This window comes from Clostridioides sp. ZZV15-6388, from assembly GCF_020657755.1.
GTDB lineage: Bacteria > Bacillota > Clostridia > Peptostreptococcales > Peptostreptococcaceae > Clostridioides.
In genome coordinates this window covers 1-48,972 of record NZ_JAGWCU010000028.1, presented here as the reverse complement: position 1 = coordinate 48,972, position 48,972 = coordinate 1, and the positions used below count along the sequence as shown (strand labels likewise).

64 protein-coding genes, 1 pseudogene and 1 other annotated feature are annotated in these 48,972 nt (G+C 31.9%); all 65 genes and pseudogenes read right to left on the bottom strand.

Features of this window, described 5'->3' with window-relative positions; genetic code table 11:
• Positions 1-305: 305 nt before the first annotated feature.
• Entirely contained in the window at positions 306-698 is a 393-nt protein-coding gene (gene rpsI / locus KGF48_RS15300; protein ID WP_003421105.1) for a 30S ribosomal protein S9, read from the bottom strand.
• Between the two features lie 28 nt (positions 699-726).
• Positions 727-1,158 (bottom strand): 50S ribosomal protein L13, encoded by a 432-nt coding sequence (gene rplM, locus KGF48_RS15295; protein ID WP_227436993.1) that lies wholly within the window; start codon positions 1,156-1,158, stop codon positions 727-729.
• 119 nt (positions 1,159-1,277) lie between these two features.
• Positions 1,278-2,009: a tRNA pseudouridine(38-40) synthase TruA gene (truA, locus tag KGF48_RS15290; protein WP_227868217.1), complete on the bottom strand. Its 732-nt coding sequence runs from the start codon at positions 2,007-2,009 to the stop codon at positions 1,278-1,280.
• A gap of 27 nt (positions 2,010-2,036) precedes the next feature.
• Entirely contained in the window at positions 2,037-2,840 is an 804-nt protein-coding gene (locus tag KGF48_RS15285) for an energy-coupling factor transporter transmembrane component T family protein (RefSeq protein WP_227436997.1), read from the bottom strand.
• The gene (locus KGF48_RS15280; RefSeq protein WP_227834972.1) at positions 2,834-3,700 is read right to left on the bottom strand and encodes an energy-coupling factor transporter ATPase; all 867 of its coding nucleotides are present in this window, start codon (positions 3,698-3,700) and stop codon (positions 2,834-2,836) included. The genes KGF48_RS15285 and KGF48_RS15280 overlap by 7 nt, the downstream gene beginning before the upstream one ends.
• The gene (locus KGF48_RS15275; RefSeq protein ID WP_227830327.1) at positions 3,688-4,521 is read right to left on the bottom strand and encodes an energy-coupling factor transporter ATPase; all 834 of its coding nucleotides are present in this window, start codon (positions 4,519-4,521) and stop codon (positions 3,688-3,690) included. Before KGF48_RS15275 ends, KGF48_RS15280 begins: the two co-directional genes overlap by 13 nt.
• A 119-nt stretch (positions 4,522-4,640) precedes the next feature.
• Complete coding sequence (rplQ, locus tag KGF48_RS15270) at positions 4,641-4,982, bottom strand: 50S ribosomal protein L17 (protein WP_003421117.1); 342 nt, start codon at positions 4,980-4,982, stop codon at positions 4,641-4,643.
• A gap of 20 nt (positions 4,983-5,002) precedes the next feature.
• Complete coding sequence (locus KGF48_RS15265) at positions 5,003-5,950, bottom strand: DNA-directed RNA polymerase subunit alpha (protein WP_227437003.1); 948 nt, start codon at positions 5,948-5,950, stop codon at positions 5,003-5,005.
• 77 nt (positions 5,951-6,027) lie between these two features.
• Positions 6,028-6,651 (bottom strand): 30S ribosomal protein S4, encoded by a 624-nt coding sequence (gene rpsD, locus KGF48_RS15260; RefSeq protein ID WP_227437005.1) that lies wholly within the window; start codon positions 6,649-6,651, stop codon positions 6,028-6,030.
• A gap of 32 nt (positions 6,652-6,683) precedes the next feature.
• Positions 6,684-7,082: a 30S ribosomal protein S11 gene (gene rpsK / locus KGF48_RS15255; protein WP_227437007.1), complete on the bottom strand. Its 399-nt coding sequence runs from the start codon at positions 7,080-7,082 to the stop codon at positions 6,684-6,686.
• Positions 7,083-7,117: 35 nt separating this feature from the next.
• Positions 7,118-7,489 carry a 30S ribosomal protein S13 gene (gene rpsM, locus KGF48_RS15250; RefSeq protein ID WP_227437009.1) on the bottom strand — a complete coding sequence of 124 codons (372 nt, stop codon included), beginning with the start codon at positions 7,487-7,489 and terminating at the stop codon, positions 7,118-7,120.
• A 152-nt stretch (positions 7,490-7,641) separates the two neighbouring features.
• A complete protein-coding gene (rpmJ, locus tag KGF48_RS15245) occupies positions 7,642-7,755 on the bottom strand; it encodes a 50S ribosomal protein L36 (protein WP_002509257.1) in 114 nt (37 codons plus the stop codon).
• Between the two features lie 35 nt (positions 7,756-7,790).
• Positions 7,791-8,009, bottom strand: coding sequence for a translation initiation factor IF-1 (gene infA / locus KGF48_RS15240; protein ID WP_003421127.1), 219 nt, complete (start codon positions 8,007-8,009; stop codon positions 7,791-7,793).
• A gap of 37 nt (positions 8,010-8,046) precedes the next feature.
• Positions 8,047-8,316, bottom strand: coding sequence for a KOW domain-containing protein (locus KGF48_RS15235; protein ID WP_227437012.1), 270 nt, complete (start codon positions 8,314-8,316; stop codon positions 8,047-8,049).
• 21 nt (positions 8,317-8,337) lie between these two features.
• Positions 8,338-9,084: a type I methionyl aminopeptidase gene (map, locus tag KGF48_RS15230; RefSeq protein ID WP_227830331.1), complete on the bottom strand. Its 747-nt coding sequence runs from the start codon at positions 9,082-9,084 to the stop codon at positions 8,338-8,340.
• Positions 9,085-9,735, bottom strand: a complete 651-nt coding sequence (locus tag KGF48_RS15225) for an adenylate kinase (RefSeq protein ID WP_227840675.1) — start codon at positions 9,733-9,735, stop codon at positions 9,085-9,087.
• 16 nt (positions 9,736-9,751) lie between these two features.
• Complete coding sequence (gene secY / locus KGF48_RS15220) at positions 9,752-11,020, bottom strand: preprotein translocase subunit SecY (protein WP_227437017.1); 1,269 nt, start codon at positions 11,018-11,020, stop codon at positions 9,752-9,754.
• Positions 11,021-11,063: 43 nt separating this feature from the next.
• Positions 11,064-11,507 (bottom strand): 50S ribosomal protein L15, encoded by a 444-nt coding sequence (gene rplO / locus KGF48_RS15215; protein ID WP_003421135.1) that lies wholly within the window; start codon positions 11,505-11,507, stop codon positions 11,064-11,066.
• Positions 11,508-11,539: 32 nt separating this feature from the next.
• On the bottom strand, positions 11,540-11,725 hold the full coding sequence (gene rpmD / locus KGF48_RS15210) for a 50S ribosomal protein L30 (RefSeq protein WP_227830332.1): 186 nt from the start codon (positions 11,723-11,725) through the stop codon (positions 11,540-11,542).
• Positions 11,726-11,739: 14 nt separating this feature from the next.
• Positions 11,740-12,249, bottom strand: a complete 510-nt coding sequence (rpsE, locus tag KGF48_RS15205; protein WP_227437021.1) for a 30S ribosomal protein S5 — start codon at positions 12,247-12,249, stop codon at positions 11,740-11,742.
• A gap of 20 nt (positions 12,250-12,269) precedes the next feature.
• Positions 12,270-12,638 (bottom strand): 50S ribosomal protein L18, encoded by a 369-nt coding sequence (gene rplR / locus KGF48_RS15200; protein ID WP_227437023.1) that lies wholly within the window; start codon positions 12,636-12,638, stop codon positions 12,270-12,272.
• Positions 12,639-12,673: 35 nt separating this feature from the next.
• Positions 12,674-13,216: a 50S ribosomal protein L6 gene (gene rplF / locus KGF48_RS15195; protein WP_003435668.1), complete on the bottom strand. Its 543-nt coding sequence runs from the start codon at positions 13,214-13,216 to the stop codon at positions 12,674-12,676.
• 30 nt (positions 13,217-13,246) lie between these two features.
• Positions 13,247-13,645, bottom strand: coding sequence for a 30S ribosomal protein S8 (gene rpsH, locus KGF48_RS15190; RefSeq protein ID WP_003421148.1), 399 nt, complete (start codon positions 13,643-13,645; stop codon positions 13,247-13,249).
• A gap of 32 nt (positions 13,646-13,677) precedes the next feature.
• Complete coding sequence (locus KGF48_RS15185) at positions 13,678-13,863, bottom strand: type Z 30S ribosomal protein S14 (RefSeq protein WP_003421149.1); 186 nt, start codon at positions 13,861-13,863, stop codon at positions 13,678-13,680.
• Between the two features lie 17 nt (positions 13,864-13,880).
• Positions 13,881-14,423 (bottom strand): 50S ribosomal protein L5, encoded by a 543-nt coding sequence (rplE, locus tag KGF48_RS15180; protein ID WP_003421151.1) that lies wholly within the window; start codon positions 14,421-14,423, stop codon positions 13,881-13,883.
• A 29-nt stretch (positions 14,424-14,452) separates the two neighbouring features.
• Positions 14,453-14,758, bottom strand: a complete 306-nt coding sequence (gene rplX / locus KGF48_RS15175) for a 50S ribosomal protein L24 (protein ID WP_227437031.1) — start codon at positions 14,756-14,758, stop codon at positions 14,453-14,455.
• Between the two features lie 23 nt (positions 14,759-14,781).
• Positions 14,782-15,150 (bottom strand): 50S ribosomal protein L14, encoded by a 369-nt coding sequence (gene rplN, locus KGF48_RS15170; protein ID WP_003421155.1) that lies wholly within the window; start codon positions 15,148-15,150, stop codon positions 14,782-14,784.
• Positions 15,151-15,175: 25 nt separating this feature from the next.
• Complete coding sequence (gene rpsQ, locus KGF48_RS15165; protein ID WP_003421156.1) at positions 15,176-15,430, bottom strand: 30S ribosomal protein S17; 255 nt, start codon at positions 15,428-15,430, stop codon at positions 15,176-15,178.
• A gap of 23 nt (positions 15,431-15,453) precedes the next feature.
• Positions 15,454-15,657, bottom strand: a complete 204-nt coding sequence (rpmC, locus tag KGF48_RS15160) for a 50S ribosomal protein L29 (RefSeq protein WP_003421158.1) — start codon at positions 15,655-15,657, stop codon at positions 15,454-15,456.
• A 1-nt stretch (position 15,658) separates the two neighbouring features.
• Positions 15,659-16,090, bottom strand: a complete 432-nt coding sequence (gene rplP, locus KGF48_RS15155; protein ID WP_003421160.1) for a 50S ribosomal protein L16 — start codon at positions 16,088-16,090, stop codon at positions 15,659-15,661.
• A gap of 35 nt (positions 16,091-16,125) precedes the next feature.
• On the bottom strand, positions 16,126-16,959 hold the full coding sequence (gene rpsC, locus KGF48_RS15150; protein ID WP_227830333.1) for a 30S ribosomal protein S3: 834 nt from the start codon (positions 16,957-16,959) through the stop codon (positions 16,126-16,128).
• 22 nt (positions 16,960-16,981) lie between these two features.
• Positions 16,982-17,317 (bottom strand): 50S ribosomal protein L22, encoded by a 336-nt coding sequence (gene rplV / locus KGF48_RS15145; RefSeq protein ID WP_009887891.1) that lies wholly within the window; start codon positions 17,315-17,317, stop codon positions 16,982-16,984.
• A gap of 31 nt (positions 17,318-17,348) precedes the next feature.
• Complete coding sequence (gene rpsS, locus KGF48_RS15140; RefSeq protein ID WP_021386634.1) at positions 17,349-17,630, bottom strand: 30S ribosomal protein S19; 282 nt, start codon at positions 17,628-17,630, stop codon at positions 17,349-17,351.
• 34 nt (positions 17,631-17,664) lie between these two features.
• A complete protein-coding gene (gene rplB / locus KGF48_RS15135) occupies positions 17,665-18,495 on the bottom strand; it encodes a 50S ribosomal protein L2 (RefSeq protein WP_227437027.1) in 831 nt (276 codons plus the stop codon).
• 29 nt (positions 18,496-18,524) lie between these two features.
• A complete protein-coding gene (gene rplW / locus KGF48_RS15130; RefSeq protein ID WP_003421170.1) occupies positions 18,525-18,815 on the bottom strand; it encodes a 50S ribosomal protein L23 in 291 nt (96 codons plus the stop codon).
• Positions 18,815-19,438 (bottom strand): 50S ribosomal protein L4, encoded by a 624-nt coding sequence (rplD, locus tag KGF48_RS15125; protein WP_227840674.1) that lies wholly within the window; start codon positions 19,436-19,438, stop codon positions 18,815-18,817. Before rplD ends, rplW begins: the two co-directional genes overlap by 1 nt.
• 29 nt (positions 19,439-19,467) lie before the next feature.
• Positions 19,468-20,097, bottom strand: coding sequence for a 50S ribosomal protein L3 (rplC, locus tag KGF48_RS15120; RefSeq protein ID WP_227437029.1), 630 nt, complete (start codon positions 20,095-20,097; stop codon positions 19,468-19,470).
• 93 nt (positions 20,098-20,190) lie between these two features.
• Positions 20,191-20,502 carry a 30S ribosomal protein S10 gene (gene rpsJ / locus KGF48_RS15115; RefSeq protein ID WP_054268679.1) on the bottom strand — a complete coding sequence of 104 codons (312 nt, stop codon included), beginning with the start codon at positions 20,500-20,502 and terminating at the stop codon, positions 20,191-20,193.
• A 370-nt stretch (positions 20,503-20,872) separates the two neighbouring features.
• Entirely contained in the window at positions 20,873-22,066 is a 1,194-nt protein-coding gene (gene tuf / locus KGF48_RS15110; protein ID WP_227842893.1) for an elongation factor Tu, read from the bottom strand.
• 91 nt (positions 22,067-22,157) lie between these two features.
• On the bottom strand, positions 22,158-24,224 hold the full coding sequence (gene fusA / locus KGF48_RS15105) for an elongation factor G (RefSeq protein ID WP_227437035.1): 2,067 nt from the start codon (positions 24,222-24,224) through the stop codon (positions 22,158-22,160).
• 48 nt (positions 24,225-24,272) lie between these two features.
• Positions 24,273-24,743, bottom strand: a complete 471-nt coding sequence (gene rpsG, locus KGF48_RS15100; protein WP_227830409.1) for a 30S ribosomal protein S7 — start codon at positions 24,741-24,743, stop codon at positions 24,273-24,275.
• A 123-nt stretch (positions 24,744-24,866) separates the two neighbouring features.
• Positions 24,867-25,289 carry a 30S ribosomal protein S12 gene (gene rpsL, locus KGF48_RS15095; protein ID WP_227437039.1) on the bottom strand — a complete coding sequence of 141 codons (423 nt, stop codon included), beginning with the start codon at positions 25,287-25,289 and terminating at the stop codon, positions 24,867-24,869.
• A 287-nt stretch (positions 25,290-25,576) separates the two neighbouring features.
• Positions 25,577-29,062, bottom strand: coding sequence for a DNA-directed RNA polymerase subunit beta' (gene rpoC / locus KGF48_RS15090; protein ID WP_227841120.1), 3,486 nt, complete (start codon positions 29,060-29,062; stop codon positions 25,577-25,579).
• Positions 29,063-29,103: 41 nt separating this feature from the next.
• A complete protein-coding gene (locus tag KGF48_RS15085; protein WP_227830407.1) occupies positions 29,104-32,820 on the bottom strand; it encodes a DNA-directed RNA polymerase subunit beta in 3,717 nt (1,238 codons plus the stop codon).
• Between the two features lie 461 nt (positions 32,821-33,281).
• Positions 33,282-34,070: an SDR family NAD(P)-dependent oxidoreductase gene (locus KGF48_RS15080; RefSeq protein ID WP_227830406.1), complete on the bottom strand. Its 789-nt coding sequence runs from the start codon at positions 34,068-34,070 to the stop codon at positions 33,282-33,284.
• Between the two features lie 406 nt (positions 34,071-34,476).
• Entirely contained in the window at positions 34,477-34,842 is a 366-nt protein-coding gene (gene rplL / locus KGF48_RS15075) for a 50S ribosomal protein L7/L12 (RefSeq protein WP_021382505.1), read from the bottom strand.
• Positions 34,843-34,900: 58 nt separating this feature from the next.
• Positions 34,901-35,407 carry a 50S ribosomal protein L10 gene (gene rplJ, locus KGF48_RS15070; protein WP_227437047.1) on the bottom strand — a complete coding sequence of 169 codons (507 nt, stop codon included), beginning with the start codon at positions 35,405-35,407 and terminating at the stop codon, positions 34,901-34,903.
• 42 nt (positions 35,408-35,449) lie between these two features.
• Positions 35,450-35,578 (bottom strand) — a sequence feature (ribosomal protein L10 leader region).
• Between the two features lie 51 nt (positions 35,579-35,629).
• Positions 35,630-36,328 (bottom strand): 50S ribosomal protein L1, encoded by a 699-nt coding sequence (gene rplA, locus KGF48_RS15065; protein ID WP_227437049.1) that lies wholly within the window; start codon positions 36,326-36,328, stop codon positions 35,630-35,632.
• Positions 36,329-36,392: 64 nt separating this feature from the next.
• Positions 36,393-36,818, bottom strand: coding sequence for a 50S ribosomal protein L11 (rplK, locus tag KGF48_RS15060; RefSeq protein ID WP_054268674.1), 426 nt, complete (start codon positions 36,816-36,818; stop codon positions 36,393-36,395).
• Positions 36,819-36,857: 39 nt separating this feature from the next.
• Positions 36,858-37,400 (bottom strand): transcription termination/antitermination protein NusG, encoded by a 543-nt coding sequence (nusG, locus tag KGF48_RS15055; RefSeq protein ID WP_227830405.1) that lies wholly within the window; start codon positions 37,398-37,400, stop codon positions 36,858-36,860.
• A 19-nt stretch (positions 37,401-37,419) separates the two neighbouring features.
• Positions 37,420-37,641: a preprotein translocase subunit SecE gene (gene secE / locus KGF48_RS15050; RefSeq protein ID WP_227437053.1), complete on the bottom strand. Its 222-nt coding sequence runs from the start codon at positions 37,639-37,641 to the stop codon at positions 37,420-37,422.
• A gap of 23 nt (positions 37,642-37,664) precedes the next feature.
• Positions 37,665-37,814, bottom strand: coding sequence for a 50S ribosomal protein L33 (gene rpmG, locus KGF48_RS15045; protein WP_003421192.1), 150 nt, complete (start codon positions 37,812-37,814; stop codon positions 37,665-37,667).
• A 249-nt stretch (positions 37,815-38,063) separates the two neighbouring features.
• Positions 38,064-39,257 (bottom strand): elongation factor Tu, encoded by a 1,194-nt coding sequence (gene tuf / locus KGF48_RS15040; protein WP_227868216.1) that lies wholly within the window; start codon positions 39,255-39,257, stop codon positions 38,064-38,066.
• A 73-nt stretch (positions 39,258-39,330) separates the two neighbouring features.
• Positions 39,331-39,978 (bottom strand): RNA polymerase sporulation sigma factor SigH, encoded by a 648-nt coding sequence (gene sigH / locus KGF48_RS15035; RefSeq protein ID WP_227437057.1) that lies wholly within the window; start codon positions 39,976-39,978, stop codon positions 39,331-39,333.
• Positions 39,979-40,042: 64 nt separating this feature from the next.
• Positions 40,043-40,570, bottom strand: a complete 528-nt coding sequence (locus tag KGF48_RS15030; RefSeq protein ID WP_227437059.1) for an NYN domain-containing protein — start codon at positions 40,568-40,570, stop codon at positions 40,043-40,045.
• Between the two features lie 6 nt (positions 40,571-40,576).
• Positions 40,577-41,311 (bottom strand): 23S rRNA (guanosine(2251)-2'-O)-methyltransferase RlmB, encoded by a 735-nt coding sequence (rlmB, locus tag KGF48_RS15025; protein ID WP_227830460.1) that lies wholly within the window; start codon positions 41,309-41,311, stop codon positions 40,577-40,579.
• 12 nt (positions 41,312-41,323) lie between these two features.
• Positions 41,324-42,082 carry an FAD-dependent thymidylate synthase gene (gene thyX, locus KGF48_RS15020; protein WP_227841314.1) on the bottom strand — a complete coding sequence of 253 codons (759 nt, stop codon included), beginning with the start codon at positions 42,080-42,082 and terminating at the stop codon, positions 41,324-41,326.
• Between the two features lie 105 nt (positions 42,083-42,187).
• Positions 42,188-42,583, bottom strand: a complete 396-nt coding sequence (locus KGF48_RS15015; protein ID WP_227830458.1) for a ribonuclease III domain-containing protein — start codon at positions 42,581-42,583, stop codon at positions 42,188-42,190.
• Between the two features lie 2 nt (positions 42,584-42,585).
• Positions 42,586-43,983: a cysteine--tRNA ligase gene (gene cysS / locus KGF48_RS15010; RefSeq protein ID WP_227483629.1), complete on the bottom strand. Its 1,398-nt coding sequence runs from the start codon at positions 43,981-43,983 to the stop codon at positions 42,586-42,588.
• A 141-nt stretch (positions 43,984-44,124) separates the two neighbouring features.
• A complete protein-coding gene (locus tag KGF48_RS15005) occupies positions 44,125-44,280 on the bottom strand; it encodes a hypothetical protein (RefSeq protein ID WP_003421202.1) in 156 nt (51 codons plus the stop codon).
• A 210-nt stretch (positions 44,281-44,490) separates the two neighbouring features.
• Positions 44,491-45,972 (bottom strand): glutamate--tRNA ligase, encoded by a 1,482-nt coding sequence (gltX, locus tag KGF48_RS15000; protein ID WP_227841312.1) that lies wholly within the window; start codon positions 45,970-45,972, stop codon positions 44,491-44,493.
• A 348-nt stretch (positions 45,973-46,320) separates the two neighbouring features.
• Positions 46,321-46,914 (bottom strand): annotated as a pseudogene (locus KGF48_RS14995) (RNA-guided endonuclease TnpB family protein).
• 6 nt (positions 46,915-46,920) lie between these two features.
• On the bottom strand, positions 46,921-47,007 hold the full coding sequence (locus KGF48_RS20740; protein WP_227841315.1) for a transposase: 87 nt from the start codon (positions 47,005-47,007) through the stop codon (positions 46,921-46,923).
• A 606-nt stretch (positions 47,008-47,613) separates the two neighbouring features.
• On the bottom strand, positions 47,614-48,681 hold the full coding sequence (locus KGF48_RS14985) for a transposase (protein ID WP_227868218.1): 1,068 nt from the start codon (positions 48,679-48,681) through the stop codon (positions 47,614-47,616).
• Positions 48,682-48,773: 92 nt separating this feature from the next.
• Positions 48,774-48,972, bottom strand: a 199-nt coding sequence (gene tnpA, locus KGF48_RS14980) for an IS200/IS605 family transposase (RefSeq protein ID WP_227868215.1), incomplete at its 5' end; no start/stop codon positions are given.

Genomic DNA, 48,972 nt, shown 5'->3' with positions numbered 1-48,972 from the left:
GAATTATATTATTGAATAACCTAAATTCTATTGCTTATAAAATGTAAAATTTTTAATTATATTTACTGTAACTTTCTTTATTAATTTCTCAATAGAACTATTATTCCAATAACTTTAACATGTAATTTTTTATTAGACAATTAAAACAATAAAAAGGATGTTTTTCTATTGAAAAACATCCTAATAAGATATCTTATTATTTTATTGTATATCAATAATTAACTTAAACCCAACATTTTAACATGCTCCCATATTTTCCAAATGGCAGAAAATAAAGGATTTTGCTTTTCCAAAAAAATAAATAATTATCTTTTTGAGAATTGTGGAGCTCTTCTTGCTGCTTTTAATCCGTATTTCTTTCTTTCCTTCATTCTTGCATCTCTAGTTAAGAAACCTTCTTTCTTTAAAGCAGGTCTTAAATCTAAATCAGCTTTTAATAAAGCTCTAGATATACCATGTCTTATAGCTCCAGCTTGTCCAGTGAATCCTCCACCTTCAACTTTTACTATAACATCATATTTATTTTCATTACCAGTTAAAACTAATGGTTGTTTAACATCTCTTATTAATGTTTCATAGTTAAAATAATTTTCTAATGCTCTTCCATTTACTAATATATTTCCTTCACCTGCAACTAGTCTTACTCTAGCAACAGAACTTTTTCTTCTTCCAGTTCCATAATATTGAACGTTAGCCATTATAAACTCCTCCTTTCACCTATTAATCTTATTTAAAGTTTAAAACTTCTGGATTTTGAGCTGCATGAGTGTGTTCAGCACCTGCAAATACTCTTAATCTAGTCATCATTCTACTTCTTAATTTGTTTTTAGGTAACATACCATTTACAGCATGTGCTATAACTTCTTCTGGTTTTTTATCCATCATATCTCTATAAGATATTTCTTTTAATCCACCTACATAACCAGTGTGGTATCTGTAATATTTTTGATCTAATTTTTTTCCACTTAAAACTACTTTTTCTGCATTTACTACAACAACAAAATCTCCACCATCAACGTGAGGAGTAAATGTTGGTTTATGTTTACCTCTCAATACTGTCGCAATTTCTGTTGCTATACGACCTAATGTTTTTCCTTCAGCATCAACTAAGTACCATTTTCTTTGTACATCAGCTGGCTTAGCTATATAACTTTTCATAACTGTCCCTCCTTAACTACTTTTCATAAAAATTTTTTACCGTTTATGTCAAGTCCGGGGCAAGTGGACTTATTAACACATTCTCATATATTTTAATACATGTAGCCTGGTGTGTCAAGTTAATAATGAACTTTTTTAAGAAATAATCCTTGTGCTGGAGCTGTATGTCCACATCTTGATCTGTTTTTGGATTCTATTATATCTAAAAATGATTCATTAATTCTACCACGACCTACATCAACAAGTGTTCCAACAATAATTCTCACCATATTATATAAGAACCCATCTCCACTAATTTCTAAAGTAATTAAATCATCTGTTTTTTTTATATTTATATCATATATTGTTCGTATTGTATCTTTTACAGATGAACCAGAACTCATAAAACCTTTAAAATCATGTGTACCCAATAGGCTTTTTGATTCTATACACATTTTATCAAAATCAAGTTCGTACTTTACTTGATATGATATGTTGTTAAGTATTGGATGTCTAAACTTACTGTTATATATTAAATATTTATATGTTTTTCCTTTTGCACTGTATCTTGAATGAAAATCATCATTAACTTCACATGCTTCTATAACTGATATATCTTTTGGTAATTTAGCATTTAGTGCCATTGGTATACTTTCTATACTTATACTTGAACTAATTTTAAAATTTGCAGTTTGTGCAAGAGCATGAACTCCTGAATCAGTTCTACCTGACCCTATAAGTTTAACTTCTTCATTCGTTATCTCATATATAGCCTTTTCAATTGTACCTTGTATCCCTAGAGAATCTGGTTGCTTCTGCCATCCACAATAATTTCTACCATCATATTGGATTGTAATCTTTATATTTCTCATATTTTACCTCATCTATATATGCTTCTATTAAATCGCTATAAATCTAGTAGCTATGATTAATCCTAAATAAATAACTTGAAACACACATGCTATATAATCTGCTTTTACTATAACAGACTCCCTCATTTTTGTTCTATTGTGCCCACCTCTATAACATCTAGCTTCCATAGCCATAGCTAATTCATCTGCTCTTCTAAATGCACTAACAAATAGTGGAACTAAAAGAGGTACTAGATTTTTAGCTCTATTTATAAGATTTTTACTTTCAAAGTCTGCACCTCTAGACATCTGAGCTTTCATTATTTTATCTGTTTCGTCCAATAATGTCGGAATAAAGCGCAAAGCAATTGTCATCATCATTGCAAGCTCATGAACTGGTAAACCAATTTTCTTAAAGGGATTCAATAATCTCTCTATACCATCTGTCAATTCTATTGGTGAAGTTGTTAAAGTAAGTAATGATGTCCCAATTACTAAAAATATAAGTCTTATTGCCATAAAAATTGCTTGTCTCAAACCTTGACTTGTTATCGTTAAAAATCCAAATGACCATATCTCATCACCTGGTAAGAAAAAAATATTTATAATAAATGTAAATAAAATAATCCACTTAAGAGGCTTTACACCCTTAACAATATACTTAACTGGTATATTAGCTAACTTTATCATACCTAATAAACATAATAAAACTATCATATAAGGCCAAAATTTATTTACTACAAATATAGATACCATAAATACAATTGTTGCTACAAGTTTTATCCTTGGATCTAATTTATGAATAGCAGAACTTGTTGGGTAGTATTGCCCTATAGTTATATCTTTTAACATAATCCTCGCCCTCTCACAACTCTTAATATTTCCTGTTTTGCTTCTTCTAAAGTCAATATGTCTTCACTAATGTCAAAACCTTGTTCTCTTAATTTCAATGCAAGTTCTAAAACCTGTGGAATATCTAAACCAATTTCTTTTAATTTAATAGCATTTGATTTAAATACATCTCTAGGAGTACCCATAAATTCTATTTTTCCATGATTCATAACAATTAAAGTTTGTGCCAACTTTGCCATATCATCCATACTATGTGATGACAATATTATAGTCATATTGTTTTTTTCATGTAAGTTTTTTATTAAATTGAAAATTTCATCTCTTCCACCAGGGTCAAGACCCGCAGTTGGCTCATCTAATATAAGTACTTCTGGATTCATTGCTATAACTCCAGCTATTGCAACTCTACGTTTTTGTCCTCCTGATAATTCAAATGGAGATTTATCTTTAAATTCCTCATAGTCAAGTCCTACGGCTTCCATCGATGCTTTTACCCTATTATGTATTTCAGCCTCTTCTAGACCTAAATTAGCGGGTCCAAAAGCTATATCTTTATCAATTGTTTCTTCAAATAATTGATATTCTGGATATTGAAATACAACACCTACTCTTTTCCTTATCTCAGTTAGGTTTAAATTCTTATCTGTTATATTAAAATCATTTATAAAAATCTCTCCTGAGGAAGGCTTTAATAGTCCATTTAAATGTTGTATCAATGTAGACTTTCCTGAACCTGTATGACCTATAAGTCCAACAAAATCTCTATCTTTAATTTCAAAAGATACATCATCAAGTGCCTTACTTGCAAAAGGCATCCCTTCATTATATATATGTGTTAAGTTCTTTACTATAATTGACATAATTCCATCACCATCTCATCCACAGTTAATATATCACTACTAATATTTATACCTTCTTCTATTAATAAACTAGACAACTCTGTCATACAAGGCACATCTAAACCGATTTCCTTTAACATATCTATTTTACTAAATACTTCTTTAGGAGTCCCTTCTAAAAGTTTCTTACCTTTCTCCATAACGACAACTCTATCAGCTTCTACAGCTTCTTCCATAAAGTGCGTTATATGTAAAACAGTTATATTTTCTTCTTTATTAAGTCTTTTTATTGTTTTCATAACTTCTTTTCTTCCAGATGGGTCTAACATCGCTGTTGCTTCATCAAATATTATACACTTAGGCCTCATTGCAATTATACCTGCTATTGCAACCCTCTGTTTTTGACCACCTGATAACAAATGTGGTTGTCTACCTCTTAAATCATACATACCTACACTTTTTAAAGACTCTTCTACAATACGTCTTATCTCTTTTGGCTCTATGCCTAAGTTTTCAGGACCAAAAGCTACATCTTCCTCTACTATTGTGGCAACAATTTGATTATCTGGGTTTTGAAATACCATGCCTGCTGTTTGTCTTATATCCCATAATCTTTCTTCTTCTTTGGTATCCATTCCATCAATGAGAATATTTCCTTCTGTAGGCATAAGAATAGCATTTAAGTTTTTAGATAAAGTAGACTTACCAGAACCATTATGTCCTATTATCGCAACAAATTCTCCCTTTTTAACATCCAAGCTTAAATTATCTATTGCTTTAAGTTTTGCTTCATCTGTAATATACTCAAATGAAATATTGTTTACTTTTATTATATTATCCATTAATTCATACTCCTTTTAGTAAGCAATAACTTATAAAAATCATTTTACACATTATTATATCACACCTTAGTCAAAAAAATAAAAAAAAGATTAAGCCATCAAGCCTAATCCTTTCCTTACTATACTAATTCTATAAAAGCCATTTCAGCAGCATCGCCTTTTCTTGGCCCTATTTTTATTATTCTAGTGTATCCACCATTTCTCTCAGCATATTTTGGAGCTAAATCTGTGAATAAGTTATTAACTACTGTTTCATCCATAACATAAGCTAAAACTTGTCTTCTAGCATGAAGATCTCCTCTTTTAGCAAGAGTTATCATCTTTTCAGCCATTCTACGAGTTTCTTTAGCTCTAGTTACTGTAGTTTCTATTCTTCCACTTCTTAGTAAACAAGTTACTAAGTTTCTTAACATAAGGTTTCTGTGAGCTGTTTCACGTCCTAATTTACGGTACTTAGCCATTCTTATCCCTCCTTTGCTCGCTATTCTTCACTTGGTTTTAAACCTAGCCCAAGTTCCTCTAGTTTTTGTATTACCTCTTCTAATGACTTTTTACCTAGGTTTCTAACCTTCATCATATCGTCTTCAGACTTATTAGCTAATTCTTCAACTGTATTAATTCCCGCTCTCTTTAAACAGTTGTATGATCTAACTGATAAATCTAATTCTTCTATAGTCATTTCAAGAACTTTTTCTTTTTGATCTTCTTCTTTTTCTACCATGATTTCAACACTACTTACATGTTCAGTTAAGTCTATAAATAGATTTAAATGCTCAACTAATACTTTTGCAGCTAATGATATACCTTCTTGAGGGTTTATACTACCATTAGTCCAAACTTCTAGTACTAATTTATCATAATCTGTTTTTTGACCAACTCTTGTGTTTTCTACATGATAACTAACTTTCTCAACAGGAGTATATATTGAATCCACAGGTAAAACACCTATTGGAACATTCTCTGTTTTATTTTCTTCAGCAGAAACATAACCTCTACCTTTATCTACAAATATTTCCATATTAAACTTGGCATTATCATCTAATGTAGCTATTGCTAAGTCTTTGCTTAATATTTCAACATCTGGAGGACAGATTATATCTGAACCTGTGATAGAGCATGGTCCTTGAGCCTCTATTTTAAGTGTTCTACTTCCTTCACCATCTATAGTTGCTGAAAGCTCTTTTAAAGTTAATATTATCTCTGTAACATCTTCTTTAACACCAGGTATTGTAGAGAATTCATGAAGAACTCCATCTATTTTTATAGCATTTACAGCTACACCTGGTAAAGATGATAATAATATTCTTCTTAGTGCGTTACCTATAGTTATTCCATATCCTCTTTCTAGAGGTTCTATAACAAACTTACCATATCTATAGTCTTCGCTAAGCTCAACTATATCTACTTTTGGCTTTTCTATTTCTATCATGGACAAAACCCTCCTTAAAATTCAGTAATCCACTGAGGGTAAACAAAATTTTAAAATAATTTTTAAAAGTGTGCTTATTATTTAGAGTAAAGTTCTATGATTAAGTGCTCTGCTATTTCAAGATCTATATCTTCTCTTGTTGGAACACCAACTACTTTTGCTGTCATTCCTTCTACATTAGCTTCTAACCATTTAGGAGCTATTCTTGAGTTAACTTCTACTAAATTTTTGAATTTTGCAGAAGATCTTGATTTTTCTTTAACTTCTATCACATCTCCAACTTTAACTGTTAATGAAGCTATATCTACTTTATTTCCATTTAAAGTGAAATGACCATGAGTTACTAATTGTCTAGCTTCTTTTCTAGAAGATGCTAGTCCCATTCTGTAAACTACATTGTCTAATCTTCTCTCTAATAAACTTAATAAGTTCTCACCTGATTTTCCAGGCATGTTCTCAGCACGTTCGTATAAATTTCTAAATTGAGTTTCTAAAACTCCATATATTCTTTTAACTTTTTGTTTTTCTCTTAATTGTAATCCATAGTTAGAAACTTTCTTTCTCCCTTGGCCATGTTGACCTGGAGCATAGTTTCTTTTAACTATAGCACATTTATCTGTATAACATCTATCACCTTTAAGGAATAATTTCATTCCCTCTCTACGGCATTGTCTACATGATGCACCTGTATATCTTGCCATTTATCTACACCTCCTATTTGTACTCTTATTAATTACACTCTTCTTCTCTTTGGTGGTCTACATCCGTTATGTGGGATTGGAGTAACGTCTTTTATCATAGTTACTTCTAGTCCAGTTGCTTGTAAAGCTCTTATAGCAGCTTCTCTTCCTGAACCTGGCCCCTTTACGAATACCTCAACACTTTTTAATCCGTGTTCCATCGCAGCTTTTGCAGCTGTTTCAGCAGCCATTTGAGATGCAAATGGAGTTGATTTTCTTGATCCTTTGAATCCTAATTGTCCTGAACTTGCCCAAGATATAGCATTTCCATGAACGTCAGTTAAAGTTATTATTGTATTGTTGAAAGTTGACTGTATATGAGCATGACCACGTTCTATATTTTTACGTTCTCTTCTTCTAACACGTGTAACTTTCTTTTTTGGTTTAGCCATTTTCCTTTTCCCTCCTTCATCTAATTATTATTTAATTATTTTTTCTTTTTACGAGATACTGTTTTTCTAGGACCTTTTCTAGTTCTAGCATTAGTTTTAGTTCTTTGTCCTCTTAATGGAAGACCTTTACCATGTCTAATTCCTCTATAACATTTTATATCTCTTAATCTCTTTATGTTTAAAGCAATTTCTCTTCTTAAGTCACCTTCAACTAAGAAATCGTCATCTATAACTTTTCTTAACTCATTAACTTGATCTTCTGATAAATCTTTTATTCTTGTATCTGGATTTATCTCAGCTTTAGCTAATATTTCGTTAGCAGTTGCTTTACCTATACCATATATATAAGTTAAGCCTATCTCCGCTCTTTTTTCTCTAGGTAAATCTACCCCAGCTATTCTTGCCATGATCGCACCTCCTACACATAGTTTTTAGTGTTTAAAACTTCATATCATATATCAATCCTACGTCAGATTGTTCAACGATTTTAACGTTCTTTTGTTAACATCACAATATAGTATTATACTATAAAATTTAACAAAATACTAGTAATAATTTCTTATCCTTGTTTTTGCTTATGCTTTGGATTTTCACAGATAACCATTACTTTTCCTTTTCTTTTTATTACTTTGCATTTTTCACATATTGGTTTTACTGATGGTCTAACTTTCATTATTAATCCCTCCTTAGACTAAATATCAAGATAGTCTACTTCTTACGCCAAGTGATTCTTCCTCTTGTAAGGTCATATGGAGAAAGTTCAACATTCACCTTATCACCTTCAAGAATTCTTATGAAGTTCATTCTTAGCTTTCCAGAAATGTGGCATAATATCTCATGTCCATTTTCTAATTTAACTTTAAACATAGCATTAGGTAAAGCTTCTGAAACTGTACCTTCTAATTCTATAACATCTTTTTTGGCCATTAACTAACCAGCCCTCCATTTCAATAAGTTAAATTGTCTAATTTAACTTAGTAAGTTCAGCTCTTAAAAAAGAATCTGTAATCTCTTGTCCAGATACTACTCTTTTTCTAACTTCATCATTAATAAAATTATATTTTTTTAAGTGCTTAACTTTCTTTAACTTAGGTTTGTCAAGTTTTCTTTTCTTTCCATCAGCTATTAATACATATTCATTATTAATTATCTTGACTACGAAAAATAAATTTCCTTGATCTCGACCTAATGAAACCTTAACAACTTGACCTATACTTAAATTATCTGATAGCACTTTTTTCACCTACTTCTTAATTTACAACTTTGTCAATATCAAAGGTTCATGTTCAGTAATTGCTATCGTATGCTCATAATGAGCTGATTTTTTTCCATCTATTGTAACAGTCGTCCACCCATCTGATAGAGTCTTTACATGATAACGACCTGCATTAACCATTGGCTCTATAGCAATAACCATTCCTTCTCTAAGTCTTGGTCCTTTTCCTGGGAGTCCATAATTAGGTACCTGTGGATCTTCATGAAGATTTGCTCCAACTCCATGTCCTACCAAATCCCTAACTACTGAGAAACCATGTTTCTCAACGTGTGTTTGTACTGCGTGTGAGATATCTGAAAGTCTATATCCTAATTTAGCAAATTTTATTCCTTCATAGAAGCTTTCTCTAGTTACTTCTATTAATTTCCTATCTTCTTCAGATATCATGCCTACTCCATGAGTTTTCGCAGAATCACCATGATATCCTTTATAATAGGCTCCTATATCTAAGCTTACAATGTCTCCTTCTTTTAATAGAGTCTCACCTGGAATTCCATGTACAACTTCTCTATTGATAGAAGCACATATACTTCCTGGAAAACCTCCATATCCTTTAAAAGATGGTTCAGCATTGTATTTTCTTATATTCTCTTCAGCTATTTTATCTAATTCTAAAGTAGATATTCCCGGAGAAATAGCATTTCTTAAAACTTCATGAGTATCAGCAACAATTTTGCCTGCTTCTCTTAAAAGTTCTATTTCTTTCTTTGATTTCAAGATAATCATTTATTTTCCACTTCCTAAAGCAGCAACAATATCTTCAAATACTTTATCTATTGCTTGGTCACCTTTTATATCAGCTATTATACCTTGTTTGTTATAATAATCTACTAAAGGCTTAGTTTCATCTAGATAAACTTGTATTCTCTTAGATACAGTTTCTTCATTATCATCAGCTCTTTGATATAATTCTCCTTGGCATACATCACATACACCTTTTACTTTAGGAGGATTAAACTCAACATGATAAGTAGCTCCACAAGACTTGCATATTCTTCTACCAACTGCTCTAGATACTAATATACTCTTATCAACTTCAATATTGACAACTTTATCTAGTACTATACCAGCATTTTTTAAGAATACATCTAAATGCTCACCTTGTGCTACATTTCTTGGAAATCCATCTAACATAAATCCATTTTTACAGTCTTCTTGAGATATTCTATCAGTAACTAAACCTACAGTTAACTCATCTGGTACTAATAAACCTTGGTCCATGTATTCTTTAGCTTTTTTTCCAAGTTCTGTTCCCTCTTTTATATTCTTTCTGAATATATCTCCTGTTGATATATGAGGTATATTGTATTTTTCTACTATTCCTGCCGCCTGAGTACCTTTACCAGCACCTGGAGGTCCAAGTAATATTATTCTCATATTATCCATCTCCATTTTATTTTAAGAAACCTTGATAGCTTCTCATAACTAAGTTTGACTCTAACTGTCTCTTAAGCTCCAAAGCAACCCCAACAACGATTAGCAATGAAGTCCCAGCTAGACTCATATTTACATTCATATAATGTGTTGTAAGAGCTGGTACCATAGCAATTATTGCTAAGAAAGTAGCTCCAGCTAAAGTTAATCTTGTTAAGATTCTATTTAAATAATCCATAGTAGGTTCACCTGGTCTGATACCTGGTATAAATCCACCATTATTTTTCATATTTTTAGATATATCTTCTGTATTGAATGATACAGTTGTATAAAAATATGAGAAGAAAATTATAAGTAGAATTTCAATTGATCTGTATGTCCAAAATCCTTGTTCTGTTGCCATACTTAAGTATTTTTGAACAAAAGCTTGAGCATCTGCCCCCATAAACATAGCTATTGTTTGTGGAAAAGCTAAAAGTGAACTAGCAAAAATTATAGGCATAACTCCTGATTGGTTAACTTTCATTGGTATATGAGAACTTTGTCCTCCATACATTTTTCTTCCAACAACTCTTTTAGCATATTGTACAGGTATCTTTCTAGTAGCTTCTTGTATAAATGTAACTCCTGTAACTGTAAGTAATATAACTACAATTAGAAGTATTATTACCCAAGGTGCAACTTGACCAGATTTAACTTGTTGTGCGATTTTAATAACATCTGTTGGTATTCTTGATATAATACCTGCAAATATTATTACTGAACTACCATTACCAATTCCTTTTTCGGTAATTTTGTCCCCAATCCACATTACTAACATACTTGCTGAAACTAATGTTATTACAACAGTTGTGATAAAAAACACACTATTTGATATTAAAGCACTTCTTACAATTCCTAATGTAATTCCCAAAGCTTGTACAACTGCTAGAGCTAGTGCTGTATATTTAGTGTACTTATTGATTTTTTTCTTTCCTTCTTCACCAGATTTTTGAAGTTCTGCTAAACTTTCAAAACCTACTGTTAGAAGCTGTATTATGATTGATGCAGTAATATATGGACTTATACCCAAAGCAAATAGTGAAAAGTTACTAAATGCTCCACCAGTAAACATATTATACAGAGAAAGTAGACTATTGCCGCCTACCATCTTTTGTATAATACTAGTGTCTATACCTGGAACTGGTATTGTAGTACCTATTCTGAATATCACGATCATCATAAGTGTATACATTACTTTTTTTCTTACTGCTTTAATCTTCCAAGCTTGTTTTAATTTTGACAGCACGCTAATTCACCCCGCCTGTACTGGCTAGGAGATTAGCAGGTTATTATACTAACTCTGCTTTTCCACCAGCTTTTTCTATTTTTTCTTGAGCTGAAGCTGTAAATTTAGCAGCTTTAACAGTTAAAGCTTTTTCTAAATTACCTTCACCTAAGATTTTAATTCCATCTTTACCTATTTTGCTTATAGTTTTAGTAGATTTTAATAATTCTGCAGTTATTTCTGTTCCATTTTCAAATCTATTTAAAACTTCAACATTAACTTCTGTGTAAACTTTCTTAAATATGTTATTGAAACCTCTCTTAGGAAGTCTTCTAGCTAGTGGCATTTGTCCACCTTCGAACCCTACTCTTACTCCACCACCAGAACGAGACCATTGACCTTTTTGTCCACGTCCTGCAGTTTTACCTTGTCCAGTTGCAGTACCTCTACCTAATCTTCTTTTAGCTCTTACTGCACCTTCAGCAGGTTTTAACTCATGTAACTTCATGGATTGCACCTCCTTGCACTACTTTTTAAAAATTATTCAGCTATTTCAGTTACTTCTAATAAATGACTTACTTTTTTTATCATACCTCTTATTTGAGCATTGTCTTCTTTTACAACAACTTGTTCTCTTTTTCTTAATCCTAACGCTTCAACATTCTTTTTTTGGTTAGGAGTAGTTCCTATAACACTTCTAACTAATTTTATTTGTAATTTAGCCATTTTACACTACCTCCTTACCCTAGAAGTTCTTCAACTTTTTTACCTCTAAGTTTAGCTATATCTTCAACTGTTTTTAGAGAATTAAGTCCTTCTATTGTAGCATTTACCATATTTCTTGGATTGTTAGATCCTAAAGATTTAGCTCTAACGTCTTTTAGTCCAGCTAACTCAAGTACGGCTCTAGCAGGTCCCCCAGCTATTACACCTGTACCTTCTACAGCAGGCATTATTAATATATTTCCAGCACCAAAGTGTCCGCGTACTTCGTGAGGAATTGTAGTCCCAACCATTGGCACTACTATTAGATTTTTCTTAGCATCTTCAACTGCTTTTTTTATAGCGTCTGGTACTTCCATTGCTTTCCCAGCACCTATACCAACGTGTCCGTTTTCATCTCCAACAACTACTAACGCTGCAAATCTGAAGTTTCTACCACCTTTTACAACCTTAGTAACACGTCTTACTTCAACAACTTTTTCTTGTAAGTCAAGTTGTCCTGCATCTATCGGCTTACGACGTAGCATGTATTTTTCCCTCCTTCGTATTAGAACTTAAGACCAGCTTCTCTAGCACTTTCAGCTAATTCTTGAATTCTTCCATGATATAAGTATCCACCTCTGTCAAATACAACTTCAGTGATTCCTTTTTCAACAGCTTTTTTAGCAACTAATTCTCCAACTTTCTTAGCTGCTTCCTTATTTCCTGTATGATTAACAGCACTCTTAACTTCTGCTTCTAAAGAAGATGCAGCAACTAGAGTTACTCTGTTTGTGTCATCTATTATTTGAGCATATATATTGTTAGCACTTCTAAATACACATAATCTTGGTCTTTGAGCAGTACCGCTTATTTTTCTACGAACTCTCTTATGTCTTTGAAGTCTATTAGCATTTTTATCAGCCTTTTTTAACACCTAGCTCACTCCTTTCTAGCGTTTAAGTTTTGGTATTATTTTTTACCAGTTTTTCCTTCTTTACGTCTGATTACTTCATCAACGTATTTTATACCTTTACCTTTGTATGGCTCTGGCTTTCTCCAAGCTCTTATTTTAGCAGCATAGTTTCCTACTAATTGCTTGTCTATACCTTTTACTATTAACTCAGTTTGGTTTGGAGCTTCAACAGTTATTCCTTCTGGATCTTCCATTTCAACTGGATGAGAGAAACCTAAGTTCATAACTAATTTCTTTCCTTGTTTTTGAGCTCTGTATCCAACACCTTTTAGTTCTAATTTCTTTTCGAAACCAGTATTTACACCTACAACCATATTATCTAATAAAGTTCTAGTTAATCCGTGTAAAGATCTGTGTTTTTTATTATCAGTTGGTCTTTCAACCATTATTGTATTTTCTTCTTTTTTTATATTTAACTCAGCACTTAATTGTTTAGTTAAAGTTCCCTTTGGACCTTTTACTGTAACTAAATTTCCTTCAGCTATAGTAACTTCAACACCTGCTGGTATTATTATTGGCTTAACACCTATTCTTGACATGGTCGCACCTCCTTACATTGTTCATATTGATTACCAAACGTAGCAGATTACTTCTCCACCAACATTTTCTTTTCTAGCTTGCTTGTCAGTTAATATTCCTTTTGAAGTAGATATTACTGATATTCCTAATCCATTTAATACTTTTGGTATTTCGTGGTTAGCAGCGTAAACTCTCATACCAGGCTTAGATATTTTCTTAAGACCTGTGATAACTCTTTCGCCTTCTTGTCCGTACTTTAATTGTATTCTTATGATACCTTGTTTTCCATCTTCTATAACATCATAACCTCTTATGAAACCTTCTTCTAATAAGATTCTAGCTAACTCTTTCTTCATATTAGAAGCTGGAACATCTACAGTTTCATGCTTAACAACATTAGCATTTCTTATACGAGTAAGCATATCTGCAATTGGATCTGTCATTGTCATTTTGTAGCCCTCCTTCCATTCTAATCAAGCTTCTACCAGCTTGCTTTTCTAACACCAGGTATTTGACCTTTATAAGCTAATTCTCTAAAGCATATACGGCATATACCAAATTTTTTCAAAACTGAATGCGGTCTTCCGCATATAGTACATCTAGTGTATTCTCTAGTAGCGTACTTTTGCTTTCTTTGTTGTTTAACAACCATCGCTTTTCTAGCCACGGGAATCCCTCCTTTGCTTACTTAGAAAATGGCATTCCTAATAATTTTAATAATTCACGAGCTTCTTCGTCAGTTTTTGCTGTAGTAACGAATATTATATCCATTCCTCTTACTTTATCAATTTTATCATATTCTATTTCAGGGAATATTAATTGTTCTTTAACTCCTAAAGCATAGTTTCCTCTACCATCAAAAGCATTAGGGTTAACACCTCTAAAGTCTCTAACTCTTGGTAAAGAAACTGATACTAATTTGTCCATAAAGTAGAACATTTTGTCAGCTCTTAATGTAACTTTTGTTCCTATTGGCATTCCTTCTCTTAGTTTGAAGTTAGCAACAGATTTTCTAGCTTTAGTTATAACAGGCTTTTGTCCTGATATTATTTCTAATTCTTCAACGCCTTTTTCTAATCCTTTTGGATTTTCTCTAGCGTCACCTATACCCATGTTAATAACTATTTTATTTAACTTAGGTATCTCCATTACGTTTTTATATCCAAATTTCTCCATTAAAGCAGGAGCAACTTCTTTCATGTATTTTTCTTGTAATCTAGAAGCCATTTAAGGTCCCTCCTTTCAAGCAATATTTATTATAATTCTTTTCCGCTCTTTGCTGATACTCTTACTTTTGTCCCATCTTTTACTTCATATCTTACTCTAACGCCTTTTCCTGTTTCAGGATCAAATGGCATTACATTAGATATGTGTATTGGGGCTTCTTTATTTATTATTCCACCTTGTTGGTTCATAGCACTTGGTTTTTGATGTTTAGTTATTACGTTTACACCTTCAACTAATACTTTATCAGCTTTAGGGTATACCTTTAAAACTGAACCTTTTTTACCTTTATCTTTACCTGCTATAACTACAACAGTGTCACCTTTTTTAACACGCATCATGTCCTATTGCACCTCCTTAATTATAGTACTTCTGGAGCAAGAGAAACTATTTTCATGAATTCATTGTCTCTTAACTCTCTAGCAACAGGCCCGAATATACGAGTTCCTACTGGAGTTTTATCGTCCTTTATTATAACAGCAGCATTTTCATCAAAAGATATATAGCTTCCGTCATTACGTCTTACGCCTTGTTTGCTTCTTACTATAACAGCTTTAACAACCTTACCTTTTTTTACAACTCCACCAGGTGTTGCACTTTTAACAGTAGCAACTATAACGTCGCCTATGTTACCATATCTTCTTTTACTTCCGCCTAGAACACGTATACATAAAAGTTCTTTAGCTCCTGAGTTATCAGCAACTCTTAGACGTGATTCTTGTTGTATCATATCGTAATCCCTCCTTCTTCAAAAACTACTTAACTTTCTCAACAACTTCAACTAGTCTGAATCTCTTATCTTTAGATAAAGGTCTAGTTTCCATTATTTTAACTCTATCTCCGATGTTACATATATTCTTTTCATCATGAGCCTTAAATTTCTTAGTTCTCTTAACACGTTTGTTATATAGTGGATGACGTACGAATTCTTCAACAGCTACTACTATTGTTTTATCCATCTTATCACTAACAACACGGCCTATTCTAACTTTTCTTCTTCCTCTTTCCATGTTTAAAAAGCCTCCTTTCCAAATTAAGCTCTAGTTTCGTATAACTTTCTTTCAGCAAGAACAGTTTTAACTTTTGCTATATCCTTCTTAACAAACTTTATTCTAGCTGTATTTTCTAATTGACCAGTAGCTAATTGGAATCTTAAGCTAAATAATTCACTTTTGAAGTCGTTTAATTTGTTCATTAGCTCTTCGCTTGTTAAATCTCTTAATTCTTTAGCTTTCATCCTATTCACCACCCTTTACTTCTAAATCTTCTTTTTTAACAAATTTACATTTGATTGGTAATTTATGTGCAGCAAGTCTCATAGCTTCTCTTGCTTTATCTTCAGAAACACCTGCTAATTCAAACATAACTCTTCCTGGCTTAACTACAGCTACCCAATATTCTGGAGAACCTTTCCCTGCACCCATACGAGTTTCTGCTGGTTTTCTTGTTACTGGTTTATGAGGGAATATTTTTATCCAAACCTTTCCCCCTCTTTTTATATATCTAGTCATCGCGATTCTGGCAGCTTCTATTTGATTAGAAGTTATCCAAGAAGCTTCTAAAGCTACTAATCCAAACTCACCATAAGTAACTTTGTTACCTTTATGAGCTTGCCCAGCCATACTTCCTCTATGAACTCTACGACGCTTTACTCTTTTTGGCATTAACATGAGTATTTTTCCTCCTTCCTTGAACCTAACTATTATTAATTTCCTTTGTTTTCAGTTCTTTGAGGTCTTGATCCACCTTGAGGTCTTTGTCCACCTTGAGGTTTTTGTCCTCTGTAGTTTCCTCTGTTATCGTTTCCTCTTCTATCATTTCCTCTTCTATCGTTTCTTCTGTTATCTCTCTTGTTGTCTCTTCTGTCGCTCTTTCTGCTTTCTTCTCTTGGATTTACACCATCTCTAGTTGGTAAAACTTCACCATTACATACCCAAACTTTTATACCTATTTTTCCATAAGTAGTATCAGCTTCAGCGAAACCATAATCTATATCTGCTCTTAAAGTTTGTAGTGGCACATTTCCTTCACTATAACCTTCAGTTCTAGCCATTTCAGCTCCACCTAATCTTCCTGAAGCAGAAACTTTTATCCCTTTAGCACCAGATTTCATTGCTCTTTGTATAGCTTGTTTCATTGCTCTTCTGAAAGCAACCCTTCTTTCTATAGCTAAAGCTATATTTTCAGCTACTAATTGAGCATTTTTATCTGTACTTCTTACTTCTACTATGTTAACTATTATACTTTTCTTTGTCATTTTTTCTAATTCAACTTTTAATGCTTCGATTCCAGCACCAGCTCTTCCTATAACTACTCCTGGCTTAGCAACATGTAAGTCCATTTTTATTTTGTTAGCTGATCTTTCTATTTCTATTCTAGCAACTCCAGCTGAGTATAATCTTTTCTTTAAGAATTTACGTATATTATGGTCTTCTAATAATAAGTTTCCGAACTCTTTTTTATCAGTAGCGAACCATCTTGAGTCCCAATCTTTTATAACACCGACTCTTAAGCCGTGTGGATTAACCTTTTGACCCATTATTTTCCCTCCTATCTATTAATTATTTTTTTTCTTTCACAACAACCTCTATATGAGAAGTTCTTTTTCTTATTGTAGTTGCACGACCCATAGCTCTAGGCATGAATCTCTTCATTGTTGGCCCTTGATTAGCAACTATTGATGCTATATATAATTTTTCAGTATCCATTTCGTGATTGTTTTCTGCGTTAGCTTTAGCTGACTTTACAACTTTAGCTATTATTGAAGCTGCTCCTCTTGGAGTGAACTTTAATATCGCTAATGCTTCATCAACATTCTTTCCTCTAACAAGGTCACAGATTTGGCCTGCTTTTCTTGGTGATACACGTACATATTTAGCAGTAGCTTTTGCTTCCATTGTTATTCCTCCTTTCTTAGTCATAATTTAATTATTTTCTCTTATTAGATTTTTCGTCATCCTTATGTCCTTTGAAAGTTCTAGTAGGAACGAACTCACCTAATTTGTGTCCAACCATATCTTCTGTTATATATACTGGAACATGTTTTCTTCCATCATGAACAGCTATAGTGTTTTCTACCATTTGTGGAAATACAGTTGAAGATCTTGACCAAGTTTTTATAACTTCTTTACTTCCACTAGCATTCATAGCTTCTATTTTCTTTAAAAGTCTTGCATGGACAAAAGGCCCTTTTTTAGTTGATCTTGACATTTATATTCCTCCTTTCCGAGCAAAAATAAATTTACTACTTAGTTCTTCTTGATACTATTAATTTATTTGAAGCTTTGTTTTTCTTTCTAGTTTTGTATCCAAGAGCTGGTTTACCCCATGGAGTAACAGGAGATGGTCTACCTATTGGAGATCTACCTTCCCCTCCACCGTGTGGATGGTCATTAGGGTTCATTACAGAACCTCTTACAGTAGGTCTTATTCCCATATGTCTTTTTCTACCTGCTTTACCAATAACTACATTACCGTGCTCTATATTTCCAACTTGTCCTATAGTAGCTTTACAGTTTATGCTTACTAATCTCATTTCGCCTGATGGTAATCTTAATAAAGCATTTTTTCCTTCTTTAGCCATTAATTGTGCAGAAACTCCAGCAGATCTAACTAATTGAGCTCCTTTTCCTGGCTTTAATTCTATATTATGAATGATAGTACCAACTGGCATATCTTTTAATGCTAAACAGTTTCCTGGTTTTATATCAGCACCTAATCCTGATAAGATAGTATCTCCAACGTTGATTCCAACTGGAGCTAATATATATCTTTTTTCTCCATCAGCATAGTTTAATAATGCAATATTTGCAGTTCTGTTTGGATCATATTCTATAGTAGCAACCTTAGCAGGTATACCATCTTTATCTCTTTTAAAATCTATTATTCTATATTTTCTTTTTTGTCCTCCACCTCTATGACGAACAGTTATTCTACCATGTACGTTTCTACCAGCATTTTTCTTTAAGTTAACTAAAAGAGATCTTTCTGGTTGGTTACATGTTATTTCCTCAGAAACTAAAACTGTCATTTGTCTTAAGGCAGGAGAAGTTGGTCTAAACTTTTTTATAGCCATCTGTTTTCCCTCCTTCGTTTGTTATAATATTACATTCCTTGGAAGAATTCTATTTCTTTACTATCAGCAGTTAATTTAACTACTGCTTTCTTAAAGCTTGCTGTTCTTCCTTGAGTTCTACCCATTCTTTTAACTTTTCCATCGTAGTTTAAAGTATTTACTTTATCAACACTAACTCCGAATACTTTTTCTACTGCTTTTTTTATTTCAGTTTTGTTCGCATCTTTAGCCACAACAAAAGTGTATTTTTTTTCACCCATTTCAGCCATACTGTGCTCAGTTACAACTGGTCTTATTATTACATCATGTGGATTAGTCATTATGCGTACACCTCCTCCACTTTTTTAACAGCATCTGTAGTTATTATAAATGAATCATATTTTAATATATCATATACATTCATAGTATTAACTAATGCAGTTTGAACACCTTCTATATTTCTAGCTGATTTTATTACATTATCATTTTTATCAGCTATAACTACTAAAGCTTTTTTAGCAGCATTTATATTATTTAATATTTGAGCGAATTCTTTAGTTTTAGGAGCATCCATGTTTAATGCATCTAATACTATAACTTCACTATTTTGTATTTTTGAAGATAAAGCACTCTTCATAGCTAATCTTCTTACCTTCTTAGGTAATGTATATTTGTAACTTCTTGGTTTAGGTGCAAAAGCAACTCCTCCACCTACCCATTGTACAGATCTTGTAGAACCTTGTCTTGCTCTACCTGTTCCTTTTTGTTTCCAAGGTTTTCTTCCGCCACCTCTAACTTCTGCTCTAGTTTTAGCAGATTGAGTTCCTTGTCTCTTATTTGCTAATTGATTTTTTACAACTTCATATAAAACATGTCCATTAACTTCTACGCCAAATATAGAATCTGATAATTCTATTTCTCCAACGTTTTGTCCACTAATATTTAGTACATTTAATTTTGGCATTGTTATTCCTCCTTTCTCTAGGTTAGTCATTATTTAGAAACCTTTACAGCTTCTTTTATAGTTACTACTGAACCTTTAGCTCCTGGTATAGCTCCCTTAACTAATATAAGGTTCTTATCAGCATCTACTTTAACAACCTCTAAGTTTTGAACTGTTACCTTTACGCTTCCCATGTGTCCAGCTAATTTTTTGTTTTTAAATACTCTACCTGGGTAAGAACAAGCTCCCATTGAACCTGGTCTTCTGTGGTATCTAGAACCGTGAGATTCAGGACCTCTACTTTGTCCATGTCTTTTTATTGGACCTTGGAATCCCTTACCTTTACTTATTCCAGTAACATCTATTTTTGCACCTGCTTCAAATACATCAGCTTTTATTTCTTGTCCAACTGTGTATCCTTCTACAGAATCTACTCTAAACTCTTTTAAATGTTTCTTTAAAACATTAGCAGCAGCTAAGTGTCCTTTTTTAGGCTTGTTTAAAGATTTTTCTTTAGCATCTTCAAAACCTATTTGTATAGCATTGTATCCATCTTTATCAACTGTTTTTATTTGAGTAACGACCATAGGTCCTGCTTCAACAGCTGTTACAGGTATAACTACACCTTTATCAGTGAATATTTGAGTCATACCAACTTTTTTTCCTAATATTCCATTCATATTAGCACCTCCTATAATTCTTACAGCGGATTACATCATTTTAGAAGTAATCATTCTAAGATAGTTACCTATAGGATAATATCTTAGGGGTTCTTATAATTTTATTTCTATATCTACACCTGCTGGTAAGTCTAATCTCATTAATGAGTCAACTGTTTTAGGTGTTGGATTAGCTATGTCGATTAGTCTTTTATGAGTTCTTATTTCAAATTGTTCTCTAGAGTCTTTGTACTTATGTACAGCTCTTAATATAGTTACAATTTGTTTTTCTGTTGGTAGAGGCACAGGTCCTGAAACTTGTGATCCAGCCTTTTTAGCAGTTTCAACTATTTTACCTGCTGAAAAATCTAATAATTTGTGATCATATGATTTTAATCTTATTCTTATTTTTTCATTCTTAGCCATTTTGTTTTCCCTCCTTTATCACGTGTTTAATTTTCAAGTTGCGTACAACCAATACCGATACACTGCTCCGGGTGTGTTGTAACTTTCAAATCGATATCAGTTCGTATTTCACTAGGATTTAATTCTTATTTTCTTAATCTCTCAAGCACACTATTATATTTTATATCATCTGTTACATTTTTTCAAGTTTTTTTTATGTTTTTTTCAATTTTATTTTCTCTTACAACATTATAACCTTAAACTTGATTATTAATCTATCTCAAGGCACTAGTTTAGTATATATGCTTTATTGCTACTTGTCAACAAAAAACAAAAAAGAGAGGTTGAACCCCCTCTTTTTTTATATGAAATCAATTAGCTTAGTAAAAGATTATTCGATTATTGTAGCAACAACTCCTGAAGCTACTGTTCTTCCACCTTCTCTTATTGAGAATCTTAATCCTTCTTCTACAACTATTGAGTTTATTAAGTCTACTTCCATTGTTACGTTATCTCCAGGCATTACCATTTCTATTCCATCTGGTAACTTACAAGCTCCTGTTACATCTGTTGTTCTGAAATAGAATTGTGGTCTATATCCATCAAAGAATGGTGTATGTCTTCCACCTTCTTCTTTTTTAAGTACATATACTTCTGCAGTAAATTTTGTGTGTGCTTTTACTGATCCAGTTTTTGCTAGTACTTGTCCTCTTTCTATTTCGTTTCTTTGTACTCCTCTTAATAATGCTCCTATATTATCCCCTGCTTGTGCTTGGTCTAATAATTTTCTGAACATTTCTACTCCTGTTACTACTACTTTTCTTGGTGCTTCTGTTAATCCTACTAATTCTACTTCGTCTTGTACTTTTAATACTCCTCTTTCCACTCTTCCTGTTGCAACTGTTCCTCTTCCTGTGATTGAGAATACGTCTTCTACTGGCATTAAGAATGGTTTGTCAGTATCTCTTTCTGGTGCTGGTATATATTCATCTATTTGCTCAAATAATTCTACTATTTTATTTCCCCATTCGCTCTTTGGATCTTCTAATGCCATTAATGCTGATCCTCTTATTATTGGAGTATCATCTCCTGGGAAATCATATTCTGTTAATAAATCTCTTACTTCCATTTCTACTAGTTCTAATAACTCTTCGTCATCTACCATGTCACATTTGTTTAAGAATACTACTATATATGGTACACCAACTTGTCTTGATAATAGTATATGCTCTCTTGTTTGTGGCATTGGTCCATCTGTTGCTGAACAAACTAATATTGCTCCGTCCATTTGAGCTGCTCCTGTTATCATGTTCTTAACGTAGTCAGCATGTCCTGGGCAGTCAACGTGTGCGTAGTGTCTATTTGGAGTTTCATACTCAACGTGTGCTGTTGATATTGTGATTCCTCTTTCTCTTTCTTCTGGAGCTTTATCTATGTTTGCGAAATCTACCGCTTCTCCTAATTGGTATCTGTCATATAATGTTTTTGTTATTGCTGCTGTTAATGTAGTTTTACCGTGGTCAACGTGTCCTATTGTTCCTATATTAACATGAGGTTTTGTTCTTTCGTATTTAGCTTTAGCCATTTTGAATTTCCTCCCTTTATCTTGTGCAAGACGAGACAGGTCTCGTCTTGCTGATTATTTTTTATATTTATATTATTAATTAATTTTTAAATTATTTTCCTTCAGCTATCTTTTTAGCAACTGAAGCTGGAACTTGTTCATAGTGATCGAATATCATTGTATAAGTTGCACGACCTTGAGTTGAAGATCTTAGGTCTGTAGAGTATCCAAACATTTCTGAAAGTGGAACAAATGCATTTATAACTTGTGCACCACTTCTTGCTTCCATTCCTTGGATTAATCCTCTTCTTGAGTTTAAGTCACCCATAACATCTCCCATGTAATCTTCTGGAGTAACAACTTCTACTTTGAAGTAAGGCTCTAAAAGAACTGCATTACCTTTCTTCATAGCATCTTTAAATGCCATTGAACCAGCCATCTTGAACGCCATCTCAGAAGAGTCAACTTCATGGTAAGAACCATCATATAACTCAACAGCAACGTCTACAACTGGATATCCAGCAACTATACCAGATTGCATAGCTCCTTGTATACCCATGTCAACTGGACCAACATATTCTTTTGGTACAGATCCACCAACAGTTTTGTTTGTGAATTTGTATCCTTCACCTGGCTCTTGAGGAGCAACTCTAATCTTAACGTGACCATATTGTCCTCTACCACCTGATTGCTTAGAGTACTTGTATTCAACATCAACTGGTTGAGTTATAGTTTCTCTGTATGCAACTTGTGGAGCACCAACTTTAGCTTCTACTTTAAATTCTCTTAATAATCTATCTACTATTATCTCTAAGTGTAATTCACCCATACCAGATATTATAGTTTGTCCTGTTTCTTGGTCAGTTTTAACTGTGAAAGTTGGGTCTTCTTCAGCTAATTTTTGAAGAGCTATACCCATTTTTTCTTGAGCTGCTTTAGAACTTGGTTCTATAGCAACAGATATAACTGGCTCAGGGAATTCCATAGATTCAAGTATTATTGGATTAGCAGGATCACATAATGTGTCTCCAGTAGTAGTATCTTTTAATCCTACTGCTGCTGCTATATCTCCAGCATAAACTTTAGTTATTTCTTCTCTTGTATTGGCATGCATTTGTAGTATACGACCAATTCTTTCTCTCTTATTCTTAGTTGCATTTAAAACATAAGAACCAGATTCTAATGTTCCAGAGTAAACTCTGAAGAACGCTAGTTTTCCAACAAATGGGTCAGTCATTATTTTGAATGCTAATGCAGAGAATGGCTCTTCATCAGAAGAATGTCTTTCAGCTTCCTCTCCATCTTCCAATATACCTTTTATAGCTGCTATATCAGTTGGTGCTGGTAAGTAATCTAAAACTGCATCTATTACTAACTGAACACCTTTGTTTCTATAAGCTGTACCACAGAAAACTGGGTTCATTTCACAAGCTATAGTAGCTTTTCTTATAGCAACTTTTAATTCATCTATAGTAGGTTCTTCACCTTCAAGATATTTCATCATTAACTCTTCATCAGTTTCAGCTACTGCTTCAACTAATTTTTCTCTCCACTCTGTAGCTAATTCTTTCATATCTTCTGGTATGTCTGTTTCTTCCATTTCAACACCTAAGTCGTCTTTGTATATAACAGCATCCATTTTTAATAAGTCTATTATACCTATAAATGAATCTTCTTTACCTATTGGTAATTGCATAGGAACTGCATTAGAATTTAATCTAGATTTCATCATGCTTACAACATTGTAGAAATCTGCACCTAATATATCCATTTTATTTACAAAAGCTATTCTAGGTACTCCATAAGTTTCAGCTTGTCTCCATACATTCTCAGATTGAGGTTCAACTCCACCTTTTGCACAGAATACAGCAACTGAACCGTCAAGAACTCTTAGAGATCTTTCAACTTCAACTGTGAAGTCCACGTGTCCAGGAGTATCTATTATATTTATTCTATGGTCTTTCCATGAAGCAGTAGTAGCGGCAGAAGTTATTGTTATACCTCTTTCCTTTTCTTGCTCCATCCAGTCCATTTGAGAAGCCCCTTCATGAGTTTCTCCTATCTTATGAGTTTGCCCAGTATAAAACAGGATTCTTTCTGTAGTAGTAGTTTTCCCTGCATCTATATGAGCCATGATTCCTATATTCCTAGTTCTTTCCAAAGGAAACTTTCTAGCCATGGTTATCCTCCTTATGATATCCTCAATTTTATAAGATATCTATATATCCTACCATCTATAATGAGCAAATGCTTTATTAGCTTCTGCCATTTTATGAGTATCTTCTTTTTTCTTAACTGAAGCTCCTGTGTTGTTAGCTGCGTCCATTATTTCTTTAGCTAATTTATCAACCATTCCTTTTTCTCCACGAGCTCTAGTATATTTTACTAACCATCTTAAACCTAATGTTTGTCTTCTTTCAGGTCTAACTTCGATTGGTACTTGGTAGTTTGCCCCACCAACTCTTCTTGCTTTTACTTCTAAAACAGGCATTATATTATCCATTGCCTTATTAAATACTTCTAAAGCATCTTCTCCTGTTTTTTCAGCAATAATTGTGAAAGCATCATAAACTATTGTTTGAGACTTTCCTTTTTTTCCGTCTACCATTAAATTATTTATTAATTTAGTAACTACCTTACTCCCATACATAGGATCTGGTAAAACTTCTCTCTTTGGAACATTACCTTTTCTTGGCATTTCGCTTCCCTCCTTAATTATTTAACTTAAATCATAGGTACTCGACATAAATCATTTAATGCCGTGATGCCATAAATATCTATATATTTAAAGCACCGAACTATAATCAATCATTAATTGTTTTTATTTTTTAGCGTCCTTAGGTTTCTTAGCACCATACTTAGATCTTGATTGTCTTCTCTTATCAACACCTGCTGTATCTAAAGTACCTCTTAGTATATGGTATCTAACCCCTGGAAGGTCTTTTACTCTTCCGCCTCTTATAAGAACAACACTATGCTCTTGTAAGTTATGTCCTTCTCCTGGTATATAAGCAGAAACTTCTATACCATTAGTTAATCTAACTCTGGCAACTTTTCTTAAAGCTGAGTTAGGTTTCTTAGGAGTAACTGTTTTTACTGAAGTACAAACCCCTCTTTTTTGTGGAGCACTAGCGTCAGTTACTTTCTTGTTTAAAGAGTTGTAACCTTTTTGTAATGCTGGAGCAGTAGATTTCTTTTCAACTGCTTTTCTACTTTTACGAACTAATTGGTTAATTGTTGGCATCATCTGCACCTCCTTCCAAATTTTCGATCTTATCAGTGACCGCCAACTACATCAATATGAATACTCATACTGACTGATTGTAACATTTGTTACTTACAATTTAATGTCTATAACACATGAATATGTGATATTAGCATTTTTCTAGCTTGATGCTTTTAGTTTTTGTTTATTGCCATTTAAAAGTCACTAAGAGCTCATATAAGCCCTTAGTGTACTTTTAAACAACACACTTTACTATTTTAACACCACAAATAATGGTTGTCAAGATTTCTTTACTCTATCTGCCATTAATCTTCAATTTTTTCAACAGCTATATTTCTATATTTCTTCATTCCTGTTCCTGCTGGTATTAGTTTACCTAATATAACATTCTCTTTAAGCCCTATTAGGTGATCTTCTTTACCTTTTATTGCAGCTTCTGTTAATACTCTTGTTGTTTCCTGGAATGAAGCTGCTGATAAGAATGAATCAGTTGCAAGAGATGCTTTAGTTATACCAAGTAATACTCTTTTAGCAACTGCTGGTCTTAAGTCTTTAGCTATAGCTTCTTCGTTACATCTATTAAATGTTAATACATCTTCATATCCACCTGGTAATAAATCTGTATCTCCTGGGTCTTCAACTTTAACTTTAGATAGCATTTGTCTTACTATAACTTCTATATGCTTATCGTTAACATCAACCCCTTGAAGTCTATAAACCCTTTGAACTTCTTTAACTATATATTCTTGAACACCTTTAACACCTTTTACTCTTACTATATCATGAGGATTTATAAATCCTTGTGTTAAAGGATCTCCAGCTTCTAATATCTGTCCTTGCTTAACTTTTAATCTAGAACCATATGGTATCACATATGTTTGAGTTTCGCCTTCTTCTGGTATTACATTTACTTCTTTTCTCTTTCCAGTTTCATCTATTTCAACTCTACCAGATACTTCAGTTATTACAGCTAAACCTTTTGGTTTTCTAGCTTCAAATAATTCTTCAACCCTTGGAAGACCTTGAGTTATATCGGCTCCTGCAACCCCTCCAGTATGGAATGTACGCATTGTAAGCTGAGTACCCGGCTCACCTATAGATTGAGCTGCTATTATACCAACTGCTTCACCTATATTAACTTCTTTTCCTGTAGCTAAGTTTCTACCATAGCACTTAGAACAAACTCCATGATTAGTTTTACAGTTAAGAACTGTTCTTATCCTAATTTTTTCAATTCCTAAAGCTACTATAGTTTCTGCTTCATCTTCTTGTATCATAGCATCAGCTTCAACTATAACTTCACCAGTTTCAGGATTTAATATAGGGTCTATAGTATATCTTCCTACAATTCTATCATATATCTCTTCTATAACTTCATTTCCTTCTTTTATAGCATAAATTTCTGTAGTATCTTCTGTTCCACAATCTACTTCTCTTACAATAACATCTTGACTTACATCAACAAGTCTTCTTGTTAAGTATCCAGATTCAGCTGTACGTATAGCTGTATCGGCAAGACCTTTTCTGGCACCATGTGAAGATGTAAAGTATTCAAGTACTGATAAACCTTCACGGAAATTAGATTTAACTGGTATCTCAACTGTTTTACCAGATGCATTGGCCATAAGACCACGCATACCTGCTAACTGTCTAATTTGATTTTTAGAACCTCTGGCTCCTGAATGTGCCATTATATATATATTGTTTAATCTATCTAGTCCACCCATAAGAGCATCAGTAACCTTATCAGTTGTTTCTGTCCATGTCTCTATAACTTTTTCATATCTTTCTTCATTAGAGATTAAACCTCTTCTGTATGCTTTTTCATATTTATCAACTTTTGCTTCTGCCTCAGCTATAAATACTTTCTTTTCTTCTGGAACACTCATATCAGCAACAGCAACTGTTATACCACCTAATGTAGAGTATTTAAATCCTAGAGATTTTATATAATCTAGTAATTCAGCTGTTTCTGTATTTCCATGTTTTCTAAAGCACTTATCTATTATTTTACCTAGAGATTTTTTATCTGCTAAGAAGTCAACTTCAAGAGCAAATGGGTTTTCATTTCTATCTACAAATCCTAAATCTTGAGGTATACTTTCATTAAATATAAATCTACCAACTGTACTTTCAACTAATGAGCTTCTTCCATCTTCAAGAGTTACTTTTAGTTTTACTAAGGCATGTAGATGAACTGATTTATTGTAATAAGCAAGTAATAGTTCATTAAAATCTTTAAATACCATTCCTGTTCCTTTAGCATCATCTTGTGCTTCTATTGTTAGATAATAACAACCTAAAACCATATCCTGAGATGGAGTAGTTATAGGAGAACCATCTTTAGGAGCAAGAATGTTGTTTACAGAAAGCATTAAAAATCTTGCTTCTGCTTGTGCTTCTACTGATAAAGGTACATGAACCGCCATTTGGTCTCCATCGAAGTCTGCATTGTAAGCTGTACATACAAGAGGATGTAGCTTTATAGCTTTACCTTCAACCAAAATTGGTTCAAATGCTTGTATACCTAATCTATGTAGAGTCGGCGCACGGTTAAGAAGAACTGGATGGCTTTTTATAACATCTTCTAAAACATCCCAAACTTCTGGCTTAACTTTTTCTACTATAGATTTTGCACTTTTTATATTATGTGCATATCCTTCTTTAACTAGTTTATCCATAACAAATGGCTTGAATAGTTCTAGTGCCATTTTCTTTGGAAGACCACATTGATAGAATTTAAGTTCTGGTCCAACAACTATAACAGAACGTCCTGAGTAGTCAACACGCTTACCAAGTAAGTTTTGACGGAAACGACCTTGTTTACCCTTTAACATATCTGATAAAGACTTAAGTGGTCTATTTCCAGGCCCTGTTACAGGTCTACCTCTTCTACCATTATCTATTAATGCGTCAACTGCTTCTTGAAGCATTCTTTTTTCATTTCTTACAATTATATCTGGAGCTCCAAGCTCTAGTAATCTCTTAAGTCTATTATTTCTGTTTATAACTCTTCTATATAAATCATTTAAGTCTGAAGTTGCAAATCTTCCACCATCAAGTTGTACCATTGGTCTTAAATCTGGTGGTATTACTGGTATTGCATCTAAAATCATCCATTCTGGTTTATTCCCAGATTTTTTAAATGCTTCTACAACTTCTAATCTTCTTATTGTTCTAACTTTCTTTTGTCCTGTACTGTCTTTTAATTCCGCTCTTAAGTCTTTGCTTTGTTGCTCTAAATCTATGTTTTGTAACAATATCTTTACAGCTTCAGCACCCATACCTACAGTAAAAGTATATCCGTATTTTTCAAGAGCAGTTCTATACTCTTTTTCTGTCAATAACTGCTTCTCATTCAATCCAGTTTCTCCTGGATCAACTACTACATATGAAGCAAAATATAGTATTTTTTCTAATGATCTTGGTGACATATCAAGTAAAAGTCCCATTCTACTTGGTATACCTTTAAAGTACCAGATGTGAGACATAGGAGCTGCTAGCTCTATATGTCCCATTCTTTCTCTTCTTACTTTTGATTTAGTTACTTCTACTCCACATCTATCACAAACTACACCTTTGTATCTAACTCTTCTATATTTACCACAATGACACTCCCAGTCTTTTTGTGGTCCAAATATTCTTTCACAGAAAAGACCATCTTTTTCTGGTTTTAAAGTACGGTAATTTATAGTTTCTGGCTTTTTAACTTCTCCTCTAGACCATTGTCTTATTTTTTCTGGAGAAGCCAATGCTATTTTTATCGACTCGAAATTGTTTAATTCAAACAAGGAGTTCTCTCCCTTCTATTTGAGATTTACATTAATTAAATTTACACATCAAAGTCATCACCAACAAAGTCTATTTCTTCTTCAAATAAATCTTCTTCAGCAAATTCTTCTAAATTCTCTATATCCTCATCTTCTACGGTTTCCGTAAAATCATCTTCAATTTCTTCTATTATATTACTTTCTTCAACTTCTCCCATGTTATTTACAACATCTAGTTCAAATTCACCTATTGTGTCATCTTCATCTACAGATTCTCTTACTTCTATTTCTTGATCTTCATCTGTTAATACTTTTACATCTAAGCATAAACTTTGAAGTTCTTTTATAAGAACCTTAAATGATTCTGGGATTCCTGGTTCAGGTATGTTTTCACCTTTAACTATGGCTTCGTAAGTTCTAACACGACCTACAACATCATCAGACTTGACAGTAAGTATTTCTTGAAGTATATGAGCAGCTCCATATGCTTCTAGAGCCCAAACCTCCATCTCTCCAAATCTTTGTCCACCAAATTGTGCTTTACCACCTAGTGGCTGTTGAGTAACTAATGAGTATGGTCCAGTACTTCTTGCATGTAGTTTTTCATCAACTAAATGATGTAGTTTTAAGTAGTACATATATCCAACAGTTATTCTATTATCAAAAGTTTCACCTGTTCTACCATCATATAAAGTTAATTTACCATCTCTAGGATATCCAGCTTCTTCAAGAGCATCCATTATATCATACTCATTGGCACCATCAAATACTGATGTTGCAACATACCATCCTAAAGTCTTAGCAGCAAGTCCTAAATGAACCTCTAAAACCTGACCGATGTTCATACGTGATGGTATACCTTGTGGGTTAAGTATTATATCTAGTGGAGTTCCATTTTCCATGAATGGCATATCTTCTTCTGGTAATATTCTTGAGATAACCCCTTTATTACCATGACGACCAGCCATTTTATCTCCAACTTTTATTTTTCTCTTTTTAGCTATATAACATCTTACTAATTCATTTACTCCTGGAGATAAATCATCTCCATTTTCTCTAGTAAATACTTTTACATCAACTATTATACCAGATTCACCATGAGGTACTTTAAGTGAAGTATCTCTAACTTCTCTAGCCTTTTCACCAAATATTGCACGAAGTAATCTTTCCTCAGCAGTAAGTTCAGTTTCTCCTTTTGGAGTTACTTTACCAACTAATATATCTCCTGAATCTACTTCTGCACCTATTCTTATTATACCTCTGTCATCTAAGTTCTTAATTGCACTATCTCCAACATTAGGTATATCTCTAGTTATTTCCTCTGGTCCTAGTTTTGTATCTCTAGCTTCACATTCATATTCTTCTATATGAATTGTTGATAATCTATCTTCTTTAACTAATCTTTCATTTATTAATATGGCATCTTCGTAGTTATAACCTTCCCAAGTCATGAATGCTATAAGACAGTTTCTTCCAAGTGCTACTTCTCCTAAATCAGTTGCTGGACCGTCTGCTATAACATCTCCTTGCATTATTTGCTCACCTTTAGTTATTATAGGTGTTTGATTTATACAAGTACCTGAGTTTGAACGTTTAAATTTAAGTAGATTATATCTATCTCTGTTTCCATCTTCTCTTTTTATAATTATCTCATCTGCTGTTACTCTTTCTGCTATACCAGAATTTCTAGCAACAACAACTGCTCCAGAGTCTTTTGCAGCTCTATATTCTATACCAGTTCCTATAATTGGTGCTTCTCTTCTAACTAGAGGCACTGCCTGACGTTGCATGTTCGCTCCCATAAGGGCACGGTTGGCGTCATCATTTTCTAAGAAAGGTATCATAGCAGTGGCTACAGATACAACCTGCTTAGGAGATATATCCATATAGTCTACTCTGCTTTCAGGAACCATTTCAACAGCACCATTTACAGTTCTACAAACAACTCTATGGTTTACGAATTTACCATCGTCTGTTAATGGCTCATTTGCCTGAGCTCTTACGAATAAATCTTCTTCATCAGCAGTTAAATAATGTATCTCATCAGTAACTGTTGATGTTACTTTATCAAATTTTCTATATGGTGATTCTATAAATCCAAACTCATTTATTTTTGCATAAGTTCCAAGAGAGTTTATAAGACCGATATTTGGCCCTTCTGGAGTCTCTATCGGACACATTCTACCGTAGTGTGAATGGTGAACGTCACGCACTTCGAATCCAGCTCTTTCTCTTGAAAGACCTCCAGGTCCAAGAGCTGATAGTCTTCTCTTATGTGTTAACTCAGATAAAGGATTTGTTTGATCCATGAACTGAGATAACTGAGAACTACCGAAGAATTCTTTTATTGCAGCTGAAACTGGTCTTATGTTAACTAACGCTTGAGGCGTTATAGCTTCCATATCTTGAACTGTCATTCTTTCTTTTATGACTCTTTCCATTCTTGAAAGACCAATTCTAACTTGATTTTGTAATAATTCTCCTACAGATCTTATTCTTCTATTTCCTAAATGGTCTATATCATCAATATTTCCTATATTATAGAAGATATTGAATTCATAACTTATTGAAGCTATTATATCGTCTAATAATATATGTTTTGGTATAAGTTCTTTAATTCTTGATTTTATAGCTTCTTTTATTTCTTCTTCGTCACTATATCCATCTAAAATTTCTTTTAATGTTGGATAATGCACTTTTTCTTTTATGTTTAAATCATCTATGTCAAAATCAATATGAGACTTAATGTCTACAAAATTATTTCCTATAACTCTAACTTTCTTATCATCATCCATTAATAGATTTACTACATTTATACCTGCATTTTGTATATCTTTAGCTAACTCATAGCTTATTTTTTCTCCAGCTTTTACAAATACTTCTCCTGTTTCAGGATTTATTATGTCTTCTGCTGAAATTCTATTCATAATTCTATAGCATAAAGCAAGTTTTTTATTAAATTTGTATCTACCAACTTTTGCTAAATCATATCTCTTTGGATCAAAGAATAAAGCATTTAGTAAAGATGATGCACTTTCTACAGTAGGTGGTTCACCTGGTCTTAATTTTTTATATATCTCAACAAGACCTTCCTCTACTGTCTTAGTATTATCTTTTTCTAATGTAGCAGATAATCTTTCGTCTTCTCCTAAAAGGTCAATTATTTCTGCATCTGTCCCTATTCCTAAAGCTCTAAGTAAAACTGTAACTGGTTGTTTTCTTGTTCTATCAACTCTTACAGATATTACATCGTTAGAATCTGTTTCATATTCTAACCATGCTCCTCTATTAGGAATTACAGTAGATGAAATTAATCTCTTACCTGTTTTATCTCTCTCTTCCGCATAGTAAACACCAGGAGATCTAACTAATTGACTTACGATAACTCTTTCTGCCCCATTTATAACGAAAGTTCCTCTTTCTGTCATTAAAGGGAAGTCACCCATAAATACTTCTTGTTCTTTTATTTCGCCTGTTTCTTTATTTATAAGTCTTACCTTAACTTTTAGAGGTGCACAATATGTAGCATCTCTCTCTTTACACTCTTCTATATCGTACTTTGGTTTATCGTCTAAAGAGTAGTCAACAAATTCCAATATAAGATTACCAGTATAATCTTCTATTGGTGAAATATCATCAAACACTTCTTTTAAACCTTCTTTTAAAAACCACTCATAGGAATCTACTTGAATTTCTATAAGATTTGGCACATCAGCTATTTCCTTAATTTTAGAAAAGCTCATTCTAGTTCTTTTACCTATCGTGACAGGATGTGGCATTCACTTTTCACCTCTCAATAATTAAAAATAAAACAATAGTTCATTCTAACGCATCTAATAATTTTAGCATAATGTCAAGTATTTTTCAATATATTTTTTATCTTATATGTAAACTATGCATTATTTTTGATTTTTTGTAAATTATTTTAAGCATATATTATGTATTATGTACAATTCTTCAATATAAAATCCAATTTTTTCATTTATCGGTGTAATTTTCTATAAAAAGTTACATTCCTTTACTATACCCATATTTAATTATAATTTCATAAATAAGTACTAGTAAATAATTGTATTTATATAAAATCTGTTAAATATACAAAATAAAGACCATAAATGAATTTAATCTGGAGTTTTAAATCTTAAACTATTTCCATCATAAATTATATCTACAGTCTTTATAAAAATAGAATTTCTACTATAATTAAGTTTTTTATTTTTACTATATATTAGTAATATAATTATCCTAATATATTATCTGCAAACTGTGGTGTAGGTAAACCAAAACCTCCAGCTACTTCAAGTAAGTCTCCTGTTATAAAGGATGAATCATCACTAGCATAGAATAAAACAGCTTTTGCTATGTCTTCTGGCTTCCCTATGCGATTTAAAGGAACATGCTTTAGAAACTCCTTTATAAATTCTGGAGACATATTATCTAAAGCAGCTTTGGTTGCAATAAGACCTGGAAGTACAGCATTACATCTAACATTATCTTTTGCATATTGTGTTGCTATATTTTGAGTTAATGAGTTGATTGATGCTTTTGATACACAGTAAGCTATTCTAGATAGGTCAGGTAATACTGAACCTATACTAGATATATTTATTATACTTCCCTTACCATTCTTTATCATATGAGGAATAGCAGCTTTACATGGTAAATATACACTTTTTAAATTAGTATTTACTGTATCAAAGAAATTATCTGTATCTCCAGTTAAAAGGTCTTTATCAAGTGAAGGATTTGTCGAACCAAAATTATTTACAAGTATATCTATCTTGCCTTCTTTTTTAACTACATCTTCTATCATTGAAGTAAATGTTTCTTCTTCACGGGCATTAAAATAAACAAACCTAGCACAACCACCTTCTGCACTTATTCTATCTATAACTTCATTAGCCAATTCTTCTGAACGAGCTGCTAAATATACAACTGCTCCATTTTGTGCCAATATTTCAGCTGATGCTAATCCAATACCTTTAGTTGCTGCAGTAACCACTGCAACTTTCCCTTGTAATTTTTCCATTATTAACTCCTCCTTAAATGCGTTTCTTGAAATCTACATATTTCGATTTTTAGAAGTATTTAACTCATTTTAAATTTATATTTGTTAATTAATTATTTATTACATTTTATTTTTAAAGTACTTTTGTAATTTTTTAAAATAATATGTAGTTTTATATATTTTTCCTTTTATTATATCACCTTATATGTGCATATTACAATAATTGTTTATATTTTAATTTAACGTCTGTGTTTGACATAGTAAAAAACATATTCTTTAATAGTATTAAATTAAAATATCATTACACACTATATGATACCCTTAATTTAATACTATTATATAAATTTTTTTTATTTTGTAGAAATATTTTATTTACAATTTTCTATAAATAAAAAAAGATACCCAAATGGGTATCTTTTTAAAGAAACTACTTAACTTCTACTTTAGCTCCAGCAGCTTCTAATTTTTCTTTTATTTGATCAGCTTCTTCTTTAGAAGCTCCTTCTTTAACTGTCTTAGGAGCATTGTCAACTACTTCTTTAGCTTCTTTTAATCCTAATCCTGTTATTTCTCTAACTGCTTTTATAACTCCAACTTTTGAAGAACCAACCTCAGCTAATACTACATCAAACTCAGTTTTTTCTTCAGCAGCTGGTCCACCAGCAGCTGCACCAGCTACCATTACTGGAGCTGAAGCTGAAACGCCGAATTTTTCTTCAGCAGCTTTAACTAATTCATTTAATTCTAAAACTTTCATATTTTCTATAGCTTCTAATATTTGTTCTATTGTCATTTTTAGCACCTCCGAATTTTCTTTTCAAATTAATATTTATAATTTTTTAGTTAAGCAATTAAGCTTCTTCTTGACCTTCTGCCTTTTTCGCTATTGCATCTATTAAGTATGCAAAGTTTGATATTGGAGCTTTTAAGCTACCAAGTAATTTAGCGATAAGAACTTCTCTTGATGGTATGTTAGCCATTTCAACAATCTTAGCTTCGTCATAGAATACACCTTCTACAACACCCATCTTTAATTTCATCTTTGGATGAGAATCCATGAATCCTTTTAATATTCTAGCTGGAGCAACTGGATCATCATATCCAAATGCTATAGCATTAGTACCAATTAATAATTCTTCATTGAATTGCTCTATACCAACTTCTTTAGCTGCTCTTCTAACTAAAGTATTTTTATATACTTTGTAATCTACACCAGCTTCTCTCATTTGTTTTCTTAACTCAGTTACTTCTTCAACTGTTAATCCTTTGTAATCTACAACAACCGCAGCAGAAGATTTTTGTAACTTTTCAACTATTTCAGAAACAACTTCTGATTTAATTTCTATAGCTTTTCTCATCTAGATGTGCACCTCCTTCACCAAATAGGCTTAGTATTTACCGCAACATTATAAAAAGCTTTTGTTGCCAAAAGTAGACATCAAAAGCTTTAGTAATCTCAATTTATCTAAAACCTCGGTGGGATATTAAGCTTTTGCACCCACTATCTACGGCAAATCTATTCTTTTTTACATTGACAAATGATATAATAACACTTTTGTCAACCTGTGTCAACAGTTTTATTATTCAGCTGTTCTTGCTGGGTTTATTTTAACTCCAGGTCCCATTGAAGAAGCTACAGTTATACTTCTTAAATATTGCCCTTTAGCAGCAGCTGGTTTAGCTTTTATTATAGCATCCATTAATGCAGCAAAGTTTTCAGATAATTTTTCTCCACCAAATGATACTTTTCCTACTGGAACGTGTATTATGTTAGTTTTGTCTAATCTGTATTCAACTTTACCAGCTTTTATTTCATCTATAGCTTTAGCTACATCAAATGTAACTGTTCCTGATTTAGGGTTTGGCATTAAACCTTTAGGTCCTAATACTCTACCTAATCTACCTACTACACCCATCATATCTGGAGTAGCAACTACTATATCAAAATCAAACCAGTTTTCACCTTGTATTTTTTGAACTAATTCTTCAGCTCCTACAAAGTCAGCACCAGCTTGTTCAGCTTCTTTAGCTTTTTCACCTTTAGCAAAAACTAAAACTCTCTTAGTTTTACCAGTTCCGTGAGGTAATACAACTGCACCTCTTACTTGTTGATCAGCATGTCTTGAGTCAACACCTAATTTAATGTGTGCTTCTACTGTCTCGTCAAATTTAGCTCCAGCTATATCTGAAACTAATGTTAATGCTTCTGATGCATCATAGAATTTAGTTCTATCTACTTTTTGTAATGCACCTGCATATCTTTTACCTTTTTTAGCCATTTTATTTTCCTCCTTGTGGTTAATCTCGGCTTTTCGCCTCCCACTTTATAAAAAAAAGTGTATCTTAGTCTTCTACTACAACACCCATGCTTCTAGCAGTACCAGCTATCATACTCATAGCAGCTTCTACTGATGCAGCATTTAAGTCAGGCATTTTTAATTCAGCTATTTCTCTTACTTGAGCTGAAGTTATTTTAGCAACTTTCTTTTTGTTTGGTTCTCCAGAACCTGATTTTAAATTTAATGCTTTTTTAATTAAAACTGCAGCTGGTGGAGTTTTTGTTATAAAACTGAATGATCTATCTTGATATACAGTTATAACAACTGGTATTATCATTCCAGCTTGATCTGCAGTTTTAGCATTAAATTCTTTTGTGAATCCCATTATATTAACACCATGTTGTCCTAATGCTGGTCCAACTGGTGGCGCTGGAGTAGCCTTTCCTGCAGGTATTTGTAATTTTATTTGACCTATAACTTTTTTAGCCATTTTGAGCGCACCTCCTCAGATTTTTCTATAATAATAGTATTAGATTTTTTCTATACCTTCAAGCTCTATTACAAATAGAGTCCTTTTACCAAATGCATTTATGCACACTTTAACTTCTCTGTTTTCTACGTCAATTTCTTCTATGTTTCCTACTTGTCCACTAAATGGTCCTTGAGATACCTTTACTGTATCCCCTATTTCAAAGTCAATATCACTATTTACTACTTTAGGGTCAGTTGTATCTATGCCCATAGCTTTAACTTCATCTTCACTTAATGGTACTGGTTTTGAACCAGGTCCAACGAAACCTGTAACTCCCTTAGTATTTCTTACTACATACCAAGATTCATCAGTTATTATCATTTTAACCAAAACATAACTTGGATAAACTTTACGTTGTCTAGTTTTCTCTTTTCCAGTTTTAGTAGTTTCCACTACTTCTTCTGTTGGAACAACTACTTGTCTTATGCAGTCTTCCATACTTCTTGTTTTAACTGCTTTTTCTATTGTAGCTTTAACTTTATTTTCATGTCCCGAATAAGTATGAACTACATACCAACTTGCTTCTTGTAATTCTGACATTTAACTTACCTCTTTTCGTCTATTTTAGTAATAACGCTAGTGCACCAGATAATATAGTGTCTATACCCCATACTAATATAGTGCATGAAATAACTACAGTTAAAACTATACCTGTGTTTTTAAACAATTCTTTTTTTGTCGGCCATGTAACTCTTTTCAATTCTTGTTTAGTTTCTTTTAAATAACCAAATAAACTGAATCTCTTTTTAGTTTTTGCACCGTCATTTGTTTGGGCAGCCATTCCATACTCACATCCTTATAAAACTATTTTGTTTCTTTATGAGTTGTATGCTTTTTACAGAATCTACAATATTTTTGTAATTCTATTCTGTCTGGATTGTTTTTCTTATTCTTAGTAGTGTTGTAGTTTCTTTGCTTACACTCTGTACATGCTAAAGTTACTTTAACTCTCATCTGATACACCTCCAACTTTGTAATACAATAATATATATTGTTAATATATGTGAATATAATATCTTTAAAATATGTATTTATTAAAAATCTACAGTATTCAAGATATTATTAACTTCCTATAATCATTACCTTGTATAAGTTATCACAAAATCCTATGCTGTGTCAATGTTTTTGTATTTCTATGTTAAAAAAAGAGGAGCATAACCCCTCTTTTTATTATTCTTTAATCCATCAGTTTAGTAAAAAGAATTACTCGATTATTGTAGCAACAACTCCTGAAGCTACTGTTCTTCCACCTTCTCTTATTGAGAATCTTAATCCTTCTTCTACAACTATTGAGTTTATTAAGTCTACTTCCATTGTTACGTTATCTCCAGGCATTACCATTTCTATTCCATCTGGTAACTTACAAGCTCCTGTTACATCTGTTGTTCTGAAATAGAATTGTGGTCTATATCCATCAAAGAATGGTGTATGTCTTCCACCTTCTTCTTTTTTAAGTACATATACTTCTGCAGTAAATTTTGTGTGTGCTTTTACTGATCCAGTTTTTGCTAGTACTTGTCCTCTTTCTATTTCGTTTCTTTGTACTCCTCTTAATAATGCTCCTATATTATCCCCTGCTTGTGCTTTGTCTAATAATTTTCTGAACATTTCTACTCCTTTTACTACTACTTTTCTTGGTGCTTCTGTTAATCCTACTAATTCTACTTCGTCTTGTACTTTTAATACTCCTCTTTCCACTCTTCCTGTTGCAACTGTTCCTCTTCCTGTGATTGAGAATACGTCTTCTACTGGCATTAAGAATGGTTTGTCAGTATCTCTTTCTGGTGCTGGTATATATTCATCTATTTGCTCAAATAATTCTACTATTTTATTTCCCCATTCGCTCTTTGGATCTTCTAATGCCATTAATGCTGATCCTCTTATTATTGGAGTATCCTCTCCTGGGAAATCATATTCTGTTAATAAATCTCTTACTTCCATTTCTACTAGTTCTAATAACTCTTCGTCATCTACCATGTCACATTTGTTTAAGAATACTACTATATATGGTACACCAACTTGTCTTGATAATAGTATATGCTCTCTTGTTTGTGGCATTGGTCCATCTGTTGCTGAACAAACTAATATTGCTCCGTCCATTTGAGCTGCTCCTGTTATCATGTTCTTAACGTAGTCAGCATGTCCTGGGCAGTCAACGTGTGCGTAGTGTCTATTTGGAGTTTCATACTCAACGTGTGCTGTTGATATTGTGATTCCTCTTTCTCTTTCTTCTGGAGCTTTATCTATATTTGCGAAATCTACAGCTTCTCCTAATTGGTATCTGTCATATAATGTTTTTGTTATTGCTGCTGTTAATGTAGTTTTACCGTGGTCAACGTGTCCTATTGTCCCTATATTAACATGAGGTTTTGTTCTTTCGTATTTAGCTTTAGCCATTTTGAATTTCCTCCCTTATCTTTCGATATAAATTAATTTTGCTCACAATAAGCTTATGGTAAGTATTTTACTATTAATCATTTCTGTTTTCAAGATGTTTTTCTAATTTTCTCTTAACCCTTTGTAAAGCGTTATCTATTGACTTTACATCTCTTTTAAGTTTGTCCGCTATGAACTGGTATGACTTTCCATTCAAATACAATTCTAGGACTTCTAATTCCAAGTCGCTTAATAATTCGTTCATCTTTGATTCTATATTTTTTAATTCTTCTTTACTAATTATAAGTTCTTCTGGATCTGTTACTATACTTGTAGCTATTATATCTAAAAGTGTTCTGTCTGACTCTTCATCATATATTGGTTTATTCAAAGAAACATATGAATTTAAAGGTATATGTTTTTGTCTTGTTGCAGTTTTTATAGCAGTTATTATTTGTCTTGTTATACATATCTCTGCAAAACATTTAAATGAATTTGTCTTACTTCCATCAAAATCTCTAACTGCCTTATAAAGGCCTATCATTCCTTCTTGTATTATATCTTCTTTATCTGCTCCAATTAAAAAATATGACTTTGCTTTTGCCTTTACAAAATTTCTGTATTTGGTAATAATATACTCTAGTGCTATCTTATCCCCTTCACTTGCTTTTAATACAATGTTATACTCATCTTGCTGACAATTGTCTATTAACTCATAACTTTTTTCTTTTGCTACCAACATGTAAATCTCCCCCATATATAAAACAAATTTATAGGTATATTATAGTCTAAAGAACCTAGTAATTTCAACGCTTTCTACGAATGTTCTCAAGTTTCGACAATGTTTCTTCATCTAACCTTTCCTCCAACCAATTTCGCTGAATTTTTTTCCTTAAACCGCTATTTTTTTCCTTCATTTTATTCTTGGAACGATCTAATTCTAACTTTAATTCTCTAGCAGACATTCTCATAGCACCTTTTCCTAAAATCATTTGTTGCTCTGCATAGTCATTAGTAGCTACTTTTACATCATCATATTTTGATAGAGAAGTTATAAATTTTTCTATATAACTATCTGCTGTTTGGTGCTCTCTTGTATAAACTATTGTTATGTGTTTTCTTTTTTCAACTTTTTCTCGGGAATTCTTAACATTATAAGCATCAAAAACTATTATAGTCTTATATCCCATAAACTCAGAGAATTCTATAATATCATCAATAAGTTTTTCTCGAGAATCTTCTAAATCCTCTTTAGCCAGTTCTTTTAAATTATCCCACGCATTTATAATATTATAGCCATCTATTATTAAGTAGTGATTTATGTTTCTTCTCATACTTATTTACTTTTTATCCAGTCTTTGTCTGAATATTTCATATAAAAGTATACCACCTGCTACAGATGCATTTAAAGATGTAACATTACCTATCATGGGCATTTTTACTATAAAGTCACAGTTTTGTTTAACCAATCTAGATATTCCAAAACCTTCACTTCCAATTACTACACCTAGAGGTCCTGTAAGATTTTGTTTATAAAAAGTTTCTCCATCCATATCAGCAGCTGCAATCCACAGCCCCTCATCCTTCAGTCTTTTTATTGTATTGACTATATTGGTTACCTTACAAACTGGCATATACTCTACAGCTCCAGCAGAAGCTTTTGTAACTACAGGAGTTATGTGCACAGACCTTCTTTTTGGGATAATAACTCCATGTGCTCCTACTGCATCTGCTGTCCTTATTATTGAACCTAGATTATGTGGGTCTGTTATTTCATCTAGTATAATAAAAAATGGGTCTTCATTTTTACTTTTTACTGAGTCTATTAACTCATCTAATTCATAATACTTATATTCACTTGCATAAGCTATTACACCTTGATGAGAATGACTTGTGCTTACTTCATCTAACTTATGTTTATCAACATATTGTATAATTATATTCTTTTCTTTTGCCATTCCTATTATTTTCTTAATTGAACCTTCTTTAGCTGAGTTTGCAATTAATATTTTATCTATCTCTCTATCACTCTTTATAGCTTCTATTACAGGATTTCTTCCTTCAATACTTGCCAAACTATTCACCACCTACAAGGATTTAAATTTTTCTCTAACTTGAACTATGTCACCACAAGTCATAGTTCCTTCTGGACAACTTCCATTTACACAGCTTGGACCAGTCTTTTTAAATAATATAGGAGCAACTTTTTTAACTTCTCTTAACATTTCTACAGCTAAGTTTCTTATTTCCCATTGTGCTCTTTCACAACATCTATGTTCAAAGAAATTAAATAAACTTCTAGCGTTTATAGTAAATACCATTTTTGTTTCACATGCATTTGGAAATACATATCTAGCATCTTCTATTGCTTTTTTCTCAGCTTGTCTCTTTGCTGTTTTCTCATTTTTTCCTTCTTTTATTAAGTCATTATAATGCTTATCAAATAATATCTCCACTAATTTGTCATAATCCTCTTGGTCCTTTTTCATTGAGTTGACAAATAACTCTTTTGCTTTTTCTATTTTTTCTATTTCAGGAGGAATTATGTACTCAAATTGGTCTAGTTTAACATATCTTTGACTTTGTTGTGAAAAACTAGCTATACGATGTCTAACAATTTGATGCGAACAAGCTCTTGAAATACCTTCTATTGAAAACGTAAAAGATGCATGCTCTAATATTGAACCATGCCCTATATTTAATAACATATTTAAAAATTTTTCTATACTTTCTTCTGTTAAGTCTTTTTCTATTTCGTCTGTCCCAACTGGTGAATAGCATAATTTAGCTGCCATAGCTATTACTTTTTCGGGTTCAGGTGTATGTGATATTAATTTTACTTTCATAAATTTTCGTCCTTTCTTATTACTAATTTCTATATATTTATTATACATTAGTTATAAAAAAAGTGTTGCCTTATTAATTATTATTAAGACAACACTCTTTAATATTTACATATCTCTTTCAATAATTTTGATTCCTTTATTGATAATATATTGAAGTCTCTCTATTTCATTATTCAAATACAAATATCCAACTAATGCTTCAAATCCAGTTGCATGTTTATAGTCTATAATATCTGCATTTTTAGGAGAAGTGTTTGATTTTTGATTTCTTCCCCTTTTATAAATTTTACTCTCTTCCTCTGTTAATTCACTTTCGATTTCATGAATTATTGATGCTTGAGCTTTAGCCTTTACATACTTTATGGCTAACTTATGCAAATCATTAACTTTTCGCTGTGTATTTTGTCTAATCAAGTGTTCTCTTATATATGTCTCATACACTGTATCACCTAAATATGCTAAAACTAGTGGTGACATAGTAACTAATTCAGTTTTTTCCATTTTTATACCCTTTTCCACTTAACACCTTGTCTTGTGTCTTCTAGTACAATTCCCATATCTAATAATTGTTGTCTTATATCATCTGCTAATTGGAATTCTTTATTTTTCTTTGCGTCAGTTCTCTTTTGTATTAATTCTTCAATGTCTTTATCTAACACAGTATCCTTTTTCTTATTTACAATATTTAATACTCCTGTAAGCTCATTAAATTCATCTAAACATTTCTTAGCTAACTCTAAAGAAGAGTTTTCGTCTACATTAGAATTTATCAACTTAGCCAACTCAAATATAATACTTACTGCATCTGCTGTATTAACATCATCATCCATAGCATCTATAAATCTTTGTCTAAAGTTATCTAATTCTTTAACAAGTTCTACTTCTTTTTCTGTTAGAGATGATTCTTTTAAATTACTTAATGTAAACTCTAATTTTTCTTTAGTATTATATAATCTTTCAAGACCAGCTTTAGCTTGGTTTAACATTTCATCACTAAAGTTTACTGGATTTCTATAATGTGCTGATAACATGAAAAATCTCACTATTTCTAAATCATATAGCTTTGATATATCTCTTACTGTAAAGAAATTACCTTTTGATTTACTCATTTTTTCATCATTTATATTTATATATCCATTATGCATCCAATATTTCGAGAATGTTTTTCCACTTCTAGCTTCACTTTGTGCTATTTCGTTTTCATGGTGTGGGAATGTTAAATCTTGACCACCTGCATGTATATCAATTGTCTCACCTAAGTATCTCTTAGACATAACAGAACATTCTATATGCCATCCTGGTCTACCTTCTCCCCAAGGACTCTCCCATCCTGGCTCTCCTTCTTTTTTTGCTTTCCAAAGAACAAAGTCCATAGGATGTCTTTTTTGGTCATTAACTTCAATTCTAGCTCCAGCCTCTAAATCTTCTTGTTTTTGGCCTGAAAGTTTTCCATATCCTTCAAATTTATTTGTATCAAAATAGACATCGCCATTTACTGCATATGCATATCCTTTATCTTCTAATTCTTTTATAAAATCTATAATTTGTTGTATATTATCTGTAACTTGAGGATGAACAGTAGCTCTCTTAATTCCTAATCCATCACAATCTACAAAATACTCTTTTATGTATTTAGTAGCAACTTCTTCTGGAGATATTCCTTCTTCGTGGCTTCTATTTATAATCTTATCATCAACATCTGTAAAGTTTTGTACATAAGTTACGTCATATCCTCTATACTCTAAATACCTTCTTAGAGTATCAAATATTATAAATGGTCTTGCATTACCTATGTGGATATAGTTATAAACTGTTGGACCACACACATACATTTTTACCTTTCCTTCTTCTAATGGAACAAATTCTTCTTTTGCTCTAGTTAATGTATTATAAACTTTCACACTCATCACCTCACTGTATTTTTATAAATTATTTTCTTAACATCATATATTATATTATAGTTGAAAATTGCAATAAATAATAGTACTACTATCATTTTTCATACTATCCTTCAAATTACATAATAATATTATCACTATTTTCTATTGTTCCTCTAAAAATATCTTTTTTTGAGAAGAACACTTTTCAAAAGTCTCTTCTGTAATCATTTTTTCGTCTTTTAACTTTTCTAAAATTGTAACATATTCTAAGCATAGCTCCTTTAATTCCTTTTTAACATCATCAATATTACTATACATAGTAATTACCCCCTTAATAATTAAATCAAACTAAAATAATAGATTACCTTCTTCTATGCTTAATATTTTTATTAGTTTATTATTTATATTTTTGCTTTGCTTTTTATATATTAAATTTATTGACCTAAATACCTTCATTTTGTTAGCCATATATTTTCACCAAATACTAACACAAAAAAAGTCCGCATCTAAATTAGCGGACTTTTATGACTATAATATATGATTTTTTACATAAGCTATTCTATTTAAGCAAGTTTCTTTTCCTAAAACTTCCATTACTTTTGGTAAATCTGGGCCATGCATTTGTCCTGTCAAAATTATTCTTGAGCCCATAAATAAATTTTTTCCTTTTATTTTATACTCTTTTTGTATCTCTTTAAGCATTGCTTGACCAAACTCAGCATTTAATATTTCTGCTTTTGCTATTTTTTCTTGTAGGGCATCTATTAAAGTAGATATGTGTTCTAATTTTAAGAAGTCACTTCCTTCTTCAGTTTCTACCTCTACCTTATCTCCAAAGAATATACTCGCATGCTCAGTAACTTCTTTTACATATTGTAATTTTTCTTTAAGTACTGATATCATACTCTTTAAAAATTCATACTTACTAGTAGCTTCTGCTTCTGTTATAAATCCATCTTCTATTAAGAACGGTATAGCTAAATCCGTTAAGTAAGCATCATCACCATCTTTTATATAATGTTGATTAACCCAGTTTAACTTTTCAGTATCGAATACTCCTCCACTTTTAGATACTCTTTCCACAGAGAAAGCTTTTTCTAATTCTTCCATTGTAAATAACTCTTGATTATCTTCTGGAGACCAACCAACTAGTGCTACATAGTTTACTAATCCTTCTGGTAAATATCCTTTTTTCTTAAAATCTTCAACTGCTACATCACCTTGTCTCTTACTCAATTTTTTCTTTTCTTTATTAAGTATATTTGGTAAATGTACGAATACTGGTGCTTCCCATCCAAATGCTTCATATAAATAAACATGCTTTGGAGTAGATGATACCCACTCTTCGCCTCTTATAACATGTGTAATTTTCATTAAATAATCATCTACCACTACTGCAAAATGATAAGTTGGGAATCCATCTGTTTTCATTAAAACTTGGTCATCTAAATCATTAGTATTGAATTCCATGTCTCCTCTAACTAAATCTGTAAACTTAATTATATGATTTTCTGGTAATTTTAATCTTATAACATATGGTACTCCTGCTTTTATATTAGCTTCTATCTCTTCTTTAGAAAGTTTTTTGCAGTGACCATCATATTTAGCAGTTTCTCCTGCTGCCTTTTGAGCATCTCTTACTTCATCTAATCTTTCCTTTGTGCAGAAACAGTAGTAAGCCTTTCCACTATCTAAAAGTTGTTTTATATATTCTTGATATATATCTAATCTTTGAGATTGAATATATGGTCCATATTCTCCTTTTTGTATTACTTTTCCATTATCATCTAATATAACACCCTCATCATGATTAACACCAGCCCATTTCATAGCATTAAGCATATTCTCTATAGCACCTTCTACTAATCTACTTTGGTCTGTATCTTCTACTCTTAATATATATTCTCCGCCCATTTTTTTTGCAAATAAATAGTTATATAAAGCAGTTCTTAAACTACCTATATGTACAAATCCTGTTGGACTTGGTGCAAATCTTACTCTTACATTCATTTTTACTTCCTCCTGATATTTTATTCAATATAACTATAATATTAAACTAGTACATTGTTTTGCAAGTTTATTTTTAATCAAACTTAATAATAATATCCTTTTTATTTAAAAATACACATGTTTATTATATCAGAAAATACTAGGTTTAATTTCATAAATCTTTCTTTTAATCATTTTCTAAAAATTAAAGGTATCATTTATAACTATTCATAAATGTTTATTCTGAACCTCCCATAACTAAAGTCACAGGGTTCCTGCTTCATAGAATTTTGCATACTAAAATATGTCTTGCCAATTCTCCACAGGCTATCCCCGTAGTTCCTACGGTTCTTAAATAAGTTATCTATTTTAAACTGTTATTAGTCTTAATCCTTCTTTTAGTATATTTTTACTTGCATTTATATCTCTATCGTGAGTTACATTACAACAAGGACAAATCCATTCTCTTATATTTAAATTCTTAATTTCCTCGTTTTTGTACCCACATTTATTGCATATTTGTGAACTTGCAAAGAATTTACCTACCTTTACAATTTGTCTACCATACCAATTAGCCTTGTATTCTAATTGACGAACAAATTCTGACCATGACACATCAGAAATTAAACGAGATAGTTTACGATTTCTAGTCATATTCTTTACTTGTAAATCTTCTATTTCTTTAAAGAATTTTTTATATGAGTTTTCTAGCTCTTTTAAGGTGTTTTATAGTGAAAATTTGTCAGGTTCTTTAAGCCACTCTAATTCTTTTTTTAAATTAGTCAAATCAGAACTGCACTGTTTATAAGTAAAAGTTTCTTTATCATTTTCATAAACTTCTATTCTTTTAGCAAGATATTTATTATATACAAATCTACAACATCCAAAAGTTTTGTTAATTAACTCTTGCTGTTTTTTATTTGGATACATTCTAAACTTATAAGCTTTTTCCACTATTACCACCTCACTTTACTCGTTTTTTCTGATTATATTAATTAAATCTTCTTCAATTTCATTTGTTAATACTGGATGTCTATATTTTACACACCATACTATATGGTACTAAATATACATATCCTAGAGTCACTTCCATTTTTCATCACTCATCATAATATTAACATGTGTAATTATTTAAAATAAGTTTTTTAAAGGTTTTTATATTTGTTTTTAAATAACACATATAAGAACCGCAAATCTTAACTTTTATCATTTTTGAGGTTGTCGTTCACATAAGTTCGCTACTACCTATGCAGTTCTCTTATGAATTTTTTCTACTTTCATAACTTTCACACTTAGGTTTTATTTCATCCTTATGTTTTAGTTTGGTTAGCTTTAGGGGTTTCCAGCAATTCAAGTAGTATTGGATAGGTTCTATCCTATCTCTACATATAAGTTTCCCTATATACTGACTATTTTAGCTACTAACTCATGGCTAAAGTCACGAGTGTGCGTAGCTATTTTTTAATCAAAAGTAATTCACTTCTATCCTCTTTTTTTACATGAAGATAGCTATCATCTATACATGTTTTTACAGATTGACACACTCCCCATAGCTAAAGCAAGGGGATTCTTGGTGGCTAACGACTTAATATTATCTAAACGATAGAATCATAGGAGGTTACAAAGCCAAGCTACTTGGACGGTGTCTTCGACACTACTACCTTATATTGTAGATACTTTTAAATTAATAGGTTGCTTATGGTTTATACTAAAATTAACTAAATTATATTTATGTTTTTTATTTAAAATATTCCATGCACCAACTATATCTCTATGAGTTTTATAACCACAAGTACAGCTATAAGTTCTACCAGTTGGTTTGTGTTTTTTAGAACACTTTGGGCAAGTTTGAGATGTGTAGTTTTCTTTAACTAGCTTAACTTCAATACCTTTCTCTTTAGCCTTATATTTAATATAGTCTTTAATGCGACCATACTCCATTTGAGATATTTTTTGTCTATTAATTCTATTTAATCTTTTCTTCTTTTTTGTATTTTTCTCAATCCCTTTTATATCTCCTAAAACTATTTCACATACTTGTTGCTCTACACAAAAGTTTATAAACTTTCTAGTTGTTTGGTGGTATAAATTTATTAATTGGTTATCTGTTTTAGTTCTAATAGTGTTTTTTAATTTCCATAATCTCTTATATTGTCTACTACCTTTTTTGCATCTACTTAATCTTTTAGAGATATAAGCATACATCTTATTTCTAAATTGCTTAATACTTCTACCTTCTCTATTGGATATTATAAGTCCGATACCTTCATTAGTTATACTAGCTATCGAATGTATTTCTCCTAAGTCTACACCTACAGTGTTGTTACCTTGCGGTGTTGGATTAATGATTCCATCATCAAATGTATAATACAAATAATATCCGTTTCGCCATACTATTTCAGCAGTCTTTATATTTTCAATATTAAAATCTAACTCTAAATATCTACCTTTTGACATTGATAACTTTAAGTTACCTTTAGCATTGATATTTATTGCACTAGCCTTGAATGGTATTATATAAAATTTCTTGGTTTTATATGGATACTTTGCCTTGGTATTACCTTTCTTTCTTAACTCTGAAATAGTTTTTCTATTAGCATCAAATTTATCTGATATTGCTTGTATAGTTTGACTATGTAGATTGTATTTACCTTTGATTATCTTTTGTATATCATTCTTTTTTATCCATTGTTTATGTTCAAAATAGTATTCTTTGGATAAGCTAACTATATGATTTCAACAATTAGCACTCTCTATTTGTTTTTCCCTTACTAATTCAAATTGTGTTCTAGTTAAGTTTAATTTTACTCTATGAGTTTTTATCATTTTTTCTTGCTCCTAACTTGTTGATTCTCTACGTATTGTTTAACTACTTCTAAACTTACAGAGCCAATAGTTCCTACGAAATAACTATTAGTCCACATACTAGGCATACTAGACTTTAAATGTTGGAAATTTTCTCTTAATACTCTTGAACTAAAACCTTTTAAACCTTTTACTACTTTATGGATTCCAAATTGT

Excerpts from the sequence above, each read along its gene's own strand:
- rplX (WP_227437031.1), bottom strand. The coding sequence starts at position 14,758 with ATGCGTGTTAAAAAAGGTGACACTGTTGTAGTTATAGCAGGTAAAGAT.
- rplQ (WP_003421117.1), bottom strand. The coding sequence starts at position 4,982 with ATGGCTAAGTACCGTAAATTAGGACGTGAAACAGCTCACAGAAACCTT.
- rpsC (WP_227830333.1), bottom strand. The coding sequence starts at position 16,959 with ATGGGTCAAAAGGTTAATCCACACGGCTTAAGAGTCGGTGTTATAAAA.
- rpsD (WP_227437005.1), bottom strand. The coding sequence starts at position 6,651 with ATGGCAAGATATACAGGTGCATCATGTAGACAATGCCGTAGAGAGGGA.
- tuf (WP_227868216.1), bottom strand. The coding sequence starts at position 39,257 with ATGGCTAAAGCTAAATACGAAAGAACAAAACCTCATGTTAATATAGGG.
- rplB (WP_227437027.1), bottom strand. The coding sequence starts at position 18,495 with ATGGCTATAAAAAAGTTTAGACCAACTTCTCCTGCCTTAAGACAAATG.
- rplE (WP_003421151.1), bottom strand. The coding sequence starts at position 14,423 with ATGGCTTCTAGATTACAAGAAAAATACATGAAAGAAGTTGCTCCTGCT.
- rpsM (WP_227437009.1), bottom strand. The coding sequence starts at position 7,489 with ATGGCAAGAATAGCTGGGGTAGATTTACCTAGAGAAAAAAGAGCGGAG.
- rplV (WP_009887891.1), bottom strand. The coding sequence starts at position 17,317 with ATGGAAGCAAAAGCTACTGCTAAATATGTACGTGTATCACCAAGAAAA.
- rplM (WP_227436993.1), bottom strand. The coding sequence starts at position 1,158 with ATGAAAAGTTATATAGCTAAGCCAGCTGATGTACAAAGAAAATGGTAC.
- KGF48_RS15225 (WP_227840675.1), bottom strand. The coding sequence starts at position 9,735 with ATGAGAATAATATTACTTGGACCTCCAGGTGCTGGTAAAGGTACTCAG.
- rplW (WP_003421170.1), bottom strand. The coding sequence starts at position 18,815 with ATGACTAATCCACATGATGTAATAATAAGACCAGTTGTAACTGAGCAC.
- KGF48_RS15285 (WP_227436997.1), bottom strand. The coding sequence starts at position 2,840 with ATGTTAAAAGATATAACTATAGGGCAATACTACCCAACAAGTTCTGCT.
- KGF48_RS15005 (WP_003421202.1), bottom strand. The coding sequence starts at position 44,280 with ATGTATAGTAATATTGATGATGTTAAAAAGGAATTAAAGGAGCTATGC.
- tuf (WP_227842893.1), bottom strand. The coding sequence starts at position 22,066 with ATGGCTAAAGCTAAATACGAAAGAACAAAACCTCATGTTAATATAGGA.
- rpsQ (WP_003421156.1), bottom strand. The coding sequence starts at position 15,430 with ATGGAAAGAGGAAGAAGAAAAGTTAGAATAGGCCGTGTTGTTAGTGAT.
- rpmC (WP_003421158.1), bottom strand. The coding sequence starts at position 15,657 with ATGAAAGCTAAAGAATTAAGAGATTTAACAAGCGAAGAGCTAATGAAC.
- infA (WP_003421127.1), bottom strand. The coding sequence starts at position 8,009 with ATGGCCAAAAAAGATGTTATAGAATTAGAAGGTACAGTTTCAGAAGCT.
- rpsH (WP_003421148.1), bottom strand. The coding sequence starts at position 13,645 with ATGACAATGACAGATCCAATTGCAGATATGCTTACTCGTATAAGAAAT.
- KGF48_RS15275 (WP_227830327.1), bottom strand. The coding sequence starts at position 4,521 with ATGGATAATATAATAAAAGTAAACAATATTTCATTTGAGTATATTACA.
- KGF48_RS15085 (WP_227830407.1), bottom strand. The coding sequence starts at position 32,820 with ATGCCACATCCTGTCACGATAGGTAAAAGAACTAGAATGAGCTTTTCT.
- rplD (WP_227840674.1), bottom strand. The coding sequence starts at position 19,438 with ATGCCAAAATTAAATGTACTAAATATTAGTGGACAAAACGTTGGAGAA.
- rpmJ (WP_002509257.1), bottom strand. The coding sequence starts at position 7,755 with ATGAAAGTTAGACCATCAGTAAAACCAATATGTGAAAAATGCAAAGTA.
- rpmD (WP_227830332.1), bottom strand. The coding sequence starts at position 11,725 with ATGGCTAAATTACAAATAAAATTAGTTAGAAGTGTTATAGGAACTACT.
- rpsE (WP_227437021.1), bottom strand. The coding sequence starts at position 12,249 with ATGCTACGTCGTAAGCCGATAGATGCAGGACAACTTGACTTACAAGAA.
- sigH (WP_227437057.1), bottom strand. The coding sequence starts at position 39,978 with ATGTTGGTAGCAAAAGAAAAAAGTTATGAGTTAATAGACAATTGTCAG.
- rplA (WP_227437049.1), bottom strand. The coding sequence starts at position 36,328 with ATGGCTAAAAAAGGTAAAAGATATGCAGGTGCATTACAAAAAGTAGAT.
- rplC (WP_227437029.1), bottom strand. The coding sequence starts at position 20,097 with ATGAATGGAATATTAGGAAAAAAAGTTGGTATGACTCAAATATTCACT.
- KGF48_RS15265 (WP_227437003.1), bottom strand. The coding sequence starts at position 5,950 with ATGATAGAAATAGAAAAGCCAAAAGTAGATATAGTTGAGCTTAGCGAA.
- KGF48_RS15030 (WP_227437059.1), bottom strand. The coding sequence starts at position 40,570 with ATGAGAAGAAACATAAATCACTACTTAATAATAGATGGCTATAATATT.
- rplJ (WP_227437047.1), bottom strand. The coding sequence starts at position 35,407 with ATGAGAAAAGCTATAGAAATTAAATCAGAAGTTGTTTCTGAAATAGTT.
- map (WP_227830331.1), bottom strand. The coding sequence starts at position 9,084 with ATGATTATCTTGAAATCAAAGAAAGAAATAGAACTTTTAAGAGAAGCA.
- truA (WP_227868217.1), bottom strand. The coding sequence starts at position 2,009 with ATGAGAAATATAAAGATTACAATCCAATATGATGGTAGAAATTATTGT.
- nusG (WP_227830405.1), bottom strand. The coding sequence starts at position 37,400 with ATGTCAGAATTACAAGAAGCAAGTTGGTATGTAGTTCATACTTATTCG.
- rpsK (WP_227437007.1), bottom strand. The coding sequence starts at position 7,082 with ATGGCTAAACCAAAAAAGAAAGTTACACGTGTTAGAAGAAGAGAACGT.
- rplL (WP_021382505.1), bottom strand. The coding sequence starts at position 34,842 with ATGACAATAGAACAAATATTAGAAGCTATAGAAAATATGAAAGTTTTA.
- rplN (WP_003421155.1), bottom strand. The coding sequence starts at position 15,150 with ATGATACAACAAGAATCACGTCTAAGAGTTGCTGATAACTCAGGAGCT.
- rpsG (WP_227830409.1), bottom strand. The coding sequence starts at position 24,743 with ATGCCAAGAAAAGGTAATGTTCCAAAGAGAGAAGTTTTACCAGATCCT.
- rpmG (WP_003421192.1), bottom strand. The coding sequence starts at position 37,814 with ATGAGAGTTAAAGTAACTTTAGCATGTACAGAGTGTAAGCAAAGAAAC.
- thyX (WP_227841314.1), bottom strand. The coding sequence starts at position 42,082 with ATGAAAGTAAAATTAATATCACATACACCTGAACCCGAAAAAGTAATA.
- rpsL (WP_227437039.1), bottom strand. The coding sequence starts at position 25,289 with ATGCCAACAATTAACCAATTAGTTCGTAAAAGTAGAAAAGCAGTTGAA.
- secE (WP_227437053.1), bottom strand. The coding sequence starts at position 37,641 with ATGGCTGCCCAAACAAATGACGGTGCAAAAACTAAAAAGAGATTCAGT.
- rplO (WP_003421135.1), bottom strand. The coding sequence starts at position 11,507 with ATGAAGTTACATGAGTTAAAACCTGCTGAAGGTGCAGTAAGAGCTAAA.
- rplF (WP_003435668.1), bottom strand. The coding sequence starts at position 13,216 with ATGTCAAGAATAGGTGTTAAGCCAATAATAATACCAGCAGGTGTTGAA.
- fusA (WP_227437035.1), bottom strand. The coding sequence starts at position 24,224 with ATGGCTAGAAAGTTTCCTTTGGAAAGAACTAGGAATATAGGAATCATG.
- KGF48_RS15280 (WP_227834972.1), bottom strand. The coding sequence starts at position 3,700 with ATGTCAATTATAGTAAAGAACTTAACACATATATATAATGAAGGGATG.
- rpsI (WP_003421105.1), bottom strand. The coding sequence starts at position 698 with ATGGCTAACGTTCAATATTATGGAACTGGAAGAAGAAAAAGTTCTGTT.
- KGF48_RS15080 (WP_227830406.1), bottom strand. The coding sequence starts at position 34,070 with ATGGAAAAATTACAAGGGAAAGTTGCAGTGGTTACTGCAGCAACTAAA.
- rplP (WP_003421160.1), bottom strand. The coding sequence starts at position 16,090 with ATGTTAATGCCAAAAAGAGTAAAGCGTCGTAGAGTTCATAGAGGAAGT.
- rpsS (WP_021386634.1), bottom strand. The coding sequence starts at position 17,630 with ATGTCAAGATCAACTAAAAAAGGGCCTTTTGTCCATGCAAGACTTTTA.
- rplK (WP_054268674.1), bottom strand. The coding sequence starts at position 36,818 with ATGGCTAAAAAAGTTATAGGTCAAATAAAATTACAAATACCTGCAGGA.
- KGF48_RS15015 (WP_227830458.1), bottom strand. The coding sequence starts at position 42,583 with ATGGAAAAAACTGAATTAGTTACTATGTCACCACTAGTTTTAGCATAT.
- rpsJ (WP_054268679.1), bottom strand. The coding sequence starts at position 20,502 with ATGGCTAAGAATGAAAAAATAAGAATAAGATTAAAATCATATGATCAC.
- gltX (WP_227841312.1), bottom strand. The coding sequence starts at position 45,972 with ATGAATGTAAGAGTAAGATTTGCACCAAGTCCAACAGGATTTGTACAT.